The sequence below is a fragment of the Psychrobacter sp. 4Bb genome (genome assembly GCF_002836735.1).
Taxonomy (GTDB): Bacteria; Pseudomonadota; Gammaproteobacteria; order Pseudomonadales; family Moraxellaceae; genus Psychrobacter.
Genome location: NZ_PJAS01000060.1, coordinates 1 through 57,671, shown reverse-complemented (window position 1 = coordinate 57,671; position 57,671 = coordinate 1). Strand labels below are relative to the sequence as shown.

General features: G+C 42.6%; 54 protein-coding genes. 33 read left to right on the top strand and 21 right to left on the bottom strand.

What is annotated here, in order from left to right; all coding sequences use genetic code 11:
- The first annotated feature begins 66 nt into the window (after positions 1 to 66).
- From CXF60_RS06965 to coaE, 3 genes are all read left to right on the top strand, one after another.
- Positions 67 to 1,290, top strand: a complete 1,224-nt coding sequence (locus CXF60_RS06965; RefSeq protein ID WP_102091355.1) for a type II secretion system F family protein — start codon at positions 67 to 69, stop codon at positions 1,288 to 1,290.
- 7 nt (positions 1,291 to 1,297) lie between these two features.
- Complete coding sequence (locus CXF60_RS06960; RefSeq protein ID WP_102091354.1) at positions 1,298 to 2,197, top strand: prepilin peptidase; 900 nt, start codon at positions 1,298 to 1,300, stop codon at positions 2,195 to 2,197.
- Between the two features lie 126 nt (positions 2,198 to 2,323).
- Positions 2,324 to 3,010: a dephospho-CoA kinase gene (coaE, locus tag CXF60_RS06955; protein WP_102091353.1), complete on the top strand. Its 687-nt coding sequence runs from the start codon at positions 2,324 to 2,326 to the stop codon at positions 3,008 to 3,010.
- Here the strand turns inward: coaE and rlmB are convergent.
- Both rlmB and CXF60_RS06945 read right to left on the bottom strand, forming a co-directional pair.
- On the bottom strand, positions 2,973 to 3,743 hold the full coding sequence (gene rlmB, locus CXF60_RS06950; protein ID WP_102091352.1) for a 23S rRNA (guanosine(2251)-2'-O)-methyltransferase RlmB: 771 nt from the start codon (positions 3,741 to 3,743) through the stop codon (positions 2,973 to 2,975). The genes coaE and rlmB overlap by 38 nt on opposite strands.
- A 221-nt stretch (positions 3,744 to 3,964) precedes the next feature.
- The gene (locus tag CXF60_RS06945; protein ID WP_057757729.1) at positions 3,965 to 4,300 is read right to left on the bottom strand and encodes a pyrimidine/purine nucleoside phosphorylase; all 336 of its coding nucleotides are present in this window, start codon (positions 4,298 to 4,300) and stop codon (positions 3,965 to 3,967) included.
- A gap of 765 nt (positions 4,301 to 5,065) precedes the next feature.
- Here CXF60_RS06945 and recN point away from each other — a divergent pair.
- The 7 genes from recN to CXF60_RS06910 all read left to right on the top strand — a co-directional run bounded on the left by recN (position 5,066) and on the right by CXF60_RS06910 (position 10,496).
- Positions 5,066 to 6,745: a DNA repair protein RecN gene (recN, locus tag CXF60_RS06940; RefSeq protein ID WP_102091351.1), complete on the top strand. Its 1,680-nt coding sequence runs from the start codon at positions 5,066 to 5,068 to the stop codon at positions 6,743 to 6,745.
- Positions 6,746 to 6,912: 167 nt separating this feature from the next.
- Positions 6,913 to 7,476, top strand: coding sequence for a YqgE/AlgH family protein (locus CXF60_RS06935; RefSeq protein ID WP_102091350.1), 564 nt, complete (start codon positions 6,913 to 6,915; stop codon positions 7,474 to 7,476).
- A 50-nt stretch (positions 7,477 to 7,526) separates the two neighbouring features.
- Positions 7,527 to 8,102, top strand: coding sequence for a Holliday junction resolvase RuvX (gene ruvX / locus CXF60_RS06930; protein ID WP_227673305.1), 576 nt, complete (start codon positions 7,527 to 7,529; stop codon positions 8,100 to 8,102).
- 86 nt (positions 8,103 to 8,188) lie between these two features.
- On the top strand, positions 8,189 to 8,683 hold the full coding sequence (locus CXF60_RS06925) for a hypothetical protein (RefSeq protein WP_102091349.1): 495 nt from the start codon (positions 8,189 to 8,191) through the stop codon (positions 8,681 to 8,683).
- Between the two features lie 83 nt (positions 8,684 to 8,766).
- Positions 8,767 to 9,093 carry a sulfurtransferase TusA gene (gene tusA, locus CXF60_RS06920; RefSeq protein WP_102091348.1) on the top strand — a complete coding sequence of 109 codons (327 nt, stop codon included), beginning with the start codon at positions 8,767 to 8,769 and terminating at the stop codon, positions 9,091 to 9,093.
- Positions 9,094 to 9,159: 66 nt separating this feature from the next.
- The gene (gene xerD, locus CXF60_RS06915) at positions 9,160 to 10,098 is read left to right on the top strand and encodes a site-specific tyrosine recombinase XerD (protein ID WP_102091347.1); all 939 of its coding nucleotides are present in this window, start codon (positions 9,160 to 9,162) and stop codon (positions 10,096 to 10,098) included.
- Between the two features lie 68 nt (positions 10,099 to 10,166).
- Positions 10,167 to 10,496, top strand: a complete 330-nt coding sequence (locus CXF60_RS06910; protein WP_102091346.1) for a DUF3817 domain-containing protein — start codon at positions 10,167 to 10,169, stop codon at positions 10,494 to 10,496.
- 63 nt (positions 10,497 to 10,559) lie between these two features.
- Here CXF60_RS06910 and CXF60_RS06905 read toward each other — a convergent pair whose 3' ends face one another.
- Complete coding sequence (locus tag CXF60_RS06905; protein WP_102091345.1) at positions 10,560 to 11,003, bottom strand: PH domain-containing protein; 444 nt, start codon at positions 11,001 to 11,003, stop codon at positions 10,560 to 10,562.
- A 240-nt stretch (positions 11,004 to 11,243) separates the two neighbouring features.
- Here CXF60_RS06905 and CXF60_RS06900 point away from each other — a divergent pair, with 240 nt between their 5' ends.
- On the top strand, positions 11,244 to 11,852 hold the full coding sequence (locus CXF60_RS06900) for a class I SAM-dependent methyltransferase (RefSeq protein WP_101204678.1): 609 nt from the start codon (positions 11,244 to 11,246) through the stop codon (positions 11,850 to 11,852).
- A 120-nt stretch (positions 11,853 to 11,972) separates the two neighbouring features.
- Here CXF60_RS06900 and lptG read toward each other — a convergent pair whose 3' ends face one another.
- Both lptG and CXF60_RS06890 read right to left on the bottom strand, forming a co-directional pair.
- Positions 11,973 to 13,181 carry an LPS export ABC transporter permease LptG gene (lptG, locus tag CXF60_RS06895; RefSeq protein ID WP_102091344.1) on the bottom strand — a complete coding sequence of 403 codons (1,209 nt, stop codon included), beginning with the start codon at positions 13,179 to 13,181 and terminating at the stop codon, positions 11,973 to 11,975.
- A complete protein-coding gene (locus CXF60_RS06890; protein WP_102091405.1) occupies positions 13,181 to 14,491 on the bottom strand; it encodes an LPS export ABC transporter permease LptF in 1,311 nt (436 codons plus the stop codon). The genes lptG and CXF60_RS06890 overlap by 1 nt, the downstream gene beginning before the upstream one ends.
- 493 nt (positions 14,492 to 14,984) lie before the next feature.
- Between CXF60_RS06890 and CXF60_RS06885 the strand changes: the two genes are divergently transcribed.
- The 4 genes from CXF60_RS06885 to sstT all read left to right on the top strand — a co-directional run bounded on the left by CXF60_RS06885 (position 14,985) and on the right by sstT (position 19,479).
- A complete protein-coding gene (locus CXF60_RS06885; protein ID WP_102091343.1) occupies positions 14,985 to 15,602 on the top strand; it encodes a cysteine hydrolase family protein in 618 nt (205 codons plus the stop codon).
- A 225-nt stretch (positions 15,603 to 15,827) separates the two neighbouring features.
- Positions 15,828 to 17,483 (top strand): leucyl aminopeptidase, encoded by a 1,656-nt coding sequence (locus CXF60_RS06880; protein ID WP_102091342.1) that lies wholly within the window; start codon positions 15,828 to 15,830, stop codon positions 17,481 to 17,483.
- A 7-nt stretch (positions 17,484 to 17,490) separates the two neighbouring features.
- Positions 17,491 to 17,982, top strand: coding sequence for a DNA polymerase III subunit chi (locus CXF60_RS06875; RefSeq protein ID WP_102091341.1), 492 nt, complete (start codon positions 17,491 to 17,493; stop codon positions 17,980 to 17,982).
- A 294-nt stretch (positions 17,983 to 18,276) separates the two neighbouring features.
- Positions 18,277 to 19,479, top strand: a complete 1,203-nt coding sequence (gene sstT, locus CXF60_RS06870) for a serine/threonine transporter SstT (RefSeq protein WP_057757687.1) — start codon at positions 18,277 to 18,279, stop codon at positions 19,477 to 19,479.
- Between the two features lie 80 nt (positions 19,480 to 19,559).
- On the opposite strand, the gene CXF60_RS06865 is transcribed toward sstT, so the two are convergent.
- From CXF60_RS06865 to CXF60_RS06850, 4 genes are all read right to left on the bottom strand, one after another.
- On the bottom strand, positions 19,560 to 19,883 hold the full coding sequence (locus CXF60_RS06865; protein ID WP_102083164.1) for a chaperone modulator CbpM: 324 nt from the start codon (positions 19,881 to 19,883) through the stop codon (positions 19,560 to 19,562).
- Between the two features lie 100 nt (positions 19,884 to 19,983).
- Positions 19,984 to 21,009 carry a DnaJ C-terminal domain-containing protein gene (locus tag CXF60_RS06860; RefSeq protein ID WP_102091340.1) on the bottom strand — a complete coding sequence of 342 codons (1,026 nt, stop codon included), beginning with the start codon at positions 21,007 to 21,009 and terminating at the stop codon, positions 19,984 to 19,986.
- Positions 21,010 to 21,160: 151 nt separating this feature from the next.
- Positions 21,161 to 23,185 carry an Lnb N-terminal periplasmic domain-containing protein gene (locus CXF60_RS06855; RefSeq protein ID WP_180958112.1) on the bottom strand — a complete coding sequence of 675 codons (2,025 nt, stop codon included), beginning with the start codon at positions 23,183 to 23,185 and terminating at the stop codon, positions 21,161 to 21,163.
- Positions 23,186 to 23,343: 158 nt separating this feature from the next.
- On the bottom strand, positions 23,344 to 23,835 hold the full coding sequence (locus CXF60_RS06850; RefSeq protein ID WP_102091338.1) for a DUF3015 family protein: 492 nt from the start codon (positions 23,833 to 23,835) through the stop codon (positions 23,344 to 23,346).
- Positions 23,836 to 24,334: 499 nt separating this feature from the next.
- Here CXF60_RS06850 and CXF60_RS06845 point away from each other — a divergent pair, with 499 nt between their 5' ends.
- Positions 24,335 to 24,697: a septal ring lytic transglycosylase RlpA family protein gene (locus tag CXF60_RS06845; RefSeq protein WP_102091337.1), complete on the top strand. Its 363-nt coding sequence runs from the start codon at positions 24,335 to 24,337 to the stop codon at positions 24,695 to 24,697.
- A 72-nt stretch (positions 24,698 to 24,769) separates the two neighbouring features.
- Here CXF60_RS06845 and CXF60_RS06840 read toward each other — a convergent pair whose 3' ends face one another.
- A complete protein-coding gene (locus CXF60_RS06840) occupies positions 24,770 to 26,791 on the bottom strand; it encodes an ATP-binding cassette domain-containing protein (protein WP_102091336.1) in 2,022 nt (673 codons plus the stop codon).
- A gap of 676 nt (positions 26,792 to 27,467) precedes the next feature.
- Here CXF60_RS06840 and erpA point away from each other — a divergent pair.
- The 8 genes from erpA (at position 27,468) to CXF60_RS06800 (ending at position 35,882) form a co-directional block, all read left to right on the top strand.
- The gene (gene erpA, locus CXF60_RS06835; RefSeq protein WP_057757666.1) at positions 27,468 to 27,848 is read left to right on the top strand and encodes an iron-sulfur cluster insertion protein ErpA; all 381 of its coding nucleotides are present in this window, start codon (positions 27,468 to 27,470) and stop codon (positions 27,846 to 27,848) included.
- Between the two features lie 353 nt (positions 27,849 to 28,201).
- Positions 28,202 to 29,776: a glutamate--cysteine ligase gene (gene gshA, locus CXF60_RS06830; RefSeq protein ID WP_102091335.1), complete on the top strand. Its 1,575-nt coding sequence runs from the start codon at positions 28,202 to 28,204 to the stop codon at positions 29,774 to 29,776.
- A 91-nt stretch (positions 29,777 to 29,867) separates the two neighbouring features.
- Positions 29,868 to 30,380, top strand: coding sequence for a disulfide bond formation protein B (locus tag CXF60_RS06825; protein ID WP_102091334.1), 513 nt, complete (start codon positions 29,868 to 29,870; stop codon positions 30,378 to 30,380).
- 436 nt (positions 30,381 to 30,816) lie between these two features.
- On the top strand, positions 30,817 to 31,461 hold the full coding sequence (locus CXF60_RS06820) for a copper resistance protein NlpE N-terminal domain-containing protein (protein WP_228707061.1): 645 nt from the start codon (positions 30,817 to 30,819) through the stop codon (positions 31,459 to 31,461).
- Positions 31,462 to 31,722: 261 nt separating this feature from the next.
- Positions 31,723 to 33,204 (top strand): UDP-N-acetylmuramate:L-alanyl-gamma-D-glutamyl-meso-diaminopimelate ligase, encoded by a 1,482-nt coding sequence (mpl, locus tag CXF60_RS06815; protein ID WP_102091332.1) that lies wholly within the window; start codon positions 31,723 to 31,725, stop codon positions 33,202 to 33,204.
- Positions 33,205 to 33,544: 340 nt separating this feature from the next.
- Entirely contained in the window at positions 33,545 to 33,799 is a 255-nt protein-coding gene (locus CXF60_RS06810; protein ID WP_102091331.1) for a GlsB/YeaQ/YmgE family stress response membrane protein, read from the top strand.
- 206 nt (positions 33,800 to 34,005) lie between these two features.
- Positions 34,006 to 34,560: a peptide deformylase gene (gene def, locus CXF60_RS06805; RefSeq protein ID WP_057757649.1), complete on the top strand. Its 555-nt coding sequence runs from the start codon at positions 34,006 to 34,008 to the stop codon at positions 34,558 to 34,560.
- Positions 34,561 to 34,706: 146 nt separating this feature from the next.
- Positions 34,707 to 35,882, top strand: a complete 1,176-nt coding sequence (locus tag CXF60_RS06800) for a type III PLP-dependent enzyme (RefSeq protein WP_102091404.1) — start codon at positions 34,707 to 34,709, stop codon at positions 35,880 to 35,882.
- Between the two features lie 82 nt (positions 35,883 to 35,964).
- Here the strand turns inward: CXF60_RS06800 and CXF60_RS06795 are convergent, their stop codons facing one another.
- From CXF60_RS06795 to CXF60_RS14665, 4 genes are all read right to left on the bottom strand, one after another.
- Entirely contained in the window at positions 35,965 to 36,891 is a 927-nt protein-coding gene (locus CXF60_RS06795; RefSeq protein ID WP_180958111.1) for a hypothetical protein, read from the bottom strand.
- Between the two features lie 77 nt (positions 36,892 to 36,968).
- On the bottom strand, positions 36,969 to 37,799 hold the full coding sequence (gene dapB, locus CXF60_RS06790) for a 4-hydroxy-tetrahydrodipicolinate reductase (protein WP_102091330.1): 831 nt from the start codon (positions 37,797 to 37,799) through the stop codon (positions 36,969 to 36,971).
- Positions 37,800 to 37,972: 173 nt separating this feature from the next.
- Entirely contained in the window at positions 37,973 to 39,109 is a 1,137-nt protein-coding gene (gene dnaJ / locus CXF60_RS06785; RefSeq protein ID WP_057757637.1) for a molecular chaperone DnaJ, read from the bottom strand.
- Positions 39,110 to 39,359: 250 nt separating this feature from the next.
- Positions 39,360 to 39,488: a hypothetical protein gene (locus tag CXF60_RS14665; protein WP_267284419.1), complete on the bottom strand. Its 129-nt coding sequence runs from the start codon at positions 39,486 to 39,488 to the stop codon at positions 39,360 to 39,362.
- A 43-nt stretch (positions 39,489 to 39,531) separates the two neighbouring features.
- Between CXF60_RS14665 and CXF60_RS06780 the strand changes: the two genes are divergently transcribed.
- Positions 39,532 to 40,182 (top strand): DUF2939 domain-containing protein, encoded by a 651-nt coding sequence (locus tag CXF60_RS06780; RefSeq protein WP_102091329.1) that lies wholly within the window; start codon positions 39,532 to 39,534, stop codon positions 40,180 to 40,182.
- A gap of 156 nt (positions 40,183 to 40,338) precedes the next feature.
- Here CXF60_RS06780 and CXF60_RS06775 read toward each other — a convergent pair whose 3' ends face one another.
- Together CXF60_RS06775 and CXF60_RS06770 are read right to left on the bottom strand one after the other, a co-directional pair.
- The gene (locus CXF60_RS06775; RefSeq protein ID WP_102091328.1) at positions 40,339 to 41,403 is read right to left on the bottom strand and encodes a disulfide isomerase DsbC N-terminal domain-containing protein; all 1,065 of its coding nucleotides are present in this window, start codon (positions 41,401 to 41,403) and stop codon (positions 40,339 to 40,341) included.
- Positions 41,404 to 41,780: 377 nt separating this feature from the next.
- Positions 41,781 to 42,485, bottom strand: coding sequence for a pseudouridine synthase (locus CXF60_RS06770; RefSeq protein WP_102091327.1), 705 nt, complete (start codon positions 42,483 to 42,485; stop codon positions 41,781 to 41,783).
- A 197-nt stretch (positions 42,486 to 42,682) separates the two neighbouring features.
- Between CXF60_RS06770 and CXF60_RS06765 the strand changes: the two genes are divergently transcribed.
- From CXF60_RS06765 to CXF60_RS06750, 4 genes are all read left to right on the top strand, one after another.
- On the top strand, positions 42,683 to 43,285 hold the full coding sequence (locus CXF60_RS06765) for a YigZ family protein (RefSeq protein ID WP_102091326.1): 603 nt from the start codon (positions 42,683 to 42,685) through the stop codon (positions 43,283 to 43,285).
- 204 nt (positions 43,286 to 43,489) lie between these two features.
- Positions 43,490 to 44,587 (top strand): YheT family hydrolase, encoded by a 1,098-nt coding sequence (locus tag CXF60_RS06760; RefSeq protein ID WP_102091325.1) that lies wholly within the window; start codon positions 43,490 to 43,492, stop codon positions 44,585 to 44,587.
- A 59-nt stretch (positions 44,588 to 44,646) separates the two neighbouring features.
- Positions 44,647 to 45,198 carry an acyl-CoA thioesterase gene (locus CXF60_RS06755; RefSeq protein ID WP_102091324.1) on the top strand — a complete coding sequence of 184 codons (552 nt, stop codon included), beginning with the start codon at positions 44,647 to 44,649 and terminating at the stop codon, positions 45,196 to 45,198.
- Positions 45,199 to 45,375: 177 nt separating this feature from the next.
- Positions 45,376 to 45,753 carry a DsrE family protein gene (locus CXF60_RS06750; RefSeq protein ID WP_102078217.1) on the top strand — a complete coding sequence of 126 codons (378 nt, stop codon included), beginning with the start codon at positions 45,376 to 45,378 and terminating at the stop codon, positions 45,751 to 45,753.
- An 87-nt stretch (positions 45,754 to 45,840) separates the two neighbouring features.
- Here CXF60_RS06750 and CXF60_RS06745 read toward each other — a convergent pair whose 3' ends face one another.
- Positions 45,841 to 47,733 carry an AAA family ATPase gene (locus CXF60_RS06745; protein ID WP_102091323.1) on the bottom strand — a complete coding sequence of 631 codons (1,893 nt, stop codon included), beginning with the start codon at positions 47,731 to 47,733 and terminating at the stop codon, positions 45,841 to 45,843.
- A 208-nt stretch (positions 47,734 to 47,941) separates the two neighbouring features.
- Here CXF60_RS06745 and CXF60_RS06740 point away from each other — a divergent pair, with 208 nt between their 5' ends.
- Entirely contained in the window at positions 47,942 to 48,985 is a 1,044-nt protein-coding gene (locus tag CXF60_RS06740) for an NAD(P)H-dependent flavin oxidoreductase (protein WP_102091322.1), read from the top strand.
- Between the two features lie 25 nt (positions 48,986 to 49,010).
- Here the strand turns inward: CXF60_RS06740 and CXF60_RS06735 are convergent, their stop codons facing one another.
- On the bottom strand, positions 49,011 to 49,730 hold the full coding sequence (locus CXF60_RS06735) for an aspartate/glutamate racemase family protein (RefSeq protein WP_102091321.1): 720 nt from the start codon (positions 49,728 to 49,730) through the stop codon (positions 49,011 to 49,013).
- Positions 49,731 to 50,074: 344 nt separating this feature from the next.
- Here CXF60_RS06735 and CXF60_RS06730 point away from each other — a divergent pair, with 344 nt between their 5' ends.
- From CXF60_RS06730 to CXF60_RS06720, 3 genes are all read left to right on the top strand, one after another.
- Entirely contained in the window at positions 50,075 to 50,329 is a 255-nt protein-coding gene (locus CXF60_RS06730; protein WP_102091320.1) for a DUF2798 domain-containing protein, read from the top strand.
- Positions 50,330 to 50,564: 235 nt separating this feature from the next.
- Positions 50,565 to 51,542 (top strand): zinc-binding dehydrogenase, encoded by a 978-nt coding sequence (locus CXF60_RS06725; RefSeq protein ID WP_102091319.1) that lies wholly within the window; start codon positions 50,565 to 50,567, stop codon positions 51,540 to 51,542.
- 193 nt (positions 51,543 to 51,735) lie between these two features.
- Positions 51,736 to 52,740 (top strand): YhdH/YhfP family quinone oxidoreductase, encoded by a 1,005-nt coding sequence (locus tag CXF60_RS06720; protein WP_102091318.1) that lies wholly within the window; start codon positions 51,736 to 51,738, stop codon positions 52,738 to 52,740.
- Between the two features lie 103 nt (positions 52,741 to 52,843).
- Here CXF60_RS06720 and CXF60_RS14425 read toward each other — a convergent pair whose 3' ends face one another.
- The 3 genes from CXF60_RS14425 to CXF60_RS06705 form a co-directional block, all read right to left on the bottom strand.
- The gene (locus tag CXF60_RS14425) at positions 52,844 to 53,797 is read right to left on the bottom strand and encodes a hypothetical protein (RefSeq protein ID WP_180958110.1); all 954 of its coding nucleotides are present in this window, start codon (positions 53,795 to 53,797) and stop codon (positions 52,844 to 52,846) included.
- Between the two features lie 628 nt (positions 53,798 to 54,425).
- Positions 54,426 to 56,036, bottom strand: coding sequence for a glutamine-hydrolyzing GMP synthase (gene guaA / locus CXF60_RS06710; RefSeq protein ID WP_102091317.1), 1,611 nt, complete (start codon positions 56,034 to 56,036; stop codon positions 54,426 to 54,428).
- A gap of 241 nt (positions 56,037 to 56,277) precedes the next feature.
- The gene (locus CXF60_RS06705; RefSeq protein ID WP_102091316.1) at positions 56,278 to 57,435 is read right to left on the bottom strand and encodes a MalY/PatB family protein; all 1,158 of its coding nucleotides are present in this window, start codon (positions 57,433 to 57,435) and stop codon (positions 56,278 to 56,280) included.
- Positions 57,436 to 57,671 lie beyond the last annotated feature (236 nt).

Here is a 57,671-nt window from a genome sequence, read left to right as displayed (position 1 = left end):
GTATCTTAAGTCTGGTATTCTATTGTAAATATACAATATATATTGGACCATTTTGAGGGTAGTACTATGGCAAAAGCTAAGACTGATATGTTGTTAGACTTTGTTTACGACGGTGTAAACCGACGCGGACAGAAGGTAAAGGGCGAAACTACCAGTCGCAGCTTAGAGTTAGCGAAGGCAACCCTACGTAAACAAGGTATCACGGTTAAAGGGATTAAGAAAAAACCAAAGCCACTTTATACCTTCAAGAAAGCCATTAAAGCCATTGATATTGCTATTTTTGCTCGGCAATTAGCAACAATGATGAAAGCAGGTGTACCGTTAACTCAGTCTTTTGAAATTGTCGCCGACTCTCTCGATAATCCGAGTATGAAAGACTTAGTATTGCAAATAAAAGCAGATATTGAGGCAGGTGGTACCTTTGCCTCTGCCTTGCGCAAACATCCTCGCTATTTTGACGATTTATTCTGTTCACTCGTCGAATCGGGTGAACAATCCGGTGCACTTGAGACGATGCTTGAACGAGTCGCTACTTACAAAGAAAAAAGTGAGCTTCTCAAAGCAAAAATCAAAAAGGCAATGAAATACCCTATTGCTGTAATCATAGTTGCTATCATTGTCACCATGATTCTATTGATAAAAGTAGTACCTGTATTCTCTGATCTATTTGAATCATTTGGCGCAGAGCTGCCTGCCTTTACACAGATGGTAGTTAGCATGTCTGAATGGATGCAGGCATGGTGGTTTATTCTTATTATTGTTATCGGCGGTGCAATTATTGGCTTTTCAGAAGCTAAAAAAAGATCTAAGAAATTTCGTGACTTTTTAGACCGTGCTGTCTTAAAAGCTCCAATATTCGGCAATATCGCCTATCAAGCGATTATTGCACGCTTTTCTCGTACACTATCTACAACTTTTGCCGCGGGTGTTCCACTTATTGATGCCCTAGATTCTACTGCCGGTGCGACTAATAATGTTGTATTTTATAATGCCACTCAGCAAATTAAGAATGATGTATCCACTGGTCAGCAATTACAGTTTTCCATACGCTCGACCAACCTATTCCCCAGTCTAGTCATTCAGATGGTTGGTATTGGCGAAGAGTCTGGTAGCTTAGAAGAAATGCTAGATAAAGTCGCTGTCTACTACGAAAACGAAGTTGATAACGCTGTTGATGGATTGACCAGCTTGATGGAGCCGTTAATTATGGCAGTGTTAGGTGTGTTAGTTGGTGGCCTAGTCATCGCAATGTACTTGCCAATTTTCCAAATGGGCTCAGTAGTAGGATAATGATTTGATGCAGTTTATACAGTTACTACAAGAAAACATCACCCTAGCTTTATTCGTGTTTGGCCTATTAGGTCTTTGCGTTGGTAGTTTTTTAAATGTTGTGATTCATCGCATACCGCTGATGATGGTGTATGGTTGGAGACAGGAGTGTAGCCAGTTTATGTCTGAACAGGCAGATATGCCACGCGAGCATACGCTACCCATAGCAAATATTGTCGCTACTGACCAACCGATTACTTTAAGTCGACCTGCATCGCGCTGTCCTCATTGCGCACATAAAATTAAGTGGTATGAAAATATTCCTTTAGTAAGCTGGCTATTACTACGTGGACGCTGTTCAAGCTGCAAAGCATCTATTGGTCTGCGTTATCCTCTCGTTGAGCTAGTCACTGCCTTCCTGTCTGTGTTAGTAATATATAAGTTTGGGGTAAATACTACAGGTTTGTTCGCATTGGTTTTAGTATGGACACTGGTTGCTCTAACAGGTATCGACTTTGACACACAGCTACTACCTGATCGTCTAACTTTTCCTTTGGCAGGCTTAGGATTGGCGGTAAACTCACAAAGCTGGTTTGTCTCACCAACACAGTCGATATGGGGATTACTATTTGGGTTTTTATCGCTATGGATAGTAGTCAAGGTGTTTTATTTAATCACTAAAAAACATGGAATGGGTCAAGGTGATTTTAAACTATTGGCAGTATTAGGTGCTTGGCTTGGACCTATGATGTTACCCTTAATCATCCTACTATCGTCTTTGCTTGGCTCTATCGTTGGATTGATCTTGATGAAAAAACAGGGTGAAAGTCGACCTTTTGCTTTTGGGCCTTATATCGCTATAGCAGGTATCGTTGCCTTATTATACGGCTCAGATATCGTTAGCTGGTATCTTGGTATGTATGTCTAATAACTGATAGCGTACACTAGATTATTATAGTAAATTTTCGGCAGTGACCCATGAACGAAACCTTAAAAGGCCGATTGTGAGTTCAAAACTGCATTCATTGTTCTATCTGTCAGATAAGCCATTATTATGTCAAAAAATACATCGCATTCTTATTCACACCAACCACAAACCTCGCAACCAAAAAATAAGAAGCTTGTGGTTGGTTTGACGGGTGGTATCGGTAGTGGTAAATCTGCCGCTAGTGCTTGGTTTTCTGAGCAAGGGATCGATATTATCGATGCCGATGTGATCGCTCATGAGATCGTTACTAAAGGCAGCGATACTCTGCGCAAAATCCAAAAAAGATTCGGTGATTGGGTGTTAAATGGTGATGGGTCAATGGATAGGGCCGCTGTACGTACGCATGTATTTGCAAACCCTGAAGCGCTTATTGAGCTTGAGGCGATCACGCATCCAGCGATACGTGAGACAGCGAAAGCACAGTTAGAGTCTAGTACCTCAGCTTATGTGGTATTGTCCGCACCTCTACTCATTGAGGGAGCAGAAGCGGGTCTTGCCAATTTATGCCAACGTATCCTTGTGATGGATGCCACCGAAGACACGCAGCTTGCGCGTGCCAGTCAGCGTGATGATCAAAGTATTCAAAAAATCAAAGCCATTATGACCAACCAGCTTAGTCGTGAAGAGCGCAATCGTCATGCAGACGATATCATACTCAACGAGAGCGACCTTGCCTCTCTATACTTACAGCTAGAACCCCTACACCAAGAGTACCTTACGCTTGCCCAGCAGCTAAAGTTCGCTGGCGATTAACCTCATATAGAGCCATACCAGTAGCGACGCTTACGTTTAAGCTTTGTAGGTTGCCATGCTCGTTTCCTGACATCGGAATATAAACCAACTCATCGCAGCTCTCCATTGTCAGGCGGCGCATCCCCTCTCCTTCTGACCCCATAATGATGGCGATTTTGCCAGTCAGATCAGCGGCATGGATAGGCTTCGCATCGGCATTGAGCGCCGTACCAAACACAAATACTCCTGCGTTTTTGATGTGCGAAAGTGTACGTGCCAAATTGGTGACACTAATAATCGGCATCATCTCTGCGGCCCCAACAGATACTTTAGCGACTGTGGGCGTCAGGCTTGCTGCATGGTGCTTCGGACAAACCACGGCGTCCACACCCATTGCTACGGCTGTGCGCAAGCAAGCGCCAAAGTTATGTGCGTCTGTGATTTGATCTAGCACTAACAATAAGCACTGTTCGCGACCAATAATGGTATCAAGCAGACCTTCATCAGCAAAACCTAGCGGACGAGCATTGAGTACCACGCCTTGATGCTGCGGGCTACCACATAGCTGTGTCAGCTTATCTTTTTGGGTCGGCTGGATACTGATACCATTAGCTTCCGCCTCAGCCATAATCGCTTGTACATGACTATCACTTTCGCGTCCCTGTTGCACAAACAAGCTAAGACCATCCAAAGGGCGGTGTTTAAGTAACGCATCAATGGCATGAATGCCGTAAAAATAAATGGGTTTTGCCATAATATGCCTGCTAAATATGAAGTGGATATCGCACTGGGCGACGGGATAAAAGAGGATAACGTCGGCTTTAACTGTCATAGCTCATTGATGATGAGAAAACAGTAAATCAAACGTCAAAAAAGAAATAAACAATACCAATCCGATATTGTTTATTTTCTCGAAACACTAATGTGTGATAGAACAGGCGCTAGAATGAAAGCTCAAGCGCCCTATTAATAATATCAGCCTTCTAGATGACAGACATATTGAACAATCTCTTCAGTACGTAGGTTAAAACCGCTATTGCCTTCAACGACAAATGATTGACCTGCACGGTAGTAGCTGAATTCATCATCACCATTGATCTTCACTTCACACTCACCACTGGTGATTTCAATACGCTCAGAGGTATTAGTGCTAAAGTGATAATGCTCAACCAAGTTGTCACAAGGTAAGATCACGCCTAGCGTTTTATGGCGACCATCCTCAAACATAATGGTATGGCTTGAGCAGCGACCATCATAAGATACTGTCGCTTGGGCATTAACTGTTACGTTAGTAAATTGCGCCGCTGTCATAGTGGCTTCCTTATCAAATAATTATGGCAAAACTAAAAAATAAGTAACGGGTTAAAGTACTGACAGAGTTGCACTGGGCTTCAAATACGCGACCAGTAAGCAAACATGCCTGCTTTAAATACTTTATCCCTCTATAGTAGATATCTGCGCGCTAAAGGTAGCCACAGGTTCTATGAAAACGCTTTTGAATAATGATCGAGTGGCATATTTTTCACCACTATACGCCTACAATTTTACAAAATTATGACTCGTTATTAGGTTGCATAGCGCATCAAACTCATAAGAAGAGTTTATCATTATGTGAGATTATGCTACCACATTATATCTATAAAGTTTGTTAAAGCGACTAGGAAAATTCTATTCGATGGCAAGTATCTACCCGTTCCTTTAATATTCATTTGGTATTTTTCTAGGCGGATGCTAGACCATCATTTTAGGTACCTTTTTATCATTATCAGTCAAAACACTTCTTCTCATACTATGCTTATCTTTGGATATCCAATGACCCTAATGATTAATATCATAGGTATTATGTCGATGATTTATTGTCAGTTTTTAATAGTTTTATGGTAATCTCCCAATAATAAATTCTGTTATACCTCGTCTTAAAGTTTGTATTTACGCACATTTAACACCATACTATTTGCCTACAATATTTATCTAATTAGCAAGTTTAAATAGATATTTTCACTTCCTTATTTACCCTATTTATAGATGGCTTCCTAAGATTTATATGATGTCCATTGTCTGTCCTGAGAGGCGTTGATGCTAGTATCGTTAACTTTACATCAGTTTGCGTTGATTGCTCAGCATGAGCTGAGCGTGGCTGAAGGTTTTAATGTCATCACTGGTGAAACAGGTGCTGGCAAGTCGTTATTGCTAGATGCACTATCACTATGTGTCGGTGAGCGAGCAGACAGTGCAATGGTCAGGCATGGCGCTGCGCATGCAGATATCTACGCTCAATTTGATGTAGAAAATAACAGCGTCGTCGCTGACTGGTTTGCCAAAAATGATCGACCGCTAGAAGAGCCTGAAGTACTTATTCGTCGACAATTAAGCAATACTGGCCGCTCAAAAGCATGGCTAAATGGTTCACCGGTTAGCTTAGCGGAGCTAAAGAGTTTAGGTGCTTTACTGGTCAATATACATAGCCAACATGCTCAGCAAGCATTACTTAAGCCGCAATTTGTGGTGCAATGGCTTGATGAGATGGCACAGATAACACCGCTAGCCATCCAAACTGCCAGTAGCTATCAAGCCTATCAGCAGCTAAAACGTCGCGCAGATGACATCGCGAGCCGCGAAGCCCAGCGTCAAGATCGTATTCAGTTGTTGCAGAGCCAATTAGCAGATATTGCCCCGTTATTAGCTGTGGATTACGCAGAAGTTGAATCTGAACACGAAGAGCTCTCCAATATTGAAGCCTTAATGCAAGAGGCCAGTCATGGTCTGCATTTGCTCGACAATGATACTGATGAACCAGACGTCATGACCTTGCTCGGACAAGCAATTAAACTCTGTGACAACCAAGTAGGCGTTAGCCAAACGTTTGAACAAGCTTCTGAACAGCTACATCTAGCACAGCAGCAAATCACTGAGGTGACTGCGCTGCTATCAGATTATGCCGAACAGCAGCTACCTGATCCTGAACGATTGCAAACACTAGACAATTTAATCAGCTTAGGACATCGTCTGTCACGTAAGCATAGCTTGCCAGCGAGTGATTTAATTGATGAAGCAAAAGGCTGGGAAGCGCAATTAGAGCAGCTAGAGAACGAGCCAAGTAGTGATGCAATGGCAGCGCAAATTGATCAGGCTTGGCAAGACTATCTCGCTCTGGCCACACAGTTAAATAAAGAGCGCACAAAAGCTGCCCCGGTAATTAGTAAGCAACTCATCAAACAACTACAACCGCTTGCGCTACCCAATGCTCGCTGTGAATTTGTCTTTACCAAAAAATCTGAACCTAGTCATTACAATGCACAAGGTTGCTACGATATTGATTTATTATTCAGCGCCAATGTCGGTATGCCAATGCAGCCCCTACATAAAATTGCTTCAGGTGGTGAACTGTCACGTATGGCACTCGTGATGCAAGTACTACAAGCGACCAATGCTGATAACAATGCCGCCAAGCCTATGTTGGTATTTGATGAGGTTGATGTCGGTATCAGTGGCGGTACTGCGCAAGTGGTTGGCGAACTGCTACGCTCGCTTGGGCAAACACAGCAATTGCTAGCCATCACACACCAAGCACAAGTCGCAGCACAAGCGCATCAACATATCTTGGTACAAAAGCACCATCAAGAACAGACCGAAAGCGAGCTACTCATACTGACCAACAGTGCGCAAGTAGACGAGTTGGCGCGTATGTCTGGTGGTGTCATTATTACTGATGTCACGCGCGATCATGCCCGCAGCTTATTATCCGATGTTAAATAACGCTCTACCTGACCTATCTAACGTTAAATAACCGTTCGTTTTCATCAAAACGGATGGTTATCTGAGTCTGTATGATGGTCAGTAGCAATTAGTGCGAATCTTGCTTTTCTGTTGATTATCACCATATAGTAGTCTTTCACCCTTATTATTAGGTTGCATTTGTTTCTATGTCTAAAACCAATTTGACCCATCATTTTTTGATTGCAGCACCAGAGCTGTCAGACCCAAGGTTTGAGCAGGCACTTATATATATTTGCCGTCATGACAAGCATGGTGCGCTAGGTCTGATGGTCAATCGTCCGCTCGAGCAATCTCGCGTAGGTAAGCTGCTAGAAGATTTAGATATTGAAGTGACCAATCCGCAGGTGATGGAAGATGTGGCATTAGAGGGCGGCCCTATGTATCCTGAGGTCGGCTTTGTGCTGCATACTGGTCAGCCAGAATGGGCGTCTTCTTTTGCTATTTCGGAGAACGTTTGCATCACAACTAGCCAAGATATTCTAAAACGTATCGCCGCAGGTCAAGGCGTCGGTCACTATCAGCTGTGTCTAGGTCATGCCAGCTGGGGTAAGAAACAGCTAGACCAAGAACTGAGTAATGGTAATTGGTTAGTCTGCCCTGCTGATCTGAATTTATTATTTGATACACCGTTTGAAGAACGCTGGCAAATCGCAGCCGACAAAATCGGAGTCAATTTCGACTATCTTAGTAGTGACATAGGTCATGCGTAATCTCATACGCTCTGCGAATTTAGATAAAGACATAAAGGACACCCATTACTATGGTAGATAGTACTTTTACAGCCAGTAGCACAGACGCTATAGATAATGACATTGATATTGATACTCTCGATAACGGTAGCAATAGCACTGCTGAAACTATTGAGCCAGAGGTAAAGCCGCATCTTATCTTGGCACTAGACTACGGTGTCAAAAAGATGGGAATGGCACTCGGTAATACCATCACACAGACGGCACGTGCCTTTGACATTTTGGCAATGAATAACGGGCAGCCAGATTGGGACAACTTAATTGGTATCATCAAAGTCTGGGGCGTGGCGCAAGTCGTGGTTGGCCTACCGCTTAATATGGATGGCACTAGCTCCATGCTTTCAAAACGAGCGCACAAATTCGCTCGTCGTCTGGCCCATAGAATAATGGAGCAGCATTTGCCAGTGACCGTATCACTGTGTGATGAACGGCTGACTTCAATCGAAGCAAGAGAAATCGCATGGGACAATGGTTGGATCAAAAACGAACGCGACCCAATCGATGATATCTCCGCTTGTATCCTAATGTCGACCTATTTTGCTGATCCTAATAGCAGTATCGCTATCGATGCAATCAAAGCAGAATAAAGCAGCCAAATAGGTAAAAGACACGTGTGCGGCTATAATGTCACTTCGATACATCGTACCTATTAACGGATAAATGACTGATTACTATGACCACTGTCTCAGACCAATCTTCGCAACATAAGTCACAGCATGGTTTTGCTCCGCTTGCTATTGCCCGTATTAAAGGTGCACAGCGTGCCAACCAAATAGCGATTTATCTCATTTATGCGGCTATTTTCGCATTTGTGGTCTTTGGCACGATTGCTAGTATCAAAGCCTTCCATGATAACCAGTTGCTTTATCAATTATTTTATAATTTGCCCTACGCCCTGGTAGCCCTCACGATACCTATTACTATTTACGATGCATTGGTCGTTTATCGTTATCGCTTAAATCAACCGTCGATGATTGCCATGAGTATTGGCGTATCGACTATTATATTGGTTGGTGGATTAATTTTTGCCGATACTGCATGGTTGGGACTATCTTGTTGGTTGGGCGTGGCATTTTTATTTAAAGTAAGCTTTAAGCGGTTTTTTAACTTTTTAGAAGTAGCTGGTACGCCTGATGCCGATGAAGAGACTGAAATTACTGAAGCGTAGATGATCTACAAAGTACGCCACTATAAGCACTTAAGCAAACTCCTCACCCTCAAATTCACTTATTTAGCTTCACGATAATGACTATGAACACTTCTATACCAGACACGCCTATCCACCATCACTTAGATACTCAAGGGCTGATCTGTCCTGAGCCCGTCATGATGCTACACCGCGTTATTCGAAGAGCAGATGGTGGGGAAGTGATTGAAATATTGGCGACAGATCCAGCTACCACGCGCGACATTCCGAATTTCTGTCGTCATTTGGGTCATGAGCTAATCGGTCAAGAAACGCTAGCTGAAAACGTGAGCTTAGATGCTGATCCTGATGAAATCACCATCGATAGCGATGAGGATACGCCTGCAAGCGTGACGCTATATCGCTATCTAGTTAAGAAAAAAATGGCATGATAGGTTTGGCATTATTTTAATAACTGTCTGTTATTGCTAACTTAACCCCTACCTGAGTATTGTCCTATGAGCCGTGATCGTGCCGTGCAACAGCGTCAACCTAAAGCATTGGCGGTCGATGATGAGCCAGCTTATATGACTGAGTTTCGTCAAGCCATGCTAGCGCGCGGTCTAGCGACGCGTACTCGTAATGCTTATGTCCGTGACCTACGCTCTTGTGAGCTGACCAATTCTATCGCCCTGACACGCTGGCAGCCTGATGATGTGCTGCACTGTCTGTCACTCCTTGCTCAAGATGGCAAAACCCCACGTACCCAAGCGCGTATGCTCTCAAGCTTGCGTCAGTTTTATCTATGGATGATCGCCAGCAATCTACGCGAAGACAATCCTTGTGAGCGTATCAAAAGCCCAAAGCTAGGTCGTCCGCTGCCAAAAGACTTAGCCGAGGCTGACGTAGATAATCTCCTTGCCGCACCTGATACCAGCACCGCGCTAGGTCTCCGTGATAAAGCCATGCTAGAAGTTTTATACGCCTGCGGTCTGCGGGTGAGTGAGTTGATCAACCTCTCATTAGAGCAAGTGAATCTAAACTCAGGCTGGCTACAAATCACGGGGAAAGGTAATAAAACTCGACTGGTGCCCCTCGGCGAATATGCAGCGGATGCATTGGAAGATTATCTTTCTCATGGACGTGGTGATTTGATTGCCCATTTGAAGTCGGGGAATTGCCAAGCGGTGTTTTTGACGGCGCAAGGTGGTTATATGACGCGGCAGAACTTTTGGTATCTACTTAAGAAGTACGCCAAAGTTGCCAGTATCGATAAAGAGTTATCCCCGCATACGCTACGTCACGCCTTTGCCACACATTTGCTCAATCATGGTGCAGATTTAAGAAGTGTGCAGTTATTGCTAGGACATAGCGATTTATCCACCACGCAAATCTATACTCATGTTGCAACGGCAAGATTGCAGAAATTACATGCCGAGCATCATCCACGTGGGTAGCCTTACCATATTGTCATATGGGCAGCATTGAAATCTAATATTATTGATGATTGTAAAAGGAATATATCGTGTCGCAAGCTCAACCGTCTGCTTTAACGAAGCGTCAAAACTCTGCACTTAGAAACCTCACTATCATGGGTTATTTAGAAGGTACGTCTTTTCTATTGTTACTTGGTATCGCGATGCCACTCAAATATATGTTCGATATTCCAGAAGCGGTAAGCTATGTCGGTCCAGTGCATGGGGTATTATTCGTTGCTTATGTCATGGTATTAATCATCACCGCGAGCAGAATAAAAATGCCGCTTTGGGCGCTACCTGCTGGTGTGCTCGGCTCGTTTTTGCCATTCGGACCATTTATATTTGATCACTTATTAAATAAGAGTTTGAGTAAGTAGTTTCAAGAAAAATTCAACATCAGGAACGATATATGGCTCAACGCGGCTAACTATAATGCTATTCTATTCGCCTGCTTCATCTATCGCTATACTTGGATTACGTGCCTGTATCTCCCGATAAAAACGTGACTTGTCTTTTGGTGAGATTAGTATTTCTTCATCTTGATATGATATTTTAATCCTATCCAATGATAGTGCTGGCGCAGAACTCATACTTCGAGTCGGCGTAATATAGGTGATATCTGTAATCTCAATTTTTTGAACAGAGAATCCACTATCTACTTGTAGCTGTTCGTTCGTTAATATGTACTGAGTACCGAAAAAAGGGATGAGCATTAGTGCTGCAATAGGTATGAGAGTAACCGTCATTAATATGGTTTGTATGAGGGATTTGTGAGCACCTCGCTTCCACTGCCATAATGGAACAGACACAGTAAATAAACTCAAACCCCAAAGTAACAGTGCAAGCCAGAAGTCTACTTTAGATACGAATGTAATGTCTGGCATAAATAATACTTAGCAACTATCAGGTTAAATTTGATTCTATCTTAAGCGATGCCTCTTATCTAATGTCTCTAACATTTTTCTTAGAATTTTTTGCGATATAGCAAAATGCAGTTCTAGAAATAGATAGCTGCAAACCCATCCTTTTCTCGTTACAATACCCTTATTAAAGTGCGTCATGATATACATGCTGCCTAAATGGGCTGCGCACTACCTTTTTCCTATCTATTATCCGAGAATCCCATGAGCCATAGACCACCTGCTGACCTATTAAAAAACGCCGAACACTGGCGCGAAGATATCAATTTTCGCCAAGAAGTACTGGGTAAGCCGTTTGATTTTGCGACCACGTGGGGCATTTTTTCACCGCAAAAGCTCGATGATGGTAGCTTGATGCTGCTTGATTATGTAGATTTTGAGCAAGATGATGATTCGATCGATTTAGGCTGTGGTTATGGTGTACTTGGTATGACGGCAGCGCGTGAATGTCCGAATGGTCAGCATACGCTGATTGATAAAGACTTTATGGCGGTAGAATACGCACGCCGTAACTGTGAGAAAAATGGTCTAAACAATGTTGATGTGCATTTATCAAATGGCTTTAATCATGTGGCAAAAGACAAAGACTTTAGTCTTGTGATGTCAAACTTGCCAGCCAAAGTAGGCAAAGAGCAGCATTATTTATATTTCCTCGATGCCTATGCGCGTATGCGTAAAGGTGGCCGTTTTTATGTCGTCACCATCAATGGCCTACGCCAATTTGTTAAGCGCTCGTTTACCGAAGTGTTTGGCAATAGCGACAAAATCAAGCAAGGTAAAACCTATACGATTACGATGGCGACCAAAGACTAGTTTTAACTTTGCCTGATTGAATTTCAGCCATTTAAACTGAAGCTTAAATTGAAATCGACATAAAAAAGCACGCTAAATTAGATTTAGCGTGCTTTTTATTTGGTATAACCAACTGTCTTTTTACATCTGGCGTTTTATCAAGTATCCACCCAATAGCGCGCTGCCGATAATCGGCAATAGCACCATAAGCATCGGTGAAAAGCCTGTGGCTAGCGATACAAAACCAACTAAGTCTTGAATATAGCTAAATAGTAGTCCAAACAACAACGCCACGACGATACGCAAGCCTAAGCTGTGCGTCCGTAGCGAGCCAAAGACAAACGAGCAAGCGACAATCACCAGCGACAATATCGATAATGGCGATAGTAGCTTTTGCCAAAATGCGACTTCATGATCTAAAGAACGATTGCCCTGCTGATGCATAAACGTGCGATGCTCATACAGCTGCGTCAATGACAAATCTTCTGCCTTACGCGTTAGCAGATACACAGACTCTGGGGCAAAAGGTAAGCTTAACGTATCTGATGGTGAAATAGCTTGGCTACTCTCAAAGCCCTGATTGATAGAGAGCTCAACCATATCATTTAGCTGCCACTCGTAACGATACTGCTCGCTTGGCTTTTCACTATTCACATCAATTGGTTTACGGCCAGTATACTTTCCACCTTCCGCATGGACAGCGGTTTGCAAATTTCCGTTGTTATCCAAATGCCAGCGTTTCACTTCGCCAATATTGCCTGCGACATCAGCATAATCGATATATAAAACGTCGCTACCATCAGGTGTAGCACTGCCATCTTCTGCGGTTTCAAATCGTGGCTGTATCGTCCAGTAGCCGCGTACTGAGGTGACCAGTGAGGTGCTATCCTCATCATTAATCTGTTTTGCTAACTGGTTAGAGGACGGTAGGACGAACTGATTGATAGCCAATGCCAGTAGTACAAATATCAAAGCGGGCTGTAATACCCAGCCGACGATACGATAAATACTGACCCCAGCCGCGCGCATGACGACCAGCTCACTTTTATTGGCCAACAAACCTAAGCCTATGACAGCACCCAATAGCGCACCCGTTGGAATAAATTGCTCTAAAAAGTAAGGCGAACGATAAAAGATATATTTGAGCGCCTCACCCATGGTGTAGTTATCATCTAACGAATCCAGCTCTGATAAGTAAGAAAAAATCAGCTGTAATGCCCATAAGCCAATGACGGCAGCGATAATAGCCAATAGAGCGTTGAGTTTGACATAGCGACTAAGGACTTTTAGATTGGCAGGTTTCTTAGCCAATTGATCAGACTTGGCTGACTTAGCAAATAAAGAGCGCATTAAGACTGCCCTCCTTGTGAGCTGTTGTTCTGGTTATCTATGTCATTAACTGAGTTAGTTGCGGCAGCGGCTAGCCTATTTTCTTGTTTGCGAAAGCGCAATCGATGTTGCACGCGGCTACCCCAATTCATATAAAGCGCCAATGCCATAAATCCTAAGATAAGCCATGCATACGCCCATACGCTGATGCTGTCTTTGCTCACTGCGTTTTTTAGCGAGATGATACCTAATGCACAGCTGACAAATAATAAGATAGAAGGAAACAGGCGCAGCCAACGTCCTTGACGCGGACGGACTTGCGCCAGTGGCACGGCCAACATAGGCGCGATAATCATCAGCCATGGTAGCGCCAAACGGTAGCCAAGCTCACCTTGTGCAGCACGCATTGCACTATTAGTGCCTGATGGTGAGCTACTCGTGGCGGCTTGCCACAATGGTCCAATCTGTTGCGTTTCAATATTATCTTCGGTGATAACTTCCTGTGAAGACTCAGTCAAGGTGATGCGATAACGATCAAAAGCGACTTGGTTATATTTCAGACTGCCTGCGCCAACTTCGTAACGACGTCCTTGGAACAAATCCAACTGAGTCACGCCGCTATTGCCGGTATCCACTTGCTCAGCACGCTTAGCCAGCGTAATGGTGTCTTTGCTAATGTCCTTTGCACCACTATTTATAATATCTTTTGATATGTCAGAAATACCAATTTGTTCGGCTGTTTCACTGTCAATCGTGTTATTCATATCAGTGGCAGTAGCATCGACACTTTCGGCAGCACTACCTTTTTTCGCAGGTTCAGATTGGATCAAGATCACATCTTGCAACTTTTTCTTATCATCGCTGAGACTACCCACGTATAAATGATAATTGCCGCTACTGATAAACTCGTTCGGACGAATCAAATCAAACGCACTGGTTAATGCTTGCTGCTGCCAGACCGCCTCAGACGAGCGGACACCCCAAGGTTTACCAACGACAGATAGCGCCGCCTCGCCGACGAACAATGCCAATATTAATGGTGTCATTAACCGAGCAAGCTTACCTCGAGATACGCCACTAGCATTAATCACTGCCATTTCTTGATCGACATATAAGCGGCCAAATACCAGCATCAAAGCGATAAAGAATGCTAACGGTAAAATCAGCTCTAAAAAATACGGTAGGTTATACCCAATGATCGTAAACAGTAGGCTGACGTCCAAACGACCTTCAGCAGCGATGCCAAAATAGCGTATCAAACGACCGCCGAGCATCATCACTACCAAAAACCCCAAAACTAAGGCAGTGGTCGAGGCAACTTGTTGTGTCATGTAGCGGCGTAATATCACAATGGGTACTCTTAAACAGTTAGTATGCGCGCGATTGATGATAGGTTTACTGAATATCTAGGACGTACGACGACATATCATCAGCATGATATGGGCCATTTACATACTCAAATAACGGTAAACGTTACTGAGCGACTGGTTAGTCATACTCAATAAACACAAGCAACAGATATAACCGCTAATGCTAGCATGTTTTGCCTAAAAATGGCTGTGAAATGTGTTTGAAAACATTACCTACACCTTGCTGAGAGCGCATTATTGACAGTAAGTAACAAACATAGCAAATATTGGATAAATAATTGATAAAACCTCAAATTACATCGAATTGATAGTATTTCTAGCGCTAAGTTTTTGCTTTATTTATTTTAGAAAGGTTTGTTTGTCATTCGTATCATCAAACATTTATCTCTGTTATTAGTTGCTAGACTGACTGATAGAAAAATATACTTATATCGTCAAACGGAGAATAATACTAATGAATAAAACGACCTCTACACCCTCTACCCTACTTGAACTCGCTGGCGGCACATTCGATACGCTTGACTGGTCAAATTGCACGCTGGTTCTTATCGACTATCAAAACGAATACGTCGATGGCGCTATGCCATTAGGGGACGCTGGGGCAAAAGCCATCGCCAATGCGCGCCTAGTACTCGATAAAGCGCGTCAGCAAGATTTACCTATCTTCCACATTACCCATCATGGCGCCAAGAATGGCAATGTCTTTGATCCTTTATCAGCTAATGTTGAGATAGTCGAGCAATTGCAGCCGCAAGATGGCGAAACAGTAATTGCCAAAAAGCATCCGAATGCCTTTTATGATACGCAATTACAACCACTGATTTCAGCAGCAGAAAAAAAGCAGATCATTTTTGCGGGTTTTATGAGTCATATGTGCGTCAGCTCAAGCGTCCGCGCCGCATTTGACTTAGGTTTCGATAGTTTTGTCTGCCATGATGCCTGTGCCACTCGCGACCTACCTAGCGCTAATAGAGAGCCGATAAGCGCTGAAATCATGCATAACACTGCCATGGCAGCACTACAAGACAGATTTGCCGCGATGGTAACGACCGATGAATTGGTCAATGGCTAATATGTTGGCATCATCGAAAAATGATAATGTAACCGCTAAACCATAGCGTAAGTTAGCACAGCATAATAATTCAAACGTATTACCTAAGCCTTGCTAACTGCGCATGATTATCGCAATATGCTACACTACTGTGATTGCTCAACAGACCAAATAATCTAATAATCTGACAGGTATAAGCAGTCATACAAATCCTGCAATTTTCATAACTCTAATAAGGATAACTATATGAATATCAAATTATCTCAGCATTTACCAAAGACTCATACGCAGAAAATCCTGAAAAAAGAAGCCAAAAGTAAAGACGATGCTTGTCTGGTTGTATTGGTCGATGACAAGAAAAATATTCTGGCTGAATCTGTGCTGACCGAATATACCGCTCGCATTGAGCAGTTGATTGAAGTATCACATTTCAAGGGCACTACCTGTGAGACTGTTGCTGACTATGCGCTGGCAGGTGATAAAAAGACCACTAAGCAAAACCCTGTACAACTGCTGTTGGTCGGTGTAGGTAACACTGATAAATTCAACAACACCGTACTTCAAAAAATCGCCAATACTATCTATAGCAGCACTCAAAAGCGTGTGTCTTCTATCACTGTCGCCTTGGGTGATGCACTGGAAGAAAACCATTTTGGTCAATTTGCCCTTAATCTGTTGGCAGCTAGCTACCGCTTTGACAAGTATAAGTCTGAGCAAGCGAGTCCTGTATTGACTGATGTTTATCTGTTAGCTGATGAGTCACTACAGCCTGCGCTAGCATTTGCTCAGTCAGTATTTGCTGGTCAGAGCCTCACTCGTGATGTGGCCAATGAGCCTGGTAATATCTGCTTCCCAGCTTATATGGCAGAACAAGCTCAAGAACTTGCAAAAACGTACCCTGATCTACTAACCGTGAAGGTACTAGGTGAGGACGAGATGTCAGCGCTAGGTATGCATTGCTTCTTGGCCGTTGCACAAGGCTCCACCAAAGAAGGCAAGCTGGTACTCATGGAGTACCGTGGTAAATCAGAATTTAGTTCAGATGCAGGCACTACCGAGCAAACTACCAGCAACGCAAAAGTGAATGGTCTAAAGGCATTAGCCGATAAACTACCAACCAAAAAGTCAGCTAAAAATGCAAGCAAAAATAGCAATGACAATACACAAGCGACCAATGACGACGCACCTATCGTATTAGTCGGTAAAGGCGTGACCTTTGATTCAGGCGGTATCTCAATCAAGCCAGGTGCAGCGATGGATGAGATGAAGTTTGACATGGGTGGTTCGGCATCAGTACTTGGTACGATTAAAGCGTTGTGCGAAGCGCGTCTACCGATCAACGTCGTTGGTGCGCTAGCCTGTGCTGAAAACATGCCATCAGGTGATGCCACGCGTCCAGGCGATATCGTTAAAGCGATGAATGGTAAATCAGTTGAAATCTTGAACACTGATGCTGAAGGTCGTTTAGTACTAGCAGATACTTTGTGCTACGTGCAGCGTTATCAGCCAAAAGCCATCATCGATGTTGCCACCTTGACTGGCGCTTGTGTGGTTGCACTAGGCCATGTGCGTTCAGCCGTATTTAGTAATGATGAAGATGTGCTGTTTGATTTAGAAAATGCCAGCAACCTATCAGGCGATCTTATCTGGCATATGCCTTTAGATGACGAGTATCAAGCTCAGATTGATTCACCAATCGCTGACATGCAAAATATCGGTGGTAAAGGTGCTGGCGCGGTAACTGCCGCCTGCTTCTTATCGCGTTTCATTGAAGAAGGTCAAGCATGGGCCCATTTAGACATCGCTGGTACTGCATGGAACTCAGGCAAAGACAAAGCAGCCACTGGACGTCCTGTACCACTGTTTATGCAATATCTAAAAAACAGCGCAGAGATGGCTTAATCCATTTATGAAAATTAGTTTTTATGTATTAAGTGAAAGTAAGGCCCAAGATTTCTTGGGCTTTATTTGTCAGCTGACTCAGACGGCGCTTAACAAAAGCGCTCAGTCTTTGCTGATTTTAATTGAAGATGAGACATTACTAGCAAATCTAGATACGGCACTTTGGGCACAAGATTCTACGAGTTTTATACCGCATCAATGTCTTTCTGATAATGACAATAAAAGTACCGATGATAGAGGTACTGATGATAGCAACATCGCTACTCATAAATCATTAGCGCCTGTACTACTAGGCAATCATATGCCAGCAGATTTTAATGGTATCGTGCTCAATACGACAACACGTCCGGTCAACGATTTTATGGCCGCTACTAATAATTCAAAACCCTCCCGAGTCCTTGAGTTGATCCGACCTGATGCTACAAGTACCCAAGAAGGTCGCAATAAATATAAAGCCTACCAGCAATTAGGTTACGATCTGACCCACTTTAAGGTGTAGCTCTGCCGGTTATTTTCCCTCGTATCTTTTTCTATTTTTGCAGCAAAACATACTCCTTACGCTATATATTCCTAATTCTGCTTTCTTATGAATGAAGTATTTTGAGTAGTCAGCTCTTGCCTATAGGTGCTGCATTCTTTTTTATACTAGTTGTACAACTCTACTATTCCTCTATTTGCATGCGACAGCTACTGCTATGAGCGGTATGCGAATATGCCAAAAAATGCTACCATCCTTCGATAAATTTTCTGTTGTGACAATTCACTTACTTTTAACGGACTTGAGGGTGTACAGATGCGTTCATTAATTGCGATGTATCAGCGTATAGGGCTGGTGCCGCTTATTATTATTGGTTTGGTATTAGGGGTATTGATTGGTTGGCTGGCGCCAAGTATCGGCACCGCCATAGGGTTGCTTGGTACACTCTTTGTCGGCGCACTAAAAGCAGTCGCTCCCATCCTAGTATTTATTCTGGTTATGGCAGCAATTAGTCAACATCGCAGTGGCAATGAAGTCTACGTAAAGCCGGTGCTTATTATGTACATGTTCGGCACTTTTTTGGCAGCGCTAACAGCAGTCGGTGCCAGCTTTTTATTCCCGACTGAGCTGGTCTTGATCAACGCCGATATCGCACAAGTACCACCTGCTGACCTAAAAGAAGTCTTGACGAACTTGCTCATGAACTTGGTCGCTAACCCGATCAATGCAATCGCTGAAGCCAACTACATTGGTATCTTAGCATGGGCAATTATTATTGGTTTTGCATTGCGCCAAGCCAGTGATACTGCTCGTAATGTTGTCGGTGATTTCGCTGATGCCATCTCACAAGTGGTTAAATGGATTATTGCTTTAGCCCCATTTGGTATCTTAGGCCTAGTCGCTAGCACGGTTGCTGAGACAGGCTTTGCTTCTTTGGCAGGCTACGCGCGTATCTTAATGGTATTAATCAGCTGTATGTTATTCATTGCGTTGGTCGCCAATCCGCTTATCGTCCTTATTAAAACGGGCAAAAATCCTTATCCACTCGTGTTCAGATGTCTGCGCGAATCAGGAATTACCGCCTTCTTTACGCGCAGTTCAGCGGCCAATATTCCAGTCAATATGAACCTTGCCCGTAAGCTTGGATTGCATGAAGACACTTATTCGGTGACCATTCCACTAGGTGCCACTATCAATATGGCTGGTGCTGCGATTACCATTAATGTCTTAACGCTTGCTGCTGCTCATACGTTGGGTATCGAAGTGACGTTTGCATCAGCGCTGCTACTCAGTCTGGTTGCTACGATTAGTGCTTGCGGTGCTTCTGGTGTTGCCGGTGGTTCATTACTATTGATTCCGCTCGCTGCTAGCTTATTTAGCATTCCAAATGATATCGCGATGCAAGTGGTTGCGATTGGCTTTATCATCGGTGTGATTCAGGATTCAGCTGAGACTGCCTTGAACTCTTCTACTGATGTATTATTTACAGCAGCAGCTGATCCGACGTATTCGCGTTAATTTTTGCTGAAGTGTTTTCTATAAATATTAAAAAGGGCCTTTAAAGGGCCCTTTTTTTATGTGTTATTTTAATTATTTGGTTACTTTAGATTGTCTATGTCGACTTCGATGACTGGTGTTTGCTGCTCTATTTGACGTTTGAGTTGGCGCAGTTGCTCAACCTCATCTAACAGCTCAAGTATCAATCCAATGGCAGGTACGCTGGCTTCAAAATCACGACTCAATCGCGATGCACGGCGCACTGTCGTCAGCTGATAACCAGTAAACTTCTCATGCTCTGGTACATCATATTCAATGATATTTTCTTCGATTAATTCGATGACCCATTGGCGCTCTTGGCCACAGGCAGAGACCAGTTCATCTAAGCTCATGATGATGTCTGTAAATTCAGTCGAGTGGTTCATAGCTATTATCCTCGTTTTCTCTTTATTTCATCGGTATCGTGTTCATCTCTGCTATTCGTTTATTACTTCAGTAATAAGTAACGGTTATTCATAATCTTGTTTAACGACTAATATTGGTATCAGCAAAGGCTTGTTTTAGCTGCTCATAAGCCTGTCTCGACGCATCACTACTGACATCAGGATTGACAATATTTAGAGTTAGATACAAGTCGCCTGCTTGCTTAGCAGGGATACCTTTGCCTTTGAGACGTAAATTGCTACCGGACTTGCTATTCTTAGGAATGGTCACACCAAGCATACCCGCTGGCGTACTGACGTTGATTTTTTCACCCAATGCCGCTTCCCACGGTGCAATATTCACAGTTTGATAAACGTCTGCACCTTCTATACGAATATTGGCATCATGACGAATTTTAACCTTCAAAAACAAATCACCATTTTTGCCATTACTGCCACCAGCAGCACCTTGCCCTGCTAAACGAATTTGCTTACCATCAGTGATACCTTTAGGAATTTTGATCTTAAGGGTTTTATTGTCGTAGTCGACATTGCCATTGGGCTGACGAACAGGGACGTTTAACTTAATGCTGTAGTCGTCGCCACTATAGACTGAAGATAAATCAACGGTAATCTCGGCATGCTGATCTTGACCTTTGCTATCTTGCGTCCCAAAGCCGCCACCAAATTGATCGAAGCCGCTGCTTTGAGAGCGACTGCCCGTTTGTCCACCAGTTGACCCACGTGCGCCGCGACCAAATGCTGAAAAAATGTCATCGAAGCGAAAACCACCATCACCAAAGGCCTCACCGTCACCAAACTGATCTTTGACATCTTCCCAGCGAAAACCACTTTGACCTGCGCCGGTTTGCCCACTGCCCCCAAACCCACTTGATCTATTTTGACCCGCAAACGGATTATTGAGCATAGCGTCATATTCAGCGCGCTTGTCTTTATCTCTGATCGTTTCGTAAGCATTGTTTATTTCTGCAATCTTATTATCAGCATCTGGATGATCACTGACATCAGGATGGTATTGACGAACGAGCTTACGGTATTTTTTTTTGATATCAGCGTCTGAGGCGTCTTTTTTGACCCCTAAAATGTCATAGTAGTTTTTCTCTGCCATGTTATTTTCCCCAAAATAAAAACATATTAGTGGTATCAGTCTGCCAATTTCAAACGATACGGTATAAACGGCTACTAGATTTTACTATAGCAATTTTTGTAGCCTACTTATCATCATAACAATAATTACAACAAACACCGTTATATAAATATTACCAGTAATGATGCCAAGCCATAGCAGCATCTATCGTATTTGAATCACCTAACACTACGCTATTATCGGCCATCACAGTGTCTGAATATGTCATTATAAGTCTGGCGTCGTTATTCTTTGATAGCTGCTGGCGTAATATCAATTTGGCAACATCAATAGCAGCGCGCCCTTCTCGCTTTGAAGTTACGTAAGACAATTCAGCACTTTGGTTATTACGTTTCATACGTAAGCCAAGCTCAATACCGATATCTGCGTGTCTATCTTGATCATGGACCGTCGCATTGACCATACCATAGCCAAGTATATGTTTACCAAACTTAGCGCCTGCGCCAACGCCAGCTTGTGCGTAAGGGCTATGCCGATTGCCAGTAAACATGTCTGTACGAGCGCCTGTTTTCAGTTGCCAAGACAGTTTAGGTTCGCCCGATAACGGTTGTCTAAGATCTTCAATCTGCTGCATATCCAAAAATACGAAATCCGTCAATGTCCATTGATACTCATCAAAGTTATAACCCAGTGACACTTTTACGGCTTCAAAATGCTTATCAATATCTGTATGAGCGTTAAGTGGGTCTTTTACAAATAACGATAAACCAACTTCTGCCCTCTCGTCAGATAAAACGACGGTAGTCTGCGTGGTTTTGTTACTCAATGCTGGAGAGGGTTTGTTCGGTACAGGCAGCTGAGCCAAACCATTGCTAGCTGGTAGCGCAAAACGCTGACTGAGCAATTCGCTTTTGAAAGCTCGCTGCTTCAGTGTATTGTCTTGGGTGATTTTATAAGTACGATGTAAGATCAGAAAATCAAGCGCAACCGCCCTATCGTCCGCGTTTAAAGTAGCAAGCGGGGCAGTGCTTTCTGTACGAATGACAGAGTTTATGACGGCTTGTATTGGCTTAGATAATTGTACAAACTTCTCGCGCAGTTGCGTTTGTTCAGAGGGCAAATAGCGTACTGAAGACACTAAGGAATCAGCGCCGTTGTCGTGTTCTAATAGCTGATCGAATACATAGTCTGGCGCATACCAAGGACCTACTCGCTCAGTCGTTTTTATGTCGCTTATCAGCTCAAGTATCTCTCCTGAGCGATAACCACAATTTTGTTTGATAAAATAATAGTCAAATCGAGCAGACTTTGCTTCGTACAAATGATAGTTCAATAATTGTGTTTCAAAGGCATCTAGATTGAGCACGTACTCCCACATATCACGTTGCTCGTTCTTGGAGTATACCGCGTCTTGTTTAAAAAATTCCGTCTCTGAAAACCCAGCATCATAAAACCCAAATAGTCCTTTTAGCGCGTACATTGCACCGTTCTCATTTTCTGGAATACGAGCGCCGAAGTTGTATGAATTATTAAGTAAGTCCTCGCTAGATAGCTCTCTAACATCACTGTTCGTATTATTTATATTATCTATAGACGTGTTGGTTTTGACCAGTACATGACCAAATGAAGAAGCTGGGTTTTTTAAATAGCTGCTTACTAGGATCAGGCTTATTTCTTGATTCGCATCGGGTAATTTTGAGCAGTTTTTGAGATCGACGTTCAGTTCTGGTAAATGATGATTAAGCCATAAATATCTGGCTGGATACTTACAAACTACGCCCTCATTATTCATTTGCTCTATCGTTGCTATAAGCTCTGCATAGGAGTCAAAATTACGTTTCGAACGAGGCTTAGGATTGGTTAAATAAAAATCTGGTGAGATGACTTCAGCCTTGCCATTTTTATAAAACAATAAATGTTGCCACTGGGAGTGCTTAGCCAATGATTTTAGTTTTATGGGGTCAATAGCGGTATCTTTTTGAGAGTTCCGGTTTTGCTCTTGTATCTGCGAGTCAGTGAGTCGTTGTACGCTTTGCACAATATCTGACAAGTTCTCGGGCTCACTTGAAGTCATATCTACTGCGATAGACGAAGCATTACTAGAAGAGAATTTATTTTCTTTATCTACTGTTACTGGATCTGAAGCATAGGCATTCGTTTCATCAACTTCCGCATTGCAAATAGTCGTTGCAGCCAAGCAAGCCACCCATAAAAACATTTTTTGCATTTTATTTAGATACCATAAATACATGAGCAATAAAAAACACGTAAGCACTAGGTTTACGTGTTTTTATCATTAAATTATCAAAATTTTGAGTATTAAACTAAAAACTTAATACCTAGCACTTTCAATATTTAGATAGTACAGCTTTGCTTAACGATGCTAAATAGCGTCTCAGCATTTTGATCTTGCGTAGCAGTACGATAGGCAGAAGTCTGAGTATATTGACCATACTGTGCGCGTACGCTAGCGGCTGAATCACAGTTAGCAACACTTTGTAGGGCAGATAAATGAGCACCTTGGCCTGAAGCTAAGTCTTTTTCCACACTTGGGAATGCTTCTTTGATCAAAACAGCTGCTCTAACATTACCACCTTGGCAAGTAGCAGGAGACATAGAGTCAGAGGTAGCAGCTGTTGTACCTAAATCCCAAGTCACGTTAGAGATAATAGCAAGGATAGGGCTTGAATTACCAAACAAAGCGCCACCAAGACCACACTCCTTATATACTTGCTCGATAGTACGACCAGTTTCTGCCGTTTTAAAGCTAGAACCAAGATCAGCATTCGCTGTACTAAACGGAATCATTGCCGCGACAACTGAAGCGAACGCAATTTTCTTTAACATAAAACTTCCTCGAAAGACGATAAAAAATAGATTATTTGACAAAAAATCAAACTTATTATGAGTATATTTGATAGATACTCTAGAATAATGTTTAACCTTATGCATTCTACAAAATAGTAAGAATATAGCAAGGTTTTTTTACATTATATTATCTATTTTGAATTGGGCTTTCATAACGGTAATTATGCTATATCGATAGATTTGGTCTTTATATATTACCTATTTATATTGTGTGATTGGCTTTCCAGTATTTTGTCGGCTTCTTTATGAGAATCACTCTTTATAAGTCTAATTTTAGTACCTACGTCATCATTATTCTTGCTAAAAAATAGCTATTTTTCCTTAAAAAACAGGTATTTGACCTCGTGAGTTTTTTACACGGCAGTAATAATATGACAAGCTAGCTCTTGTAGAATCCTCTATTATTCATACTCATAGGGAGTATAGATAACGTAGGCAAGAGCATCTGTCTATTTTATTAATTGCTTAAAGGTATTAAATGTCTTATTTAATCAAGTCTTTGGTTGTCACTTTATCGCTACTAGTTAGCACCACAGTTTTTGCAGCCAATACCAGTTACTACGGCAGTAAGTTTCATGGCAAGCGCACAGCGAGTGGTAGTATCTTCAACATGAACTCTTTAACCGCTGCACATCGCACGTTACCGTTCGGTACGAAGGTACAAGTAACCAATCAAAAGACAAAGCAGAGCGTCGTTGTAAAAATCACGGACAGAGGACCTTTTATTAGAGGTCGTATCCTTGATTTATCAAAAGCCGCTGCTGGTGAAATAAACTGTCAGCTTTGTACGACCACGATGGAAATACTGTCGTACGGCGATGGCAAATATCGTAAGGAATAATGTAATAAAAAAGGGATGGCTTATGCCATCCCTTTTTTATGTCTGCTTATATAACTAACTATCTAGAACGCTTTATGCGAACTTAGCTTCCATCTCTTCTAAAGTCGTCATTGATAGTAGTAACTTCTCTTCATTATCACTATGCTGCTGCTGTAGCGCTGTTTGCTCATTGAGTAACACAAGCAAGTCAGACTTACGACTCTCTTCGTACAGATCTGTATCAGCCAGTTTTTCTTCAAGCGTTACGAGCTGCTTATCAATCTTAGCCAATGTCTTTTCTATTTCTTCTATCTCGCGGCGGATAGGTGCTGTCATTTTACGTTGTTCAGCGGCTAGCTTACGCTGCTCTTCTTTACTAAGTGCAGGTGTCGCCGCTTTACTGTTTGACGAAGTATCAGATGACTTGTTGTTTACTTGGCTATTATCTGTTTCACGTGAAACAAACTTCTTACTCTCTTTTTTGCTTTTTTTCTTACCAGTATTTTTATCTGATGCGTTCTCTTGCTTGCGCTTCTCTGCTAGCCACTTACCATAGTCACCAATGTCGCCATCGAACTCTTCGATGATACCATCATGTACTAGATACAGCTCATCACAGACATTAGCAATCAATTCTCGATCATGCGAGACTAGTACCACTGCGCCCTTAAAACCTTGCAAGGCGATAGTCAATGCTTGACGCATTTGTAAGTCTAAATGGTTGGTTGGCTCATCGAGTACAAGGACGTTTGGACGCTGCCAGACGATAAGTGCCAAGGTCAAACGCGCGCGCTCACCACCGGAGAAGAGCTCGCTTGGTGTATCAATACGCTCACCGCGGAAGTCAAAGCTACCCAAAAATGAGCGTAGCATCGCATCAGAGGTTTTACCCGCTAGCCGACGTAACATCTCTATAGGCGTTGCTTTGGCATCTAGGATATCCATTTGATGCTGATTGAAATAGCCTAGCTTTAGGGTATCCGAAACACGATACTTCCCTGTTAGTACGCCAAGCTCACCAACTAATGCTTTAATCAGCGTTGATTTACCAGCGCCGTTCATACCCAATAAGCCAAGACGGGTGTCAGGGGTTACCTGTACATTGGCATTGTGTAGAAGCGGTGTCTCACTATAGCCAATATCTGCGTTGGTCAGCTCAATCAGTGGTGAGCTCATGTTTGCTGGCTCATAGAATTGGAATGAGAACGGATTGTCAGCCATCATTGGTGACAGCTCTGCCATACGCTCTAACTGCTTAATACGGCTCTGTGCTTGCTTAGCTTTACTGGCTTTAGCACGGAAACGACGAATAAAGTCATCCAAGTGCGCTTTAGTCGCTTCTTGCTTCTCAAACGCTTGCTGCTGCTGCGCCATACGCTCGTGACGGGTACGAATAAACTGCTGATAGTTACCAGTATATAGGGTGATTTTTTGTTGCTCTACATGCAGGATATGACCGACGGTTGCATCTAGAAATGCCTGATCATGCGAGATGACGATAACCAGGCCCATATAGGCATTGATCCATGTTTCAAGCCACAAGATAGCGTCCAAGTCCAAATGGTTGGTTGGCTCATCGAGTAACATCAAATCAGCACGGCTCATCAAGGTTTTGGCGAGGTTTAAGCGCATACGCCAACCACCAGAAAACCCTTCTACTGGCAGTTCATGCTGGCTAGTCTTAAAACCAAGACCTGCCATAATTTGTGCTGCTTTGGTCGGCGTACGATATCCGTCGATTTCATCGAACTGCTGGTGTAGCACACCAATTTGCTCATCACTGACACTGCTCAAATCATTTAGCGCAGCATTAATTTCATACCACTGCTCATCACCGCTCAATACATAATCGATTGCAGACTGCGTCGTAGCACCAACTTCCTGTGCCATGTGCGCCACATGCCAGCTATCAGGAATACTGACTTCACCTTTATCAAGGGTGACCTCTGTATCGCCTGTACCCATCTGCGTCAGTAATAGCGCAAATAAAGTAGATTTGCCTGTGCCGTTGTTGCCCGTCAGTCCAACTTTGTGACCTGGATGGAGCTGAAAGCTTGCACCTGCAAACAATTCACGACCATCACGGCGAACACCAACGTCTTTAAATTCGATCATATAATTTCTTCATCTCAACAATAATATAGATATAGGGCAATAAGAAACACACATAGGGTATGCCAACTGGCGGCTATTATTTCAAACGCTCGCCCCATAGGCAAACAATTAAATAACTATTTCAAAACTAAGTATTTATTACGCTAAATCCCTTAAGTTGCACAAGCGACTCTTGAGCTCATACATGGTTGTTACTATTATAAAGGTTATGGCCGTAAAATACCGTAATATGACTAATAAGCTTTAAGACTGTCTAATATTATTAAGTAGTGTTTTATATAGTCATACGCTATTTAGTCACACGCTATTATTTTTTAGTCTGGTTATTGGTTTAGCCCATTGACGCAATTGTTTGAAAAAATACAATATCAAAATTAGATCACTGCTATTCATTAGTAAAATTCAGTAGTTACATCACTCTTGACAAACGAATCAGCACCCCCATTATGATATACTGCTAAAAGATAAGTACCCACCATCAATAGAGCCAATAAAATATTGTAGTGGCACAAATACTATTTTGAAATTGCACAAACAGCTTATAATGCACCAATAGCTTTGCCATAATGACAGCACCCAATTAAATCAAACGCCGTGCGTATCTTTATTTGCAAGTACCCTATTGCAAACCCAAACAGGACGACGACCGCATTTGATCCTAGCAACTGAGGTAGATATGAACGAATCAGCCAACCAATTTAGTCCAAGCTCAAGCCAACCAGTAGACCCAACCGTATTAAGCCTAACTGATAGTGCGGCGCAAAAAGTACGCCGTCTACGCGAAGAAGAAGGCGATAGCGATCTTATGTTACGTGTCTATGTGACAGGTGGCGGTTGTTCTGGTTTCTCTTACGGGTTTAACTTTGCCAATGATCTAAACGAAGACGATGCCAATTTTGATAATGGTGATGTGACGTTAGTCGTCGATTCGCTAAGCTATCAATACTTGCAAGGCTCGACCGTTGACTATACTGAAGGACTGGAAGGGGCACGTTTTGTGGTGACCAATCCAAATGCCACGACCACGTGCGGCTGCGGTTCGTCATTCTCTATATAAGCCAAATAGACGCGGTCGCGCTATGATTATTCAGATAATGCGATAGTGTGCGAACACTATGTCAAATGGCTTGTAGGCATAATGAACAAAGCATCTATCTCTCAGGTAGATGCTTTTTTTATCAAACTGTCTGGCTAGAATAACGCTATATTCGAGATGAATTTGTATTAAAAACAGGGTCAAAATCCTCACAAATCGCTTTGCCTAAAGCTTATCGTATTTGTAATTGTCCGTGGTTTTCAAGACAGCTTTGAGCTAAACTGACGGAATTATTGACCTAACATTTACCTATTTTATGGACAAACGCTTATCGTGTTTTGATCCGCCATAATAAATAACAATAGATGACTATTATGAGTAATTTTGCGAGTAGCTTTGTTAATTTCGAGATCCCTAATTGGTTTGATAGCCAACACTTAACGGGTATGCTCCGCGGTATTGAAAAAGAGGGCCTGCGCGTAAAGCCTGATGGTTTCTTGGCACAGACCCCGCATCCAGCCAAACTTGGATCAAAACTTACCCATCCTTTTATTACTACCGATTACTCAGAAAGTCTGCTTGAGCTCATCACTGAACCAAAATCCTCACCAAAAGAGACCCTCAATATGCTGCGCCAATTGCACGTATTGGTCTATCAGGGCATACCTGAAGGTGAGCTGATGTGGCCATTATCGATGCCTTGTATGTTGTCTTCTAAAGATGAAGATATTCCACTAGCTGATTATGGTAGCTCTAATACGGGTAAGCTAAAAACCCTATATCGTAGTGGCCTTGGTATCCGCTATGGTCGCCGCATGCAGACGATTGCTGGTCTACATTACAACTTGTCTTTTGGTGATACGTTGTTTGAGACATGGCAAGCCCAAACATCGACTGCCCAAAACCAGACATTGACAGAGTTCAAAAACGAGAAATACTTAGGGTTGATTCGTAACTTTAAACGTCTAACCAGCCTTGTTTTATATTTACTGGGTGCCAGTCCGAGCGTATGTCCTTGTTTCTTGGCAGGGCGTGAGCACGATTTAGAATTGCTCAATGATTCGACCTATTACAAACCTGCTGCGACTAGCCTGCGTATGGGCAAGCTTGGCTATACAAATAGCGTGCAAGAGCAGCTTGATATCCGTTACAACTATCTGCCAGAGTATGTCGATGGTCTACGCCGTGCCATTCAAACGCCGCACGAGAGCTTTGCTAAGCTTGGCTTAGAAGACGAAGATGGTAACCCGATCCAAATTAACAATCATATTCTACAAATAGAAAACGAGTACTACAGCCCTATTCGTCCTAAACAAATCGCAATGAGCGGTGAAACACCAACCGAAGCGCTTGAGCGTCGCGGTATCGCTTATGTTGAGTTCCGCGCTATCGATCTTGATCCATATAGTGATGTTGGTATTCGCCTCTCTAGCGCTTGTTTCTTGGAAGTGATGGCGCTGTACTGTCTGTTCAGTGACTCACCAGACCTGCTACCTGAAGAAGAAGATACGCTCGCTATCAATCTTGAGCGTGTGGTCAATGAAGGTCGCCGTGATGACTTGCATATTATCAATAATGGCCAAGAGCAGTCACTTGAAAGCTGGATGCTAACGCATTTAGAGCGTATGCAGCCGCTTGCTGCATTGCTTGATGCTCACTACGGTGGTAACGATTACCGCGCGGCTGTAGCATTGATGCAAGGCAAAGCAGGACACTCTGAGTCGACTATCTCTGCACAAGTAAATTCCGATAGCAAACGCTTAGGCAGCTTATGGCAGCTTGGATTTACGTTGGCTCAGCAGCATCGCGAGTCTTTATTACAGCAGACACTTAGTCCAAATACTCAAGCTAAATACGAAGTATTGGCAGAAAAATCTATCTTACAGCAAGCTGAGATTGAGCAGTCTGAAACAGAAGACTTTGCGGAATTTTTACAGCAGTATCGCTAAGTTGCTAGTTATTAATTACTAAGTCCTGACTGTTTAATCTGGATTGCTACCCCACATCTATTATAGATAAACCCATAAGAGTAACCGCACAATGCGACAGCTAACCACTTACCGTAACCTGCAAGTATTTTTGGTGATAATGGCCGTGATAGGCATGAGCTTTGCGCTGTTTTATTTACAGCGTCATTTAGGGCTTTCACCTTGCCCGCTCTGTATTTTTCAGCGTGTTGGCTTGATCGTCATGGGCGGTTTTGCCCTGATATCAGCGTTGTTTAATCCTAAGTCTAAAGTGATAAGACTACTATTATGGCTTGGTAGCCTATTAGGTATCGGCTGGGCAACCGCAGTAGCAGCACGCCATGTATGGCTGCAACACTTGCCTGCTGACCAAGTACCTTCTTGTGGTCCAGGACTGAACTATTGGCTTGATACCCTCCCTATCTTACAAGTATTCAAAGAAGTATTTGCAGGATCTGGCGAATGTGCCTCTATTGATTGGACGCTTATGGGATTGAGTATCCCTGAGCAGTCGTTGATTCTATTTAGTATGCTGCTGATCGTACATGTCTTGATATTAATGCGTATCGTAAAATCTGCCAATTAGTATCTTATGACTTAATAAAACGTTAGGTTTCTTTCCTAGTTCTGCTTTTAAAATAGACATTGCTATCTTCGATACAATGTCTGTTTTTTTATCTACTATTAACCTGCCCTTATAAACCATATTAGCGTTACCAACAGGACTTTCTACTACCTATTCATGTCTTTTAGATATATGGGCAACAACAAAAAGCCCACAGAGATAATTTGAAGCCTTTGATATCTTTAGTCAGCTTACCTTATAAACGGATAAGCATTAGATATTTGCCGCTTTCTACTCATAAGCTATCTGTATTTTGAATATAAGATAATGCTATCAAGTTCTTAATTTATATTATTACTACGCGCCCATGCCTTATTATCCTTATCTTTGACAATGGCTTTACGTTGTCGATAGTATAGATGAGCTTGAAAAATACTTGTTAAAAACTGTTTTTGGTATGACCATGATATATTTTGCTCCCGTTCGCTCTACCACGCTTGCTATCGTAAAACGGTGGCGTCCTTCGTTACTTGTAGCGTCACTATGTGTGCTACTCGTAGGCTGTGATAGTGCCTCGTCCAATACCGATAAAGACATGGTATCTACGTTTGCGTCGACTGGTTCTGAATCGCAGGAGGCTTCACAATCATTGCAAGATGACAATATTGAGAGTGCTGAGCTAGCGAATGATGATGAGACAGGCGAAATGGTGGAAGGGCAATCATTAATTGCTGCTGCTCAGTCAAATAAAGATACCTATGCAGACAGCTCTATGGAGCGATCAGAAGCAAAAAGCAGTATGCTGCAAGCGACATTGATGGGCGATTATGGCGGTATGGTCTCTTGTATAGATTGCGACAGTATCGACGTTACACTGAACCTATTCGCTGATGGTTCCGTACTAAAATCAAGTTATTATCATAATCCTGAAAAACCAAAAACACCTCTACTCGAATCGGGTATCTACCGACAAGACAATGATAAGATCACCATTGTCTATGAAGGAAAAAATATCGAGACCTATCATATCCAAGACAACCACTTGATACGGATTGATGAACACGATAATTTAGAGGATGACTATACGTTATCTCGCAAATAAAAGCGTCATCATGCTAACTATTAGTTGGCGTATCGCTACATACTAAAATGACCAAATTACATTAGCTACATAGCGCCTACTTGTTAGGCGTTTTTTATTGGTCATCGAACAGGGTTTACTTTACAATGATTGCTTGTTTGCCCAGCTGATGTGTTGGTCATTGTTTATCAAAGCGTTTATTTTTACTGATGACAGCTAGGCACCTCATACTTTATTTTATCCGCTTTCTATTCTTTTCATTCAAGCGCGTACGGAACGTCTATGCATATTCATATCCTTGGTATTTGTGGTACTTTTATGGGCTCACTGGCATTGCTAGCACGTGCGCTTGGACATACGGTCACGGGTTCAGATGCCAATGTCTATCCTCCTATGTCCACTCAGCTCGAAAATGCTGGCGTGACTATCGAAGAGGGCTACCTAGTAGAGCACTTGCAACCAATGCCAGACTTAGTCGTCGTTGGGAACGCGATGAAGCGCGGCATGGATGTGATTGAGTATATGCTAGATAATGGCTTGCGCTATACCTCAGGTCCGCAGTTTTTATCTGAGCAAGTATTGCAGTCACGCCACGTAATCGCTGTTGCAGGGACTCATGGTAAGACCACAACCACGACTATGCTTGCGTGGATATTACATTATGCTGGTATCGATGCAGGGTTTTTGATTGGCGGTGTACCATTGGTTGATACGACTGACAAGCATTTGCAGCAAGTGTTCGCGCACAGCAGCTATTTGGGTGCTGATAAAAGCGCTGATGATAAAGCTGGTTACTTTGTGATTGAAGCAGATGAGTATGATTCTGCCTTCTTTGATAAGCGCTCAAAGTTCGTTCACTATCGTCCGCGTACTGCTATTTTGAATAACCTTGAGTTTGATCATGCAGACATTTTTGCAGATCTTAATGCGATACAAACTCAGTTCCATCATATGGTGCGTATGATTCCTAGCACTGGCAAAATCATTATGCCAGCCGCGACCATCAGTTTAGAAGATACGCTAGCGAAAGGGGTTTGGACACCTATCTGGCGTACTGCTGTCATCGACTCTACTTTAGATGATACTAGCGAAAATGCGCGTGCTCTAAAAGATAGTAGCGACTGGCAGGCTGAGCTGATTCAAGAAGACGGTAGTAAGTTCAAAGTTAGTTTTGCCGCTAATGAAGATGCCTCTGCCGTTGTAAACTGGTCAATGAGCGGTATCCATAACGTCAATAACGCGTTAGTTGCTGTGGCTGCGGCCTATGATGTTGGCGTCAGTGTTGAGACTGCTTGTGCTGCTTTATCAGATTTCGCTGGTATCAAGCGTCGGATGGAGCTGATCGGCGACGTCAATGATATCTTAGTCTTTGATGATTTTGCCCATCATCCAACGGCTATTACGACCACATTGGATGGTGCCAAAAAGAAGCTGTCTGATAGACGCATTTGGGCTATCATTGAGCCGCGTAGCAACACTATGAAAATGGGTATTCATCAAGACAGCTTGGCTCAATCAGCGGCACTTGCTGACTACACATTATGGTACGAGCCTACCGGTTTGGAATGGGGCTTAAAAGAGGTCATCGAACAAGCTAAGTCTACTAGCGACTCTATCGGCAACCAACAAGTGCTATCAAGCATTGATGCTATCATTGAGCATATCAGCGGTCATGCAAAAGCAGGTGATGCGATTGTGGTTATGTCAAATGGCGGTTTTGAAGGGATTCATCAGCGTTTATTAACGGCATTGCATAACGGTTAACGCTTCTAGCTAAGATAAAGAAGCAGCTCTTCTTATTTTTCTCTATACAAACGCAGCTCATCTAATAGATGGCTGCGTTTTTTATTTCTAATATTTACATATCTTCATTATATGGATTCAGCCTTACAAGTACCACGTTGATAAACGCTGTTAGCACCACTGCTACCTTTGTAACCTTTCGTTTACTTATTGCTCTTACTCAATAGCAAATCGGACTTTTTCCTCACATAGCCCCTACAGTAGTAACATTTTATGCTTACTTTTGCGTCCGAGGAGTGTTTACAATAGATTTATCAAAACTTGTAACACATTATAAATATTAAAAATTTAGGAGAAAAAAATGGGATGGATTGGAGCAATTATCGCAGGTTTAGTTGCAGGTTTATTAGCACGTGCAATTAAGCCGGGCAACGATGCTATGGGTTGGATCATGACCATTATATTAGGTATTCTCGGTGCAATAGTAGGTAGAGTATTAGCTAATATAGTTGGTATAGACGATGCAGGCACTTTTATGAGTCTTATCTTCTCAGTAATCGGTGCCATTATTTTACTGTTCTTGTATGAAATGATTGTAAGCAAACGCCGTGCCTAATGACCGCATATAGTTAGCAGTCACACAAAACAATCAAAGAAGCCTCGCACTAAGCGAGGTTTTTTTGTATCAATAAACATAAGCCTCTCTATTCTACAGACTTATAAAACCTGATATGAACGGGAAAGTATTGATAAGCATTACTTTTGTCCCCATTTATCTTATAATACCAACCCTATTTTGTCCCTATCATTGAGGTGAGCGTTATGGCACTACTCCCTATCTTAAGTTACCCAGATCCTCGCTTGCGTACTATCGCCAAGCCTGTCAAGGAAGTGACTGCTGAAATCAAAACCTTAATCGCAGACATGATCGAGACGATGTATGATGCTCAAGGCATTGGGCTTGCAGCCAGTCAAGTGGATCATCATATTCAGCTTATCGTTATGGATTTGTCTGAAGACAAAAGCTCTCCTAGAGTTTTTATCAATCCAAAAGTCACGCCACTGGTAGAAGAAAAGCAACCGTATGAAGAAGGCTGCTTATCTGTACCTGATGTCTATGACAAGGTCGAGCGTCCTAATAAAGTCCGTATTGAAGCGTTAGACGGTAACGGTGAGGTCATCGACGAAGTAGTCGAAGGACTGCTTGCTGTTTGTATCCAGCATGAAATGGATCACCTAAATGGCGTAATCTTCGTTGACTACTTGTCTCGTCTTAAACAGACTCGTGCTCGTGATAAAGTTCGCAAAGTTCTTAAAATACGCGAAAAGCAAGAAGCTCAATCAGCAGAAAAACAGACACAAGCCGTCAATTCTTAAAGCCCTACTCTTTATTCTTATCTTTTTTATTTCGTCTTTATCCTTCACATAGTTACGTCACAGTGAGTGTTAATATTTAGCATTCACCGTTTGGCGATAATTTTTCTAACCGATACAGTTTCCACAAAAGGTTTACTACTATGACAATGATCAAAATTGACCAATATTTTGAACCTGCCAGCTGGCAGAAATTTACCAAGGCTGCTGAAGGTCGCGAGACGCCTTTCTTGGTAGTTGACCTTAGTCGAATCGAAACCAAATACCATGAAATGGTAAGTCTGTTTCCTAATGCAAAACTGCATTATGCAATGAAAGCTAGCCCTGCGGTGGAAGTAATCAATTTACTAGCAAACCTTGGTTCTAACTTTGACTGTGCCTCTATTTATGAGCTTGATCGCGTGCTTGGTTGCGGCGTTGATCCATCTCGTATCTCGTATGGCAACACCATCAAAAAAGCTGAGCATGTTAAATATGCCTTTGAAAAAGGCATCGATCTATATGCGACTGATTCAGAAGCGGATCTAAAAAACATTGCCAAACACGCTCCAGGCTCTAAAATATTTGTTCGTATCTTGGTGCAAGGATCAGAGACAGCAGAATGGCCATTGTCACGTAAGTTTGGTTGCCATCCTAATATGGCCATCGACCTACTGGTTCAAGCACGCGAGCTAGGCTTGGTGCCTTATGGTATCTCATTCCACGTTGGTAGCCAGCAAAAAGACGTCGCTGCATGGGATGATGCATTAGCCAAAGTTAAATATATGTTTGACTGGATGAAGAACGAAGAAGGCATCAAGCTACAAATGATCAATCTAGGTGGCGGCTTCCCAACCAACTACATCAGCGAAGTCAATCCTATTAAGGTCTATGCAGAAGAGATTACCAGCTATTTGACTGATGATTATAATGATGATGAGATGCCTGAGATTATTTTAGAACCAGGCCGTTCACTCGTTGGTGGTTCAGGTGTCTTGGTTAGTGATGTGGTACTGATCTCTCGTAAGTCAGATACCGATTTGACTCGTTGGGTATATACCGACGTTGGTCTATTCCAAGGCTTAATCGAAACGCTAGGCGAAGCTATCAAGTACCCTGTCTATACGCCTAAGATGGAGACGTCTACCAGTGAAGGTACAGTAGTACTGGCAGGCCCAACTTGTGACTCAACCGATATTATGTATGAAGAAGCGGGTTATCAGCTACCAGAAGAGCTTGAGATTGGTGATAAAATCTACTGGCTCACCACTGGTGCTTATACCAACTCTTACTCATCGGTAGAGTTCAATGGTTTCCCACCGCTTGAAGTGGTTTATATTGACTAGTACTTAATACTGTTTCAAAAAAAGCGCGGCACGGTTAATACCCGTATCGCGCTTTTTTGTGCATAATGATTTGCTTGGTAAGCTATTCAACTCGTAAAGAAATAGGCACGCTATTATGGTTATTAATAGTTCGGCTACCGTTACTAGCGCTACTGCTTGAGTTTTGTAAAATCTGTCCAATCGTCATCCACTGTCCACGTGGCACGATCATCGTACTGTTCAATCTTTGACCCCGAATAGCATTGCTAGCACTGCCAGTGGAATTGTCAGTAGAACTCATTTGATTATAAGGTGAATTCGGCTGCACTAAGCTTTCTTCTACTTGGGATAGTTGTACTTCCACCTGTCCATTAGGCAGCAGTCTTGGTGTGACGGCAATCCCTTGTGTCGTTGGCAGTAGTATTTGCTGCTGAATCACGATCTGTGGTTTGAAGTCGTGACTAGCTGAACGATGATAAGTTGAATGATTATTAGTATTATAGGTTTGAGTCAGTGAGTAGAGCGTACCTGTTCTGATACTCGCCGCACTGCCAGATAGTGTTTGTACTTGATATAGATTACTATCCTGCTGCTGGCTGCTACGCTGACTAATAACCCCTGCACCTTGGATACCGCGATTGGTAATAATGACCTGACCCTGCTGAATACTACCTTGCAGGCTACTACTATTGCCAACACGTACAGCGACCGTCAATGCCTGTGGCTGACGGTCAATCTGAGACAACAATTGCTGTACCGCCTGATAATTACGTGCGGTCGTCCGCAGTACCAATTTATCTTGATAGGTAGTCACCGTGCCACCGTCTGCGCTACTATTTAATTGTTGTCTTACTGCAGGTAGTAGGCTAGCCCCGCCATAAGTATGGATAACATAGGTTTGAGAAGTACTGGCTTGTACGGTTACTGGTAGAACCGCTAGACTCAGTGCAAAAGCTGATAGGTTCGCAAGGTTGATGGTACAAACAGCACCAATCAGTCTATGACTAATATAACGTTTAATACTATTCATACCTGCTCCCTTGCTGCTATTAAGTCATCGAGCCATCAGTTATGACGCTAAACTTGACCGTCAACTATAAATAGTCGTTAGTCATTTAATCCAAGCACGTCTTGCATGTTGTACTGACCTACTTCCTGCTCAACGACCCAAGTTGCGGCACGTACGGCACCAGCGGCAAATGTCATGCGCGCACGCGCACGATGGGTAATCTCGACCACTTCGCCATCTGCGATAAACATCACAGTATGATCACCTACGATTTCGCCACCGCGTACTGCGTGAATACCGATTGTCCCAGATTCGCGCTCGCCAGTTTGTCCTTCGCGGCCATAAATAGCGACGTCTTTTAGGTTCTGTCCGCGTGCTTCTGCGACTGCTTCGGCCATCATATATGCGGTACCAGAAGGCGCATCAATTTTGTGCTTATGATGTGCTTCGATGATTTCTACATCAGCATCGTTACCAAACGCTTTGGCAGCCATACCGAGTAGCTTCAATGATAAATTGACGCCTGTCGAATAGTTGCCCGCATATACGATAGTGATTTGCTCACTTGCTTTTGCCAGTACTCGTTCTTGCTGTTCATTGAATCCTGTGGTACCGATGACCATAGCAACATTATGCTCAGCACAAACTTGCATGTTTTCTTCAGTGGCGTCAGGCAAGCTAAAATCAATTAATACATCGATATCATCAATCACAGCGGCTAAGTCATCAACGATTTGCACATTTAAATGGCCGATAGCAGCAACTTCGCCGGCATCAGCACCGACTAGGCTAGAGCCTTGACGCTCAATCGCTGCTTTTAATGTAGTTTGTGGATTGTTCTGTACAGCCTCGATAAGCATACGACCCATACGCCCGCCTGCACCGATTACCCCAACGTTGATAGATTTATTATTCGATTGTTCGCTCATACTTTTACCTTAAATGTTTTATATTTGGTGAAACTATTTTTGACTATCATTTGTTGTAAGTTTAGCAAATATCGACACATGAATGGCTTTTTATACCATCAATAAAAAGCCCAAAGGTTTCATGTGAAACCTTTGGGCTTAGTTTAATGCTAGCTACTAAGTTAAACTATTTCTTAATCGAACAAATCACCGATTTTTTTGAAGAATGACTTCTTATGTGGCGACTGTTGATGCTTGCTGTCGTCATCCAACGTATCTTGGAATTGGCGTAGCAAGTCTTTTTGCTCACGAGTCAGATTCACTGGCGTTTCGATAACCACACGGCAAATCAAGTCACCTTTCATGGTAGTACGGACTGGCGTTACGCCTTTGCCGCGTACACGCAGTAATTTACCGCTTTGCGTACCTTCTGCCACTTTGATTTTCACTTTGCCATCTAAGGTTGGGATTTCGACTTCTTTACCCAACGCTGCATCAGTGATACTTACTGGTACATCCATATATAGGTCAGCGCCTTGGCGGGTAAAGACATTGTGCTGTTTGACGCGTACTTCGACATATAGATCGCCGTTTTGTACGCCAGCGCCGCCCGCTTCGCCCTCGCCTGCTAGACGAACGCGATCACCATCATCGACGCCTGCAGGGATAGAGACTTCTAAGGTACGTGATTTGTCTTTTACGCCGTTGCCATGACAGTCCGAACAAGGGTTTTTGATCTGTTTACCCGTACCGCCGCAATGAGGACAAGCTTGCTGTACCGCAAAGAAACCTTGCTGCATACGTACTTGACCTTGGCCATGACAAGTCTGACAGGTAACCACATCGGAAGCATTTTTTGCCCCTTTACCATCACAGGTATCACAAGGCGCAGGAGCCGTGAAACTGATTTCTTTTTTGCAGCCACGTACGGCTTCTTCTAATGTCAGCTCAATCACATAACGCAAGTCAGAGCCGCGACGCGAACGCCCACCGCCGCCACCACGCTGCTGACCGAAGATATCACCGAAGTTACCAAAGATATCACCAAAGATATCTTGGAAGTTACCGCCACCTGCACCGCCGAAGCCGCCGCCACCCATGCCGTTTTCAAAGGCTGCATGGCCCATACGGTCGTAGGCTGAACGTTTCTCTTCGTCGCTCAATACTTCATAAGCCATTGAAGCTTCTTTGAATTTGTCTTCCGAATCAGGATCATCAGAGTTGCGATCTGGATGGTATTTCATGGCAAGCTTACGGTAGGCTCGCTTAATTTCTTTGCTGTCAGCGGTCTTGCTGACACCTAATATTTCATAAAAATCGCGCTTACTCATGCTCTCTCCTATCGTCTTTACAGCCACACCGGCTCGTCAAATCATCAGCTCAATTGATAATTGTCTTAATCTTATTCATGATTCTTAGCTAACGGATACGTATAACGTTTCACATGAAACATTACAACTCACATGCTATAGAACCATGATGCTTAAACTTAACCAACAAATACGGTGAAGGCTGCTTAGCCAAATCAATTATAAAAAGTTTGCGCTATTTATGGAGATGGTCTGCTGATTTATCAAGCTCTTAAATGATGAAATTAGTAGTTGGCATTGCTGCGGCAAAAGCCAAACGATTCATTAAGGTTACTGCAAAGCTTTTCGTACCTGAGCGGTGCATAGTCGTGCTAATATTTACCGTCACATCTACGGTCATTTATACTCATAGTGATGACGCTTGCGACAAGGTATCAAGTCTTATGAAAAAGCTGGTTATTCTATTAATCATCATTGCGGTAGCAGTGTATGCAGGCTCGCCTTACTACAGTGCTTATCAGCTCAAAAACGCTTATGATGATAAAGACGGTGCCACTATCGCAGCGGCTATTGATTATGAGCAAGTGCGACCAAGCGTCCAAAATCAGCTAACCAGCCAATTTGCGACGACAATGACTAAGTATCCCCTAATTTCTGAATTGGGTGGTGAGCCGTTGACCCAAGCCGCGAATGGTTTTATCGCGCAGGCAGTTGAAGGGGCCATCACGCCGCAGAATATCGAAAAGATAATTAATACCCAAGGTCAAGCCAATACAGCAGCCAAAGAGCTAGCCGCAGCATGGGCCATCGCTAGCGATCAAGTTGACTTGAAAAACCTAATTCAGAGCTTAATCATTCAGCGCGGTGATGTCGATGCCGTGGTCAAAAGCCAAATGCAGCAAGTCATGAAAAAGCAAGCTGCCGAACTTGAGCAGCAAGTAGCCCAAGGCAATGACAGCGAGAAGCCAACGCTGAGCTACTGCGGTATCAATTGCTTTAGTATCAGTGGTCAGGTAAAAGGCTACCCTCTCACTATCGAGATGCAACGTGAAGGGCTTATCAATTGGAAAATCGTTGATATCGTCTTACCATAAATTATTTAAGACAGCTTTTGAGATACAAAAATGTCTGAATAGAACTCAAAAAAACCGCCTTATGAACTGATTCATAAGGCGGTTTTTTATTACTGTACTTAACCGTCTAATATTTTAAGTTTTTGAACTGTTGAAACACTTAACCATACCAGTCGATTACTCAACACCTAAGAATTCTAAAAATTCTGGACTCTCAAAACTCGCCTGATATAGCACGCCATCTTCACGATATATTGCAGGCGTCGCCATTACCGCGAGTCCAGCTGCTTTTTCACGATTGGGTGTTACATGGTCAACTGTACAACTTGCTGATGCAGGCGTCATTTCACCCTGTAGCATCGCCTTGTCAAATGCCTGACGACGACTGTCTTCATCCGCTTGGCACCAGATACCGCGCATCTGCTTCGGTGACGCCTCATATATCGGATAGCCGATGACATTGACCGTCACACCTTTTGCATTGAGCGAGGGGACTTGCTGATGTAATCGGCGGCAATAAGGGCAGTTCACATCATCAGCCACATAGATAACAGCTCTCTCAGTAGTGGTTGCTGGATAAGTAATCAGCTGGCTTTTGTCCAATGACGCAAACACAGACTGGTTTTTGCGTTTTTCAAAGTTCTCATCGAGGCCAATAAACTGACCATTTTCGATGACTGATATTTCACCATCGGTAATATACTGCGCATCGTCCGATAGTAAAAACGGCACCCCTTCTAGCATTGCTCCCCAGATGATACCCGGTACTGCGGTATAAAAGAATGGTGTTTTAGCACTCATGTTCTTAAGCGCAGCCATATTTGCTAGCATGTCAGACTTGACACTCGTACTGACAGGTTCGCCTACCTGCGCACTCGTGCTACGTAATGGTGTTTTAGTGACAACTTGCTTACTTGGATTTTTCTGTAGCTCACCCTGAATGACGTAGCGACCATCTTCGGTGATGTGCAGCGGCAACTGGCCGGCCAAATTCACTTTATACATATTGGGTAGTTTGGACGGCACAATAGAAGTAATCTGTGTTTTGATGCCTGCTTGGGTCAATATTTGACGCAATCGCTTATCGACAGCTGCACTCACTGTCTGAGTTGCTTGTGAACTTGTAGTGCTTTGCGTTACCTTATTGCTCTTAGCATCCGCTGAACTTGGCTGAGCGCAAGCAGTGGTTGCTAATAATATAATGCTGATTAGACTAGTGGACTTTAATACAGGTAATGTCACAGAGAGATTCCTATCTGATTTTTAATAATGACGGTTTTCGATATTAAGACCAATTCCAAAGCTATTACTAACTGAAAGGTAGCACTACATTTTCTGATTAGTCAGATTTTTAGAATTGGTTTAAACATTGTCTATCATAAAAATATAGATAAAAAAGACTGTAGCATATGGGATAGTTTTGCAAAGCACAAAATGGCTACAATCGCAAAACTGCTACTTAGCTTTAAGAGATAGGCAACACAGCTAGATAATAGACATAAATACTATATAGCAGACCGTAAAAAGCAGCACACTGGGTAGCGGCTGCTAATGGGTTCAAAACGATAGTTTTAAGATGAGTATTATTGCCAAAGCTTAATAGTTTCAGCGCTTATTTCTTAAAACTTGGCAACTTCTTCTGGCGTTAAGAAACGGCTATCGCCCTTTTCTAGGCCTTCTAGATTGATGTGACCGATACTGGCGCGGTGCAGCTCGGTGACTCGATTACCAAAGTAGCCCATCATACGTTTGACCTGATGGTATTTGCCCTGCTCTAATGTTAGGCGTGCATGTTTTTCATCAATGAACTCAAGAATAGCAGGCTTGGTCGGCTCATAATCACCTTCAAGCAAGATGCCTTCAGCCACTTTCTTCACGGCTTTTTCTTGTGCATCACTATCCATCGCATCTGCCAAAGTCAGCTCGTACACCTTTGCATGCTCGTGCTTAGGACTGGTGACACGATGTAGCCAGCCGCCATCATCACTCATGAGCAATGCGCCAGTAGTATCGACATCGAGACGTCCAGCGATACGCAGGCTACCCAATTCTGGTACAGCAATCAGTTCAGTGACGATTGGATACTCTTTAACTTTTAGCGTGCACTCAAAACCTTCAGGCTTATATAACAAGATATAGCGATTGCCCGCAGCGACCGACAATGGCTCGCCCGCCCACATCACATCATCATTGACGACATCGACATGTAGGCCAGGATCTTTAACCACTTGATCGTTTACAGTGATTTCGCCGGCGTGCATGATCTTTTTTGACTCTTTACGCGACAGTTCGGTGGCTTTACTAATGAATTTATCTAAACGCATACTATTTACTACCATCGGTTTTATTATACCAGCCCTAAATCAGAAACTAACGACGCCAGCACTCAGCCGTGAGCAGCTCGTTATCTTCGATGGTTAGAAATGGTACTATAATGAAAAATTAAATGAACACTGTGCTCAATACAATAGCCAGTGAAAGTCAGACCAGTTTAACATATCCAACCTAAGCCTGATGAAATATGAGCTATCAAACGCTAAAACGTGCCGTTACCACGCGACTCGAAATTAAAAAATCTGAGTTTATCGCCTACGCCTACCCGGTGACCTCTCGCGAGCAAGCAATGTTTCACGTGGAACAACTACGCGAGCGATATCCCGATGCACGGCATTTCTGCTGGGCATACATCATTGGTGATCCAGATAATACCACTAGTGCAGGGTTTGATGATGATGGCGAGCCTAGCGGTACGGCGGGTCGACCGATACTGAATGTACTGCAGCATAAGTCAATCGGCAACGTAATTATCATCGTGGTGCGTTATTTCGGTGGTATCAAATTGGGTGCTGGCGGTCTTACCCGTGCTTATGCCGGCTCTGCTCAAGCGGCCGTCGATGAAATGATATTAAACCCTTATGTACCGATGACCCAGATTCAAATACTGGCAGAGTTTGCGACTGAAGCGCAATGCCGCTATATGATAGAGAGCCTTGGCGGTCATATCGACGATGTCGCCTATAGTAAGCAAGTGACCTTAACCGCCACACTTGCTGAAGCAGATGTCGAAAGTCTAAAAGCCCGCTTAGCAATGGATGGTCGAGTATTGAACAATTCAGAAGGTTAAAGATGCGGCCTAACTATTTTCGTCGACCGTTTTAAATAGTTCTCTTTTCAATATATTTATTTGTTAGATTTTTTCAGTAGCTGTTTTCAGTAATCATGCGTTCACTGAAAATTATTGGTTTTCACAGGTACTGGCGTTATGATAAAAAAACCTTTATCACACTACTCTATTTGTTTTTCCACGATCATTAAATAAGACCAATATATGTCAACTTCAACCAAACCTTTTTCTCCAGCTCCTTTTAAGCCACCATTTTGGCTGACCAATCCACATCTACAAAGCATCTTGCCCAAGTTTTTTGCGCCAAAGGCACCGACCTACCGCCGCGTGGTCGAAAAAGACTCATTGGACGAGAGCGATATTGCTTATGATTTTTATGATGCGCACCCTGTAGAAGTATCAAAAGATGGCGAACTTGAGCAAACTCCGTTGATTGTCTTATTCCACGGCATGGAAGGCAGTAGTGACAGTCATTACGCACGCGCACTAGCGTACCAAATGCACGCGCAAGGCTGGCATTTTGTGGTGGCACATTTCCGTAGTTGCGGTGGTATTCCTGCTAGTGGTACGGTATTTTACAATGCAGGCGACACTGATGAGGTGCATCATGCGCTACAGAATTTGCGTGAGCAGTATGCCAATATCTACGCAGTTGGTGTCTCACTAGGTGGTAATGCACTGGCCAAATACATGGGCGAATATGAGGACAAAGTCCTATGTAAAGGTGCCGTTGTTATCTCCGCGCCAGTCGATATGTCTTCAGCTGCCATTACTATGCACAGCTTCTTGAGTCATCGTATCTATACGCCTTATCTGCTTAACCCAATTATCAAAAAAGCATTGGCAAACGATCTCACGCAGGATGAAATCAACTCTATCAAAGCTGCCAATCGTATCAGTGATTTCGATGATATCTTTACCGCGCCGCGTCACGGATATCGCTCCAAAAACGACTATTATCATACCGCATCCGCCATGCCGTATTTGCGCAACGTCACTCACCCTCTGCTATTAATCAGTGCAAAGGACGACCCTTTTATCGGCTTTACCGCTACCCCAAATGATGTCTCTGAGAGTGTCACTATCTTAGATACTGAGCACGGTGGGCACATCGGTTATCTACGTTATCGCTCAGACAATGGGCAGTCCAAAAGCAAATCGTCTGTCACCAATGATAAAGAGTCCAAGACTTCAAAATTCGATATTAACTGGATACCTGAAACGGTCAGCGCTTATTTTAATTGGATTGGTGTGGCTTCTATTAGCGAACCTTCTCAGGATCTAATCTCTGACAATAAATAATCACTGTCATCAATGACAAAATAATAACGCCAACGTTTATAACCTTTTGAGAGTGTTTTATGTACCCATTTATCCGTTATGCTAGCACCATTGCTCATGCTGCCTTAAAAGCAAAAAAAGGCGATACACTGACGTTTAAGGACACCAGTGAGATTCAGTTTCGCTGCCGCTTATCCGATATAGATAATTTTTTGGAGATGAATAACGGCCGCGTATTTACGCTTTATGATTTGGGTCGTATGGACTTTGCAGTACGGACTGGGCTTGGCAAGCAGTTGTTAAAACAACGCTGGGGTTTGGTCATCGCTGGCAGTACTATTCAATACCGTAAGCGTATTCGCGCCTTTCAAAAAGTCACGCTCAAGACCAAAATCGTCGGTATCGATGCGCGCTGGTTGTATATAGAGCAATCAATGTGGGTCAAGGGCCAGCCCTGCTCATCTGGACTACTGCGTACTGGTGTGACAAAGGGTGGCAGAGTGATCGACACGGCACAAGTACTAGCTGCACTTGACCAATCTAACTGGGATCTACCGCCAACAGGTTACGTGGCTGAGTGGATCAAAAGTGATGCTGATCGTCCGTGGCCGCCTGTTGATACAGCTGACTAACTTAATTTTATAAGCTAGAAACCCATTACTTTTAGCTTATTTAACAGATGGTATAAGCAAGCAACCTTATAGCTACTATTCCATAACAACTCATTATATAAATACATATAATAAATGTTAGGATAGTAGTGAGTACATACTCAGACAAAACAAATATAGTCTTATAAGGAGAATAATATGGCTAATACAACAGATTATGTCGGTACGTTATTTGATAATAGCGAATCAAACCCAAGCAAAATTACCTTAGCGTTTACCATGGCAGGCGTGGCATTGAAGAAAGGCCATTCTGCTACTGTGATATTAATGGTGGATGCCGTACATCTGGCAAAACCAAACGCGCTAGACAATGTAGATATCGGCGATCCGTTTGAGCCAGCTGGTGAGTTACTAGAGGCCTTTATTGAAAAAGGTGGTCAAGTGTTGGTCTGCGGCGCTTGCATGAAACACAACGGTGTAGAAGAGTCAGATATCGACAAGCGCTTTGAAGTGATTAGTGGTGATGATGTGGTTGAGCTACTGATGAATGCGAAAGGGTCGTTGCAGCTGAATTAATAGTAAAAAGTAGAATTATAAGAATGGGTCAATTTTCTTAAATACCTTAAAAAGGGTTATCAGTTTGAACTGGTAACCCTTTTTGATTTACCCTGCTGTTAACTCACTAGGCAAATGTTTTAGTAAATGCTGATGGCTATCATGATTGAACTGTAGGTAATTAAGAGCTTTTTCTTGAAAGTTGCCTATATTGAAGTTCCTATTAGCTATAGTTTTTAGGCCTTTATCATTGATAACACATAATGCTTTATCATAATCCTTACTATCTATAATATTTTGTAGTTCAGTTTCGCGAGCATCATGCCACTCATCTATACTAATATTATCAGTAAAACGAGAATAATGGGTTTTGACATCTTCTCGTGTATTCCCCTTAGAAACGTGAGAACTTTTAAAATAGTAATTTATCTTGGCAGATATATAGTTTGCGACCTGTAGCTCTTTAGTATTAGATAGCTTCTCTATTACCTCGCTTTTTATAGTAGAAACCACATCATCATCACACATCATCCGCCTGCTAAAATTTCTTAGAAAACCTTCGTCAAATAGTAAATTTTCAACTTCCGAGACGTTCAATGAAAATACGTTTTGAGCTTGTAGGCTAGATAACCTATCAGAATCATGATGATCTGAATCAATTAAGCCGAATGCTTCTGCTGTCTTGTTAGGTAGCTCATTAAAAGCTTTCGTATAATTGATAACATCAAAGCATGTTTTAACTGGTGTGATAGTAAATTTCGGCAATAAAAGATTATAAATTTTCTCATCAATTTTACCACTTTCGCTTTCACAGAATAAGATACGCTTACGACTGCCTAAAAGCTTTAAAAGTAAGGCTTCAGGAAGTTCATTACTTGGTATATTTTCTATCTCCCACTTATTAGGATGATTGAAAGATTTTATCCATACTTTTTTAGCCGTGTTTCGGCTGGTAGCAAACTCTAAATCGTGAGTAAGATAGACAAATATACAATCCTCTCGCTCTGATTCTAAGATATCCCATAACTTACTTAGAAGTGTTTTATGAAGATACATTTCTGGTTCATCAACAATAATAAAGCCATCTTGAGGCGCTTGTAATACATGAGCGATATAGTATAAAACAACTTTTTCACCGTCACTCATTTGGTACGCAGGATAGCTATCTTCAGAACCTTTAGTTTTGAGATTGATATTAATCCCATCAGAGCATTCTAAAACTCTATGATCAATAAGTGAATTCCAAATTTCTATAGCTTTAATTAGCTTAGATTCTGGCACACTACAATTCTCTCCGTTTCTCACAGACTGGACATATTCGTTATTTAACGTATTATTTTCTGATAACAAGTTATTCAACAGAACTTTAAACTCGTTTTTGATTACATCAGTTTCTGGAGAATAGTTAGAATCTGAAACTGACTTGAATCTAGTAGATTTTTCATGAGACTGTAACTCTTGTAAATCTTTTGTAGTGTCAATCGGATTGGTAACATTCTTAAAAACAGGAATGATTAGCAATTTTTGTGCCGAAATTGTCATTGCTGACTTTGGTAAATACTCTTTTAATTTTGCTGACAAAGTAGATTTACCACTACCATTTGCCCCTATTGCTACAATATTATTATGGAAAAAATTGAACTTGCTAAATAGCTCTAGGTTAAAACTCGCTATTTTTAAAGCATTATTAAGTTTATTCAGTACATCAAAATAATAATCTTTAATAAAAGGCTTTTGTTCTGCTTCAATATTCTTTACATCTATGCCGAGCTCTGATTTAAAAGCATCTATAACCCCGATGCAATCATCGACAACTTGATTTCTATAATTTATTTTCAACGAAAAAATTTCAGCTGTCAGACTGTTTAGCTTTCCAAAATACTGTTCTGTCTGTTCAAATAGCGGAGACTCTACACCACAATATAAAGCTAATTCTTTATATTTTAAGAATTTCGAGTAAGAAACATTGAATACTTTGGTTAGCGCATTATCATCAGACATTTTCAACCCCTAAACCTTATATGCAAACACTTTACCAGTTCCAATAGCACAGTAAAATATTTTTTAATTACAAATTCGCAGTCAACTAAATTTTCGTAGCCAAAACCCACAACCCTATTCAGCAACTAAATAAACACTATCTAACACGCGCACTGCCTTCCTCTGCTACAGTAAGCCATGCAAATATCCTAATAAAAAGGAACCATTCATGACCTTACTTGATATGCTTAATATCACCTACCCGATCATCCAAGCACCAATGGCAGGAGCAACCACACCTGAACTGGCAGCGATGGTCAGTAACTTTGGTGGACTGGGCTCATTAGGATCTGGCATGACTGCGCCAAATGTTTTGACCAGCCAAATTGATACCATTAAATCGCTCACCAACCGACCGTTTATGATCAATCTCATGGTATTGTCTGAGCAAGAATCTACGACCTTTGATACCGACATCCCCATTTGGCTGAGTGAGTACTACCAAGACAATAATATCGAATTTACACTACCTCAACGCCCAGCGCAGAGCTTCGCAGAGCAGCTAAAAGTGCTCTATGACAATCCCGTTCCTGTTGCCAGTTTTACCTTTGGCATTATCAGTGCTGAGCAAGTTCAGCGTCTGCAAAGTCTCGGCACGCGCGTCATCGGTACCGCCAATCATCCACTAGAAGCGAAAGCATGGGCAGATATTGGCGCAGATGCGGTATGTGTACAAGGGGTCGAAGCGGGTGGACATCGCGGTGGTTGGTTACCACAAAGTGAAAGCGATCCATTGGGATTATTGACTTTGATTGGCCAGACCCGCGCCTGTACTGATATTCCTTTGATTGCAGCAGGCGGCATTATGACGGGACAGGATATCAAGGCAGTACAAGCGGCAGGTGCTGAGCTTGCACAAATGGGGACGGCGTTTTTGACCACTGACCAATGCGGTATCAATGATACTTATAAACAAGCCTTACTCGATGCCAGTCACAGCAGGCGCAGCTCAGAAACGCGCTTAACTCGATTGTTTTCAGGTAAGCTCGCTCGTGGTTTATTAAACGATTATCTGCGTGATTTTGCTCAATTTGAAAGCGCTGATGAGCTACCGCCCTACCCACAATTAAATGCCATGTCCAAATCTATGCGAGCTCATGCCTCTAAAAATATGGATGCAGAACATCAATCTTTATGGGCAGGACAAGGGGTAACTTTAGTCAAACAAGAGAGCACGTTTGAACTGCTTGAGCGACTGGTAAAAGCGTTATAGGCTTAAATATTTTTGTCAGTCCGCACTACTCTAATAAAAAATCTACCGCCGCAGCTGCATGAATAGCTGTGGTATCAAATACAGGTATAGGGCTATCGGCTTGTTTGATAAGTAAACCAATCTCTGTGCAGCCCAAGATCACACCCTCTGCCCCTTTCGCTGCCAAATCTTTAATCACTTGACGATAATACTCTCGTGAGCTGTCTTTAAACTCACCGACACACAGCTCTTTTTTGATAATGCGATGTACTTCTGCTCTTGCCTCATCTTCTGGTATCAATACTTGTAAACCCGCATCAATCAGACGCTGCTTATAGAAATCTTGAGTCATCGTAAACTGAGTACCAAGCAGGGCTATTTTGGTAAGATTTTGTTTTTTGATAGCATCAGTAGTCGCATCAGCGATATGAGTCAATGGCAAGTCTGTGGCGGAGCGCACGTCATCAACCAGTTTGTGCATCGTGTTAGAGGCAATCATGATTCCTTGTACGCCAGCTGCTTGTAGACGTTGAGCACTGTTAGCCATTATCACACCTAGCTCGTCCCATCTGCCTTGCTCCTGTAACGTATTGATCAATGCAAAATCCACACTATGAATCAACAAATCTGCTGAATGTAGACCGCCAAGCTGATGCTTGACACCTTCGTTAATCAGACGATAATAGCTCTCGGTACTCTCCCAGCTCATACCACCGATGATTCCTAATGTTTTTTGTTGAGACCCTCGTTGTTCTTGAGCTGCCATACTATACTCCTATTTGTTTTTGGTCTTAGTTATAGTAAGTTATCGTAGCAAAACCGACTGTTGAGAACGCGCTATTTTTAGAGATATTTCTTTTAGAAATAATTTCTTCAAAAAGCTTTAAAATGCTGCCTTAAAGACAATAATCATATTAATAACATATCGCAAACCCTACCATTAATAATAACGATTTTACCTACTCATTTTCGAAGCGTATCATGTGCCCTCGTAGCCAACTATCTTGTCAGTTACGCTTATTTATTACCGCATAATTATATTTGTGCCATACGCCAGCATCATAGGCTGAGCGTCATTAATTGCTATCATCCTGTAGGACACCAAATACTATGACCAACTTCCTCACTATCAGAATACGCATTCGTCGCAAGCTCTATCGCCTTATCTTTACAGGTCTGATGGCGATGATGATGTCGCTTATTATCTCGTCAGCGCTATTATTGGTAAAAGTAGGCTACGTTGATGGCTTTTTTACAGAATTGATGCACTCTTGGGGACTGGCCTTTGTTTTTGCGTGGCCAAGTGCATACATCTGCGCCTATCTAATACAAGAGCATGTACTGAGCAGGATAGAGTTTTATTAAATATTCCTGCGCACTACAGCATGATTCCCAATAATATCGTTGTCTTGAATTTGCCATGATTGTGCAATGTCCTCATCAGTAAGCAACAACGTTACTTAACCAAAAAAGTACTGATAACAATCCATCAAAGTTGCTACTGTTGTTAGCTGATCGCACGCTTTCTTCGAGTGTCCATCACTGATAGACAATCAAATAACTAGAATACGATTATTAAAAATAAACAAAGGAAATCATCATGCGTAGTGCTATTCATAACAGCTTTGGCAAACCCTCCAACGTATTGAGCGTTGGCGACAGCCCCATGCCACAGCCAGCTGCCAACGAAGTCCGTATCAAAACCACCCTCTCCCCTATTCATAACCATGACTTGCTAACCGTAAGTGGTCAATACGGCTATAAGCCTGAAATGCCAGCCATCGGTGGTAGTGAAGCGCTAGGTATTATCGATGCTGTGGGTGATGACGTCACAGATCTAAGCGTCGGCCAGCGTGTTGCGTGCGCCAGTGTGCACGAGACGTGGGCAGAGTATTTTGTTGCACCTGCTAGCATGGTATTTAACATGCCTGATAGCATCGAAGACGAGTTGGCTGCCCAGCTGATCGCTATGCCGCTGTCTGCCCTAATGCTATTAGAATTCTTAGAAGTAGATAAAGGTCAATGGATTATTCATAACGCGGCAAACGGCGCTGTCGGTAAAACGCTTGCGATGCTAGCAGCAGCACGCGGTGTAAATACGATCAACCTCGTACGTAGTAAAGACGCGATAGAAGAGTTGACCTCGCTCGGTATCAAAAACAATGTCGTCACCGCTGACGATGACTGGAAAGACCAAGTTCGCGCTATCATTGGTGATGATAAGATCACAGCAGCCGTCGATTCAGTCGGTGGTGAGTCGAGCAACGAGCTACTATCATTACTTGGTAGCAAAGGCACGCTGGTCTCATTTGGTATCATGTCAGGCAAGCCAATGGCACTAGACGCTGGCAGCTTAATCTTTAAGCAAGCCGTTGTAAAAGGGTTCTGGGGCAGCAAAACCAGCCAAGAAATGGATCTAGAAAATAAGCAACGTCTAATCGATGAGTTACTAGAGCGCGCTTCGAATGGCGATCTAAAACTCCCTATCGAAGCCATCTATAGTCTAGATGACATCACAACTGCCGTCTCTGGAAAAGTACAATCAAACAAAAAAGGCAAGGTCATCCTAAAGCCTTAGTCGACACTCTAACCTTTCAATGATTGTCATTAAAGACATTATAAATATGAAAAAGCCCATTTGTATTACTCGTCAGATAATACCGTGGGCTTTTTTGCTTTAGTCATACTGTTTTAACCATAGCGATGCTCTAATAGTAGCGCTACACCGTTATTAATAAATACAAACAATAGAACTTAATAAGGATATAACCATGTCAAACGATACAACCTTCAAAGCCTTAGTCGTCGAAGAAACCAGCGATGGCGAATTTAAAAAAAGCATTCAAGAACGTAAAGTCAGTGACTTGCCAGAAAACGACTTGCTCATCGAAGTGCATTATTCATCGTTAAACTTTAAAGACGCGATGTCAGCATCGGGTAATAAACGAATCACCAAACAGTACCCACATACTCCTGGTATCGATGCAGCAGGCGTGGTGATTAGTGACAAGTCAGGCACGTTTAGTGCAGGGCAAGAAGTATTGGTATTCGGCTATGATCTCGGTATGGATACCGATGGTGGTCTCGGTCAGATGATCTCAATCCCTGCAGACTGGGCGCTGGCTTGTCCAAAAACGCTGACGCTAAAAGAAGCGATGACCTATGGTACTGGCGGCTTAACCGCAGCGCTAAGTGTCCAAAAATTAGAAAAAATGGGTGCAAAACCAAGTGATGGCCCAGTTGCTGTGACTGGTGCAACAGGTGGCGTCGGTACGATCAGTATCGCTATCTTAAAGCAGCTCGGCTATGACGTAATTGCGTTCTCAGGTAAGCCTGAGCAAAGCGAGCATCTAAAAGCATTGGGCGCGAGCGAAGTACGACATCGCGATACCATCAATGAAATCGGTAACAAGCCTGTCGGCCGTGAGCTATGGGCAAATGCCATTGATACCATCGGTGGCGATTACTTACCTAACCTGCTCAAGCAAACCAAATCTGGCGGTGCAGTGACCAGTTGCGGCCTAGCTAGTGGCGCTGATTTTTCGATGTCAGTAATACCTTTTATCACCCGCGCTGTGTCGCTATTGGGTATCGACTCGGTCTATATTCCACTGGCTGACAAAGAAGCCATTTGGAAACGTGTCGCCACCGATATGAAACTGCCTAATCTTGAAAGCTATGGTGAAGAGATTACGCTAGAGCAAACGCCAGAATACTTAGATCGCTTTATGTCTAGCAAAGTAGTTGGGCGTTATGTGGTGAATGTGAAAGGTTAGTTTTTTAGCTTAGAAGTTGAACATTATAAAAAAGGCAGCATCTCTTTTGAGGTGCTGCCTTGCATATATTTTTTAACATTTAGTTTTATATCTATTTAGCGCTTCAAATATAAAATTGACTAGCAGATGAAGATGTTATGTTCAAATCAATCTCAGGATAGTTGATGTGAACCACCTGACACAGCTCATAATGCAGCTCTAGAAACTCATTCACATTCTGCTGTATACTAGCATATAATTTGTTCTCTTCCGAATTACTATTGAGATTATCCGCTTTTACAAATGATACTTCATTAGTATTAGGGATACTTATATAGAAACTGTACCAATCTTTAGAAACTAAACTATAAGTGTCAAACCACTTCTGAATCCAATGAAGTATCTTTTCTTCAATATTTTTATCATATAACTGGAAAAGTGGGTTATTAATTGCAATTTCAATATTTTTGACATGATCTAAAAAGCTTATGTGAATTCTCTGCGGTGCATCCCTTAGGTAATAAGGTATAGCATCAATATTTATACAACTAAATAGTTGATTAAGAACAGATATATCCTTATCCTTTTTACTAGGGTAACTAGATATTGAAGTACTTGTAGTAAAAGAGAACTGTGGGTAAAACCTTTTAAGTTCGTTAACATCTTTGGATAACTCTTGCTCAATGTCTGTCCAGAATAGAACGCCTACTGCAAAGCTTCCTGTTGCTACCCTTTGATTCGATATTTTCTGAATAAAACTTTGAATGGGAGCATCAGGTGGGCTACTTGTAGCAATATACAGAATAGACAAGCAAGGAGTAAATGATTCAGCCTTAGCGACCTCTTCCTCTATTATTTTTTCGGTTAAAAAATTCAAAGTGTTTTTACACTGCACTCCAATCGAGGATCCAAGACTATCTTTTCCAGTAATATCCACGCCATGCTGTTTCTGACCAGTTCTTCCATATCTATTAAAGTTTGTATTTTTAAATTTTAGCTTCGCTACTGATAAGCATATATCCTCAAACTCATCCCAACTTTTAGGTGTAGGGAAATTACTACTGGCAATTGTCGGCATTTTTATAACCTTACATACTTAAAATTAAAAACTCACATACTATACAATATTAGTTTTGCATATAAAAAAAGAAAAAAGCCAGTAGAGTTTATTATCTACTGACTTCTTCTATATATGGTGCGGGTAGAGGGAGCGAACCCTCAGGGACTATTGGTAACATGGCATGTAACATCTGAGCAATAACTGAATCATTTGGCACCCGCAGTACCCCTCCGCACCATTCAATCATTGTGTTCAAGTCCATTACTGGCACTCCCATAATTGTACAAAACAAACCTAAAATTGCGCCTGCGTATACACTCAGAGACAAGATACCGCTCTTCAGTCCTTCAACCAATGCTTTTTCATTACCCAACTTGGTGTGTTTAAGTTGCCTAAAACACTTACATATGCACAATACACTAATTTTACCTAACTTCCAATTTAATATAAATTCATAGCTAAATTAATGTTTTAGCAAAATTTTAGTGAAAACACCCAACCAAGTTGAGTGCTTTTTTATTGACGACAAGCTGTATATCAATTCAAAAAATTTGAGTAGCGAGGAAAACGAGTGATAGCACTACATCGAGTAGGCTGAACGAGTTTGATGACGCTAATCAGATTTTTAGTTTTATATGACTAAAGACTATTCCCACTCAATCGTTGCAGGCGGTTTGCTCGACACATCATAAGTCACGCGTGATACTTCCGCGATTTCATTCATAATGCGGTTCGATACCGTCTCGATCAAATCATATGGCAGATGCGCAAAGCGAGCCGTCATGAAATCAACAGTCTCAACCGCACGTAGCGCGATTACCCACGCATAGCGGCGGCCATCACCAACCACGCCGACAGATTTGATTGGTTGGAATACCGCAAATGCTTGTGCAGTCTTGTCATACCAGCCTGAACGCTCAAGCTCTTGCATAAAGATAGCATCTGCCAAACGCAGGATATCAGCGTATTCTTTTTTAACTTCACCAAGGATACGCACGCCCAAACCTGGACCTGGGAACGGATGACGATAGATCATTTTGGCTGGCAACCCTAGCGTAATACCAAGCTTACGTACTTCGTCTTTGAACAAATCACGTAACGGCTCAATCAGTTTAAATGCCAAATCATCTGGCAAACCGCCTACGTTATGATGGCTCTTAATCACGTGAGCTTTGCCTTGATGTGACTTGGCAGATTCGATAACGTCTGGGTAAATCGTACCCTGTGCCAAGAACTCAACGACTTTACCATCGCTTTGCTCGCTCACTTGACGCGCGCTATCAGCGAATACGTCAATGAACGTCTTGCCGATGATTTTACGTTTTTTCTCTGGATCAGACTCGCCTGCTAGCGCATCCAAGAACAAATCTTCAGCATCGACACGGATGACTTTTACACCCATGTTTTCTGCAAAGATTTGCATCACTTGGTCACCTTCATGCAAACGCAATAGACCGTTATCAACGAATACACAAGTCAGCTGATCGCCGATTGCTTTGTGCAATAGCGCGGCAACGACTGAACTATCAACACCGCCCGATAGACCTAGCAATACTTGCTTATCACCGATTTGCTCTTTTAACTGTGCGATACGCATATCAGCGATATTGTCTGGCGTCCACTCACCTGCACACTCACAGATTTGATGAACGAAACGGCCAAGCAGCTCTTGACCTTGTAGCGTATGCGTCACTTCTGGGTGGAACTGTAGGCCGTAGTATTGCTTATCATCATTGGCCATAATCGCGATTGGACAGCTTGGCGTGCTAGCGATGATGTCAAAGCCTTCAGGTACTTCGATGACCTTATCACCATGACTCATCCAAACGTTTAGCTTGGCAGCCTCGCCGTCAGTCTTGCTGTCTTCGATACCGTCAGTCAGCTGCGAGTGACCATTTACTTCGATAGTCGCCGCACCAAACTCATGAATATCACTGGCATGAACTTGCCCGCCGAAACGATCTGCCATCGCTTGCATACCGTAGCAGATACCTAGTACTGGCACGCCTAGATCAAACACCGCATCGTTGATACGTGGGCTGTTTTCTGCGTGGACGCTCTCAGGGCCGCCCGATAGGATGACACCTTTTGCGCCAAAATCGATGATGCGCTGAGCGTCGATATCATAAGGGAACATCTCACAAAACACCCCAGAATCGCGCACACGGCGGGCGATCAGCTGGCTATATTGCGAGCCAAAATCGAGGATTAAGATGCGATCTTCTTTGATTGCAGGAGTGGCAGCAGCAGTGGTCATAAATCGATATCCATCAATAGATAAATTGGTGCCCTATTTTAACAAGTTTACGCACTCTATTGGCTATTAGATGATGAATTATTCGCGATTATTATTAGGGCGTACCTTCAATTCACTCGATAGTCGTCTAAATAGGCTAAAAATAAGAACAGAAGAGACAGTAAGCCCAATCATAAGCCCAGTGACAAACAGACTATCTGCCTCTCCATTTAGCAAGGACCCGTACTACTTACTGCACTTACTACGTAGCATCACCCAACGCTGCATGCATACGAGTCAACCCTTCTAATAGCAATGCTCTAGGACATGCAACATTAATCCGCATTTTAAGATGCCCCTCCTCACCATATTTGAACCCCGCACTCAACTCAACCTTTGCAGCGCGAAGGGTGTCATACAGTGCTTGATCGTCTTCAGCATACGCTGAGCAATCTACCCAAATTAAATACGAGGCTTCTGGGCGCATGATTTTAATATCAGGCAAATGCTCATTTAAAAACTGCATCGTCAATTCAATATTGGCATCTATATAATTAAGCGCCTGCTCTAGCCACTCACCGCCGTGCTCGTAAGCACTACGCATGGCTGTATACGCAAATAGATTCAGCTCATACTCATCATTTAACTGCTGCTGCTGGCTGATTTTTTTGACCAATGCCTCATCTGTTGCAAATATCATAGAGCCTTTGATACCTGCGATGTTGAAGGTTTTGGTCATCGAAGTCAGGCTGACTACATTGTGCTCATAGCCTTTTGCTAGCGTCAGAAATGGCGTAAACGTATGACCAGTCAAGGTCAAATCTTGATGAATCTCGTCACTAACAATCGCCACGTTGTGCTTTTTGCAAATGGCCAGTAGCGTTTTTAGTTCGTCCCTCGTCCATACACGCCCGCCAGGATTGTGCGGATTGCACAGTAGATAAAGCTTAACCTCATGCTCGATTATCTTGGCTTCGATATCAGCCAAGTCCAGATGATATTTACCTTCGACTTCCTTTAATGCAGAGAGTACAAGCTTGCGATCATTTTGCTCAACCTTAGTCATAAAAGGCGTGTAGATAGGATCGTTGACCATTACCGCCTCGCCTACCTTGGTAAAGACATTCATCATCAGCGCTAGGCTTGGCACGACACCAGGGGAAAACAAGATATTTTGCTTCTCTAACTGCAAGTCATAACGACTGCCATGCCAGTTAATAATCGAGTTGTATAAGGCATCAGTAGGCTTGGTATAACCCAAGATGCTATGCTGCACGACTTGCTCAACCGCGCTTAATATCGGTGCGGCAGCCTTAAAATCCATGTCCGCCACCCATAGCGCAATTGTGTCATCGCTATAGTGCCACTTGAGTGAGCCGGTATCGCGTCTGTCGATTATTTCATCAAAGTTATATTGCATTGGTACTCTTCTTATTTGGAATAATAATGGTTTGGAACGTCAAAAATACAGCGCAATATATGCATTGTATTATCAATATACGCTACGCTATCCGCTCTAGTAGATTAAGGCGCATTCAATTTTACACAAAAAATTAAAGTGTTTTTAGACCTTAATTATCCATTTATCGGCTTAAATAACCTTCAAAGATATAAAGTAAACATTATTTCAATAATGGTTAAAAAATAATGCTACAT

What these genes read in the sequence shown, in the direction of transcription:
- CXF60_RS06965 (WP_102091355.1), top strand. Translation starts at nt 67, where the DNA reads ATGGCAAAAGCTAAGACTGATATGTTGTTAGACTTTGTTTACGACGGT.
- CXF60_RS06960 (WP_102091354.1), top strand. Translation starts at nt 1,298, where the DNA reads ATGCAGTTTATACAGTTACTACAAGAAAACATCACCCTAGCTTTATTC.
- coaE (WP_102091353.1), top strand. Translation starts at nt 2,324, where the DNA reads ATGTCAAAAAATACATCGCATTCTTATTCACACCAACCACAAACCTCG.
- rlmB (WP_102091352.1), bottom strand. Translation starts at nt 3,743, where the DNA reads ATGGCAAAACCCATTTATTTTTACGGCATTCATGCCATTGATGCGTTA.
- CXF60_RS06945 (WP_057757729.1), bottom strand. Translation starts at nt 4,300, where the DNA reads ATGACAGCGGCGCAATTTACTAACGTAACAGTTAATGCCCAAGCGACA.
- recN (WP_102091351.1), top strand. Translation starts at nt 5,066, where the DNA reads ATGCTAGTATCGTTAACTTTACATCAGTTTGCGTTGATTGCTCAGCAT.
- CXF60_RS06935 (WP_102091350.1), top strand. Translation starts at nt 6,913, where the DNA reads ATGTCTAAAACCAATTTGACCCATCATTTTTTGATTGCAGCACCAGAG.
- ruvX (WP_227673305.1), top strand. Translation starts at nt 7,527, where the DNA reads ATGGTAGATAGTACTTTTACAGCCAGTAGCACAGACGCTATAGATAAT.
- CXF60_RS06925 (WP_102091349.1), top strand. Translation starts at nt 8,189, where the DNA reads ATGACCACTGTCTCAGACCAATCTTCGCAACATAAGTCACAGCATGGT.
- tusA (WP_102091348.1), top strand. Translation starts at nt 8,767, where the DNA reads ATGAACACTTCTATACCAGACACGCCTATCCACCATCACTTAGATACT.
- xerD (WP_102091347.1), top strand. Translation starts at nt 9,160, where the DNA reads ATGAGCCGTGATCGTGCCGTGCAACAGCGTCAACCTAAAGCATTGGCG.
- CXF60_RS06905 (WP_102091345.1), bottom strand. Translation starts at nt 11,003, where the DNA reads ATGCCAGACATTACATTCGTATCTAAAGTAGACTTCTGGCTTGCACTG.
- CXF60_RS06900 (WP_101204678.1), top strand. Translation starts at nt 11,244, where the DNA reads ATGAGCCATAGACCACCTGCTGACCTATTAAAAAACGCCGAACACTGG.
- lptG (WP_102091344.1), bottom strand. Translation starts at nt 13,181, where the DNA reads ATGCGCTCTTTATTTGCTAAGTCAGCCAAGTCTGATCAATTGGCTAAG.
- CXF60_RS06890 (WP_102091405.1), bottom strand. Translation starts at nt 14,491, where the DNA reads ATGACACAACAAGTTGCCTCGACCACTGCCTTAGTTTTGGGGTTTTTG.
- CXF60_RS06885 (WP_102091343.1), top strand. Translation starts at nt 14,985, where the DNA reads ATGAATAAAACGACCTCTACACCCTCTACCCTACTTGAACTCGCTGGC.
- CXF60_RS06880 (WP_102091342.1), top strand. Translation starts at nt 15,828, where the DNA reads ATGAATATCAAATTATCTCAGCATTTACCAAAGACTCATACGCAGAAA.
- CXF60_RS06875 (WP_102091341.1), top strand. Translation starts at nt 17,491, where the DNA reads ATGAAAATTAGTTTTTATGTATTAAGTGAAAGTAAGGCCCAAGATTTC.
- sstT (WP_057757687.1), top strand. Translation starts at nt 18,277, where the DNA reads ATGCGTTCATTAATTGCGATGTATCAGCGTATAGGGCTGGTGCCGCTT.
- CXF60_RS06865 (WP_102083164.1), bottom strand. Translation starts at nt 19,883, where the DNA reads ATGAACCACTCGACTGAATTTACAGACATCATCATGAGCTTAGATGAA.
- CXF60_RS06860 (WP_102091340.1), bottom strand. Translation starts at nt 21,009, where the DNA reads ATGGCAGAGAAAAACTACTATGACATTTTAGGGGTCAAAAAAGACGCC.
- CXF60_RS06850 (WP_102091338.1), bottom strand. Translation starts at nt 23,835, where the DNA reads ATGTTAAAGAAAATTGCGTTCGCTTCAGTTGTCGCGGCAATGATTCCG.
- CXF60_RS06845 (WP_102091337.1), top strand. Translation starts at nt 24,335, where the DNA reads ATGTCTTATTTAATCAAGTCTTTGGTTGTCACTTTATCGCTACTAGTT.
- CXF60_RS06840 (WP_102091336.1), bottom strand. Translation starts at nt 26,791, where the DNA reads ATGATCGAATTTAAAGACGTTGGTGTTCGCCGTGATGGTCGTGAATTG.
- erpA (WP_057757666.1), top strand. Translation starts at nt 27,468, where the DNA reads ATGAACGAATCAGCCAACCAATTTAGTCCAAGCTCAAGCCAACCAGTA.
- gshA (WP_102091335.1), top strand. Translation starts at nt 28,202, where the DNA reads ATGAGTAATTTTGCGAGTAGCTTTGTTAATTTCGAGATCCCTAATTGG.
- CXF60_RS06825 (WP_102091334.1), top strand. Translation starts at nt 29,868, where the DNA reads ATGCGACAGCTAACCACTTACCGTAACCTGCAAGTATTTTTGGTGATA.
- CXF60_RS06820 (WP_228707061.1), top strand. Translation starts at nt 30,817, where the DNA reads ATGACCATGATATATTTTGCTCCCGTTCGCTCTACCACGCTTGCTATC.
- mpl (WP_102091332.1), top strand. Translation starts at nt 31,723, where the DNA reads ATGCATATTCATATCCTTGGTATTTGTGGTACTTTTATGGGCTCACTG.
- CXF60_RS06810 (WP_102091331.1), top strand. Translation starts at nt 33,545, where the DNA reads ATGGGATGGATTGGAGCAATTATCGCAGGTTTAGTTGCAGGTTTATTA.
- def (WP_057757649.1), top strand. Translation starts at nt 34,006, where the DNA reads ATGGCACTACTCCCTATCTTAAGTTACCCAGATCCTCGCTTGCGTACT.
- CXF60_RS06800 (WP_102091404.1), top strand. Translation starts at nt 34,707, where the DNA reads ATGATCAAAATTGACCAATATTTTGAACCTGCCAGCTGGCAGAAATTT.
- CXF60_RS06795 (WP_180958111.1), bottom strand. Translation starts at nt 36,891, where the DNA reads ATGAATAGTATTAAACGTTATATTAGTCATAGACTGATTGGTGCTGTT.
- dapB (WP_102091330.1), bottom strand. Translation starts at nt 37,799, where the DNA reads ATGAGCGAACAATCGAATAATAAATCTATCAACGTTGGGGTAATCGGT.
- dnaJ (WP_057757637.1), bottom strand. Translation starts at nt 39,109, where the DNA reads ATGAGTAAGCGCGATTTTTATGAAATATTAGGTGTCAGCAAGACCGCT.
- CXF60_RS14665 (WP_267284419.1), bottom strand. Translation starts at nt 39,488, where the DNA reads ATGACCGTAGATGTGACGGTAAATATTAGCACGACTATGCACCGCTCA.
- CXF60_RS06780 (WP_102091329.1), top strand. Translation starts at nt 39,532, where the DNA reads ATGAAAAAGCTGGTTATTCTATTAATCATCATTGCGGTAGCAGTGTAT.
- CXF60_RS06770 (WP_102091327.1), bottom strand. Translation starts at nt 42,485, where the DNA reads ATGCGTTTAGATAAATTCATTAGTAAAGCCACCGAACTGTCGCGTAAA.
- CXF60_RS06765 (WP_102091326.1), top strand. Translation starts at nt 42,683, where the DNA reads ATGAGCTATCAAACGCTAAAACGTGCCGTTACCACGCGACTCGAAATT.
- CXF60_RS06760 (WP_102091325.1), top strand. Translation starts at nt 43,490, where the DNA reads ATGTCAACTTCAACCAAACCTTTTTCTCCAGCTCCTTTTAAGCCACCA.
- CXF60_RS06755 (WP_102091324.1), top strand. Translation starts at nt 44,647, where the DNA reads ATGTACCCATTTATCCGTTATGCTAGCACCATTGCTCATGCTGCCTTA.
- CXF60_RS06750 (WP_102078217.1), top strand. Translation starts at nt 45,376, where the DNA reads ATGGCTAATACAACAGATTATGTCGGTACGTTATTTGATAATAGCGAA.
- CXF60_RS06745 (WP_102091323.1), bottom strand. Translation starts at nt 47,733, where the DNA reads ATGTCTGATGATAATGCGCTAACCAAAGTATTCAATGTTTCTTACTCG.
- CXF60_RS06740 (WP_102091322.1), top strand. Translation starts at nt 47,942, where the DNA reads ATGACCTTACTTGATATGCTTAATATCACCTACCCGATCATCCAAGCA.
- CXF60_RS06735 (WP_102091321.1), bottom strand. Translation starts at nt 49,730, where the DNA reads ATGGCAGCTCAAGAACAACGAGGGTCTCAACAAAAAACATTAGGAATC.
- CXF60_RS06730 (WP_102091320.1), top strand. Translation starts at nt 50,075, where the DNA reads ATGACCAACTTCCTCACTATCAGAATACGCATTCGTCGCAAGCTCTAT.
- CXF60_RS06725 (WP_102091319.1), top strand. Translation starts at nt 50,565, where the DNA reads ATGCGTAGTGCTATTCATAACAGCTTTGGCAAACCCTCCAACGTATTG.
- CXF60_RS06720 (WP_102091318.1), top strand. Translation starts at nt 51,736, where the DNA reads ATGTCAAACGATACAACCTTCAAAGCCTTAGTCGTCGAAGAAACCAGC.
- CXF60_RS14425 (WP_180958110.1), bottom strand. Translation starts at nt 53,797, where the DNA reads ATGCCGACAATTGCCAGTAGTAATTTCCCTACACCTAAAAGTTGGGAT.
- guaA (WP_102091317.1), bottom strand. Translation starts at nt 56,036, where the DNA reads ATGACCACTGCTGCTGCCACTCCTGCAATCAAAGAAGATCGCATCTTA.
- CXF60_RS06705 (WP_102091316.1), bottom strand. Translation starts at nt 57,435, where the DNA reads ATGCAATATAACTTTGATGAAATAATCGACAGACGCGATACCGGCTCA.